Origin of the sequence: Pedobacter hiemivivus, assembly GCF_004331685.1 — a bacterium.
In the GTDB taxonomy this organism is placed as follows: domain Bacteria; phylum Bacteroidota; class Bacteroidia; order Sphingobacteriales; family Sphingobacteriaceae; genus Pedobacter; species Pedobacter hiemivivus.
This window is the reverse complement of the sequence record NZ_SJSM01000032.1, coordinates 1-56,850: the sequence shown is the minus strand read 5'-3', so window position 1 is coordinate 56,850 and position 56,850 is coordinate 1. Positions and strand designations below refer to the sequence as shown.

The 56,850-nt window shown below is 40.3% G+C and carries 51 protein-coding genes; 27 read left to right on the top strand and 24 right to left on the bottom strand.

Annotation, left to right across the window (positions count from 1 at the left end):
• Nucleotides 1-249, top strand: a 249-nt coding sequence (locus tag EZ444_RS27505; protein WP_394365958.1) for an integrase core domain-containing protein, incomplete at its 5' end; no start/stop codon positions are given.
• 462 nt (nucleotides 250-711) lie between these two features.
• On the opposite strand, the gene EZ444_RS25295 is transcribed toward EZ444_RS27505, so the two are convergent.
• From EZ444_RS25295 to yihA, 4 genes are read right to left on the bottom strand one after another with little or no spacing between them, the layout of a single operon-like run.
• A complete protein-coding gene (locus tag EZ444_RS25295) occupies nucleotides 712-2,667 on the bottom strand; it encodes an amino acid permease (protein ID WP_131612633.1) in 1,956 nt (651 codons plus the stop codon).
• A gap of 3 nt (nucleotides 2,668-2,670) precedes the next feature.
• The gene (locus EZ444_RS25290) at nucleotides 2,671-4,386 is read right to left on the bottom strand and encodes a M3 family oligoendopeptidase (protein WP_131612631.1); all 1,716 of its coding nucleotides are present in this window, start codon (nucleotides 4,384-4,386) and stop codon (nucleotides 2,671-2,673) included.
• A gap of 5 nt (nucleotides 4,387-4,391) precedes the next feature.
• Nucleotides 4,392-5,258 (bottom strand): UbiA-like polyprenyltransferase, encoded by an 867-nt coding sequence (locus EZ444_RS25285; protein WP_131612629.1) that lies wholly within the window; start codon nucleotides 5,256-5,258, stop codon nucleotides 4,392-4,394.
• A gap of 13 nt (nucleotides 5,259-5,271) precedes the next feature.
• Nucleotides 5,272-5,901 carry a ribosome biogenesis GTP-binding protein YihA/YsxC gene (yihA, locus tag EZ444_RS25280; protein WP_131612627.1) on the bottom strand — a complete coding sequence of 210 codons (630 nt, stop codon included), beginning with the start codon at nucleotides 5,899-5,901 and terminating at the stop codon, nucleotides 5,272-5,274.
• A 52-nt stretch (nucleotides 5,902-5,953) separates the two neighbouring features.
• Here yihA and ubiE point away from each other — a divergent pair, with 52 nt between their 5' ends.
• The 15 genes from ubiE to EZ444_RS25205 all read left to right on the top strand — a co-directional run bounded on the left by ubiE (nucleotide 5,954) and on the right by EZ444_RS25205 (nucleotide 21,623).
• Complete coding sequence (gene ubiE / locus EZ444_RS25275) at nucleotides 5,954-6,685, top strand: bifunctional demethylmenaquinone methyltransferase/2-methoxy-6-polyprenyl-1,4-benzoquinol methylase UbiE (protein WP_131612625.1); 732 nt, start codon at nucleotides 5,954-5,956, stop codon at nucleotides 6,683-6,685.
• Nucleotides 6,675-7,409 carry a type IX secretion/gliding motility protein PorT/SprT gene (gene porT / locus EZ444_RS25270; RefSeq protein WP_131612623.1) on the top strand — a complete coding sequence of 245 codons (735 nt, stop codon included), beginning with the start codon at nucleotides 6,675-6,677 and terminating at the stop codon, nucleotides 7,407-7,409. The genes ubiE and porT overlap by 11 nt, the downstream gene beginning before the upstream one ends.
• A 76-nt stretch (nucleotides 7,410-7,485) precedes the next feature.
• Nucleotides 7,486-8,241: an SDR family NAD(P)-dependent oxidoreductase gene (locus tag EZ444_RS25265; protein ID WP_131612621.1), complete on the top strand. Its 756-nt coding sequence runs from the start codon at nucleotides 7,486-7,488 to the stop codon at nucleotides 8,239-8,241.
• Between the two features lie 11 nt (nucleotides 8,242-8,252).
• Nucleotides 8,253-8,699 (top strand): GatB/YqeY domain-containing protein, encoded by a 447-nt coding sequence (locus EZ444_RS25260; RefSeq protein ID WP_131612619.1) that lies wholly within the window; start codon nucleotides 8,253-8,255, stop codon nucleotides 8,697-8,699.
• 116 nt (nucleotides 8,700-8,815) lie between these two features.
• Nucleotides 8,816-9,580 carry an alpha/beta fold hydrolase gene (locus tag EZ444_RS25255; protein ID WP_131612617.1) on the top strand — a complete coding sequence of 255 codons (765 nt, stop codon included), beginning with the start codon at nucleotides 8,816-8,818 and terminating at the stop codon, nucleotides 9,578-9,580.
• The gene (locus EZ444_RS25250; protein WP_131612615.1) at nucleotides 9,580-10,242 is read left to right on the top strand and encodes a CBS domain-containing protein; all 663 of its coding nucleotides are present in this window, start codon (nucleotides 9,580-9,582) and stop codon (nucleotides 10,240-10,242) included. The genes EZ444_RS25255 and EZ444_RS25250 overlap by 1 nt, the downstream gene beginning before the upstream one ends.
• A 38-nt stretch (nucleotides 10,243-10,280) precedes the next feature.
• A complete protein-coding gene (locus tag EZ444_RS25245) occupies nucleotides 10,281-11,162 on the top strand; it encodes an NAD kinase (protein WP_131612613.1) in 882 nt (293 codons plus the stop codon).
• 1 nt (nucleotide 11,163) lies between these two features.
• Entirely contained in the window at nucleotides 11,164-11,961 is a 798-nt protein-coding gene (gene porG, locus EZ444_RS25240; protein WP_131612611.1) for a type IX secretion system protein PorG, read from the top strand.
• 19 nt (nucleotides 11,962-11,980) lie between these two features.
• Complete coding sequence (locus EZ444_RS25235; RefSeq protein ID WP_131612609.1) at nucleotides 11,981-12,721, top strand: isoprenyl transferase; 741 nt, start codon at nucleotides 11,981-11,983, stop codon at nucleotides 12,719-12,721.
• 63 nt (nucleotides 12,722-12,784) lie between these two features.
• The gene (locus EZ444_RS25230) at nucleotides 12,785-15,352 is read left to right on the top strand and encodes a BamA/OMP85 family outer membrane protein (RefSeq protein WP_165503724.1); all 2,568 of its coding nucleotides are present in this window, start codon (nucleotides 12,785-12,787) and stop codon (nucleotides 15,350-15,352) included.
• Between the two features lie 137 nt (nucleotides 15,353-15,489).
• Complete coding sequence (locus EZ444_RS25225; RefSeq protein ID WP_131612607.1) at nucleotides 15,490-16,020, top strand: OmpH family outer membrane protein; 531 nt, start codon at nucleotides 15,490-15,492, stop codon at nucleotides 16,018-16,020.
• Nucleotides 16,021-16,063: 43 nt separating this feature from the next.
• Nucleotides 16,064-16,624: an OmpH family outer membrane protein gene (locus tag EZ444_RS25220; protein ID WP_131612605.1), complete on the top strand. Its 561-nt coding sequence runs from the start codon at nucleotides 16,064-16,066 to the stop codon at nucleotides 16,622-16,624.
• Between the two features lie 64 nt (nucleotides 16,625-16,688).
• Nucleotides 16,689-17,534, top strand: a complete 846-nt coding sequence (murI, locus tag EZ444_RS25215; RefSeq protein ID WP_131612603.1) for a glutamate racemase — start codon at nucleotides 16,689-16,691, stop codon at nucleotides 17,532-17,534.
• A 238-nt stretch (nucleotides 17,535-17,772) separates the two neighbouring features.
• Nucleotides 17,773-19,674, top strand: coding sequence for an amidophosphoribosyltransferase (locus EZ444_RS25210; protein ID WP_131612601.1), 1,902 nt, complete (start codon nucleotides 17,773-17,775; stop codon nucleotides 19,672-19,674).
• A 242-nt stretch (nucleotides 19,675-19,916) separates the two neighbouring features.
• A complete protein-coding gene (locus tag EZ444_RS25205; protein WP_131612599.1) occupies nucleotides 19,917-21,623 on the top strand; it encodes a S1C family serine protease in 1,707 nt (568 codons plus the stop codon).
• A gap of 148 nt (nucleotides 21,624-21,771) precedes the next feature.
• Here the strand turns inward: EZ444_RS25205 and EZ444_RS25200 are convergent, their stop codons facing one another.
• A complete protein-coding gene (locus tag EZ444_RS25200) occupies nucleotides 21,772-22,401 on the bottom strand; it encodes a LysE family translocator (RefSeq protein WP_131612597.1) in 630 nt (209 codons plus the stop codon).
• A gap of 163 nt (nucleotides 22,402-22,564) precedes the next feature.
• Between EZ444_RS25200 and EZ444_RS25195 the strand changes: the two genes are divergently transcribed.
• The 5 genes from EZ444_RS25195 to rhaM all read left to right on the top strand — a co-directional run bounded on the left by EZ444_RS25195 (nucleotide 22,565) and on the right by rhaM (nucleotide 27,642).
• Nucleotides 22,565-22,996, top strand: a complete 432-nt coding sequence (locus EZ444_RS25195; protein ID WP_165503723.1) for a deoxycytidylate deaminase — start codon at nucleotides 22,565-22,567, stop codon at nucleotides 22,994-22,996.
• 47 nt (nucleotides 22,997-23,043) lie between these two features.
• Nucleotides 23,044-24,570, top strand: coding sequence for a glutamine-hydrolyzing GMP synthase (gene guaA, locus EZ444_RS25190; RefSeq protein WP_131612593.1), 1,527 nt, complete (start codon nucleotides 23,044-23,046; stop codon nucleotides 24,568-24,570).
• Nucleotides 24,527-25,753 (top strand): ABC transporter substrate-binding protein, encoded by a 1,227-nt coding sequence (locus tag EZ444_RS25185; protein WP_131612591.1) that lies wholly within the window; start codon nucleotides 24,527-24,529, stop codon nucleotides 25,751-25,753. The genes guaA and EZ444_RS25185 overlap by 44 nt, the downstream gene beginning before the upstream one ends.
• On the top strand, nucleotides 25,750-26,916 hold the full coding sequence (locus EZ444_RS25180) for an RsmB/NOP family class I SAM-dependent RNA methyltransferase (RefSeq protein ID WP_131612589.1): 1,167 nt from the start codon (nucleotides 25,750-25,752) through the stop codon (nucleotides 26,914-26,916). The genes EZ444_RS25185 and EZ444_RS25180 overlap by 4 nt, the downstream gene beginning before the upstream one ends.
• A gap of 414 nt (nucleotides 26,917-27,330) precedes the next feature.
• Nucleotides 27,331-27,642, top strand: coding sequence for an L-rhamnose mutarotase (gene rhaM, locus EZ444_RS25175; RefSeq protein WP_131612587.1), 312 nt, complete (start codon nucleotides 27,331-27,333; stop codon nucleotides 27,640-27,642).
• Between the two features lie 16 nt (nucleotides 27,643-27,658).
• Here rhaM and EZ444_RS25170 read toward each other — a convergent pair whose 3' ends face one another.
• On the bottom strand, nucleotides 27,659-28,228 hold the full coding sequence (locus EZ444_RS25170; RefSeq protein WP_090785634.1) for a MarC family protein: 570 nt from the start codon (nucleotides 28,226-28,228) through the stop codon (nucleotides 27,659-27,661).
• A gap of 309 nt (nucleotides 28,229-28,537) precedes the next feature.
• On the opposite strand from EZ444_RS25170, the gene EZ444_RS25165 reads away from it, so the two are divergent.
• Nucleotides 28,538-29,224 (top strand): Crp/Fnr family transcriptional regulator, encoded by a 687-nt coding sequence (locus tag EZ444_RS25165; RefSeq protein ID WP_131612585.1) that lies wholly within the window; start codon nucleotides 28,538-28,540, stop codon nucleotides 29,222-29,224.
• A 5-nt stretch (nucleotides 29,225-29,229) separates the two neighbouring features.
• Here EZ444_RS25165 and EZ444_RS25160 read toward each other — a convergent pair whose 3' ends face one another.
• The 14 genes from EZ444_RS25160 to nirB all read right to left on the bottom strand — a co-directional run bounded on the left by EZ444_RS25160 (nucleotide 29,230) and on the right by nirB (nucleotide 45,092).
• Entirely contained in the window at nucleotides 29,230-29,640 is a 411-nt protein-coding gene (locus EZ444_RS25160) for a hypothetical protein (protein WP_225874843.1), read from the bottom strand.
• Between the two features lie 9 nt (nucleotides 29,641-29,649).
• Entirely contained in the window at nucleotides 29,650-30,213 is a 564-nt protein-coding gene (locus EZ444_RS25155; RefSeq protein ID WP_131612583.1) for a molybdenum cofactor guanylyltransferase, read from the bottom strand.
• The gene (locus EZ444_RS25150) at nucleotides 30,210-30,677 is read right to left on the bottom strand and encodes a molybdenum cofactor biosynthesis protein MoaE (protein WP_131612581.1); all 468 of its coding nucleotides are present in this window, start codon (nucleotides 30,675-30,677) and stop codon (nucleotides 30,210-30,212) included. Before EZ444_RS25150 ends, EZ444_RS25155 begins: the two co-directional genes overlap by 4 nt.
• Before the next feature lies 1 nt (nucleotide 30,678).
• Nucleotides 30,679-30,912, bottom strand: a complete 234-nt coding sequence (locus tag EZ444_RS25145) for a MoaD/ThiS family protein (RefSeq protein WP_131612579.1) — start codon at nucleotides 30,910-30,912, stop codon at nucleotides 30,679-30,681.
• A gap of 3 nt (nucleotides 30,913-30,915) precedes the next feature.
• Nucleotides 30,916-31,878, bottom strand: coding sequence for a GTP 3',8-cyclase MoaA (locus tag EZ444_RS25140; RefSeq protein ID WP_131612577.1), 963 nt, complete (start codon nucleotides 31,876-31,878; stop codon nucleotides 30,916-30,918).
• A complete protein-coding gene (locus EZ444_RS25135; protein ID WP_131612575.1) occupies nucleotides 31,878-32,609 on the bottom strand; it encodes a sulfite exporter TauE/SafE family protein in 732 nt (243 codons plus the stop codon). Before EZ444_RS25135 ends, EZ444_RS25140 begins: the two co-directional genes overlap by 1 nt.
• 2 nt (nucleotides 32,610-32,611) lie before the next feature.
• Nucleotides 32,612-34,102, bottom strand: a complete 1,491-nt coding sequence (locus EZ444_RS25130) for a rubredoxin (RefSeq protein ID WP_225874842.1) — start codon at nucleotides 34,100-34,102, stop codon at nucleotides 32,612-32,614.
• Between the two features lies 1 nt (nucleotide 34,103).
• Nucleotides 34,104-37,619: a nitrate reductase gene (locus EZ444_RS25125; RefSeq protein WP_131612573.1), complete on the bottom strand. Its 3,516-nt coding sequence runs from the start codon at nucleotides 37,617-37,619 to the stop codon at nucleotides 34,104-34,106.
• A gap of 17 nt (nucleotides 37,620-37,636) precedes the next feature.
• A complete protein-coding gene (locus EZ444_RS25120; RefSeq protein WP_131612571.1) occupies nucleotides 37,637-38,947 on the bottom strand; it encodes a NarK family nitrate/nitrite MFS transporter in 1,311 nt (436 codons plus the stop codon).
• Nucleotides 38,948-39,009: 62 nt separating this feature from the next.
• Nucleotides 39,010-40,206 (bottom strand): molybdopterin molybdotransferase MoeA, encoded by a 1,197-nt coding sequence (locus tag EZ444_RS25115; protein ID WP_131612569.1) that lies wholly within the window; start codon nucleotides 40,204-40,206, stop codon nucleotides 39,010-39,012.
• Nucleotides 40,207-40,208: 2 nt separating this feature from the next.
• Nucleotides 40,209-41,123 carry a bifunctional molybdenum cofactor biosynthesis protein MoaC/MoaB gene (gene moaCB / locus EZ444_RS25110; protein WP_131612567.1) on the bottom strand — a complete coding sequence of 305 codons (915 nt, stop codon included), beginning with the start codon at nucleotides 41,121-41,123 and terminating at the stop codon, nucleotides 40,209-40,211.
• Between the two features lie 3 nt (nucleotides 41,124-41,126).
• The gene (locus tag EZ444_RS25105; protein ID WP_131612565.1) at nucleotides 41,127-42,185 is read right to left on the bottom strand and encodes a HesA/MoeB/ThiF family protein; all 1,059 of its coding nucleotides are present in this window, start codon (nucleotides 42,183-42,185) and stop codon (nucleotides 41,127-41,129) included.
• A 32-nt stretch (nucleotides 42,186-42,217) separates the two neighbouring features.
• Nucleotides 42,218-42,562 carry a nitrite reductase small subunit NirD gene (nirD, locus tag EZ444_RS25100; protein ID WP_090785620.1) on the bottom strand — a complete coding sequence of 115 codons (345 nt, stop codon included), beginning with the start codon at nucleotides 42,560-42,562 and terminating at the stop codon, nucleotides 42,218-42,220.
• Nucleotides 42,563-42,578: 16 nt separating this feature from the next.
• Nucleotides 42,579-45,092 carry a nitrite reductase large subunit NirB gene (gene nirB, locus EZ444_RS25095; protein WP_131612563.1) on the bottom strand — a complete coding sequence of 838 codons (2,514 nt, stop codon included), beginning with the start codon at nucleotides 45,090-45,092 and terminating at the stop codon, nucleotides 42,579-42,581.
• Between the two features lie 276 nt (nucleotides 45,093-45,368).
• Here nirB and cobA point away from each other — a divergent pair, with 276 nt between their 5' ends.
• Complete coding sequence (gene cobA / locus EZ444_RS25090; protein WP_131612561.1) at nucleotides 45,369-46,106, top strand: uroporphyrinogen-III C-methyltransferase; 738 nt, start codon at nucleotides 45,369-45,371, stop codon at nucleotides 46,104-46,106.
• Here cobA and EZ444_RS25085 read toward each other — a convergent pair.
• A complete protein-coding gene (locus EZ444_RS25085; RefSeq protein WP_131612559.1) occupies nucleotides 46,097-46,999 on the bottom strand; it encodes a hypothetical protein in 903 nt (300 codons plus the stop codon). The two genes, cobA and EZ444_RS25085, sit on opposite strands and share 10 nt — an antisense overlap.
• Before the next feature lie 164 nt (nucleotides 47,000-47,163).
• On the opposite strand from EZ444_RS25085, the gene EZ444_RS25080 reads away from it, so the two are divergent.
• The 3 genes from EZ444_RS25080 (at nucleotide 47,164) to EZ444_RS25070 (ending at nucleotide 50,066) form a co-directional block, all read left to right on the top strand.
• Nucleotides 47,164-49,047, top strand: a complete 1,884-nt coding sequence (locus EZ444_RS25080; protein ID WP_131612557.1) for an SPFH domain-containing protein — start codon at nucleotides 47,164-47,166, stop codon at nucleotides 49,045-49,047.
• A 12-nt stretch (nucleotides 49,048-49,059) separates the two neighbouring features.
• Nucleotides 49,060-49,707, top strand: coding sequence for a carbonic anhydrase (locus EZ444_RS25075; RefSeq protein ID WP_205945348.1), 648 nt, complete (start codon nucleotides 49,060-49,062; stop codon nucleotides 49,705-49,707).
• 146 nt (nucleotides 49,708-49,853) lie between these two features.
• A complete protein-coding gene (locus EZ444_RS25070) occupies nucleotides 49,854-50,066 on the top strand; it encodes a hypothetical protein (protein WP_131612555.1) in 213 nt (70 codons plus the stop codon).
• Nucleotides 50,067-50,180: 114 nt separating this feature from the next.
• Here EZ444_RS25070 and EZ444_RS25065 read toward each other — a convergent pair whose 3' ends face one another.
• Together EZ444_RS25065 and EZ444_RS25060 are read right to left on the bottom strand one after the other, a co-directional pair.
• Nucleotides 50,181-51,887 carry an amino acid permease gene (locus EZ444_RS25065; RefSeq protein WP_131612553.1) on the bottom strand — a complete coding sequence of 569 codons (1,707 nt, stop codon included), beginning with the start codon at nucleotides 51,885-51,887 and terminating at the stop codon, nucleotides 50,181-50,183.
• 178 nt (nucleotides 51,888-52,065) lie between these two features.
• Complete coding sequence (locus tag EZ444_RS25060) at nucleotides 52,066-54,372, bottom strand: sodium-translocating pyrophosphatase (protein ID WP_131612551.1); 2,307 nt, start codon at nucleotides 54,370-54,372, stop codon at nucleotides 52,066-52,068.
• 635 nt (nucleotides 54,373-55,007) lie between these two features.
• Between EZ444_RS25060 and EZ444_RS25055 the strand changes: the two genes are divergently transcribed.
• Nucleotides 55,008-56,459 (top strand): APC family permease, encoded by a 1,452-nt coding sequence (locus EZ444_RS25055; RefSeq protein WP_131612549.1) that lies wholly within the window; start codon nucleotides 55,008-55,010, stop codon nucleotides 56,457-56,459.
• Nucleotides 56,460-56,601: 142 nt separating this feature from the next.
• Here EZ444_RS25055 and EZ444_RS27500 read toward each other — a convergent pair.
• Nucleotides 56,602-56,850 (bottom strand): integrase core domain-containing protein (locus EZ444_RS27500; protein ID WP_394365954.1); only part of this gene is annotated, 249 nt, incomplete at its 5' end.

Sequence of the window (56,850 nt, the reverse complement as noted above, 5' to 3'; positions counted from 1 at the left end):
GGGATCTTAAAAGCAGAGTTTGACCTGTATGGAGCCCAAACTGGCTTAAGGGAAACGACAAGAAAGATCAGGGACAATATACAAACCTATAATCAGATAAGGCCGCATGCCAGTTGTGATTATCTGACCCCGGAACAAGCGCATCTTAAACATGGTGAACTGAAAAAAAGATGGAAACCAAAAAAATATAAATCAGAGCAAAATTCAACTTGTATAACCGAATCAGGAATTACAAATTTGCATGTATAGTCAATTCAAAATTAATTCAACAACCTGTATAGCTATATACGGATAAGACAAAAGGACTTTCATAGGACTATTTGTCCTACGAAAGTCCTTTGATATTCCTATGTTACTCCTTATTCGATCCTAGCCCTGAGCAAGACTTCCCGAAGGAATCGACACCGACCAGAGTGTAGGCTTTGTTCAATGTTAAAAAGGCAGAATTCTTCTTGTATAGACTAAAAAAGTGTATGTTTTTTTTATCAGTGTCTCTATGTGGTTTAGTTAAACAAATAAGGCTCCGGGGAGGAGCCTTTATTGTTGGTCGTCCGACCAAACAACTATAGGGATAATTAGGAAGGCAAATCAATGTGCTCAATCCGCTTTCCCCGAAGTGGGGAAAAGAGAGCATTTAGTAACCCATAGGTGATTACCACTCTAATGTAGTGTATTTTATTAATATATTATAATAAATCTAAAGAATATTTTCTATTGTGGAATTTTTTCTACATTAAGTTTGCTGTGCTTATATCCGTACAAAAAGTAAACGACTAAGCCGACAAGTAGCCAAATGCCAAAACCAATCCAGTTAGAGATGCCCAGCTCACACATCATGTATAAACAGCTTAGTAATCCTAAAACTGGTATAAGACTTAGGTTTTTTGTAATGCAGAAATAGGTGATGGCGATGCTCAGGAAGAAAAAGATCCACATCGGGATTTTATGTTTAAATAGGTTCCAGCCAGTTTCATACTTTTTGGTGCTGTCGATAGCCGATTTGTCAATAAAATCCTGGTACTGTTGCTCTGTTAGACTATTGAAGTAAGCTTCAGCGTCAACACTGTTTTCAACAGGAGTAACCTTCGCTTGTTCGGCGGTGATCTCTTGCTTGATCACTGCACGCTCCGCATCGTTTAACGAAGTAATGATCTTTATCGGACTATTTATCGCTGGTGTATTCCAGATAAAAGCTGTAGCTTCCTTTTTATATAAAGTAAAACCCATAACCAACATACCGCCAAACAAAACAGGGATGAAATACTTGGCATTGGCATAGGGTATTTTGAATTTCCCTCTTTTAATATCCGGTTTGTTTTGTAAAACCAATACGCCAGCACAAACCAGCACAAATGCAAATAAGGTTCCTATAGAACATAAATCCGTTACGATAGTCAGATTCATAAACAAAGAAGGAACCGCAACCACAAAGCCGACTACTATAGTCGCAAAAGAAGGCGTTTTATACTTAGGGTGGATCTTAGAAAAGGATTTGGGCAACAAACCATCACGACTCATGCTCATCCATATTCTGGGCTGTCCCATTTGAAACACCAGCAATACACTGGCCATAGCAAAGACCGCACTCACGGCAATAATGCCACTCATGACTTTCATATCTATCTGATCGAAAACAAAGGCCAGAGGATCACCAACAGCAAGTAAACTGTAGTTGACCATACCGGTAAGCACCAATGCAATGGCGACGTACAATACGGTACATATAATAATTGCCCACATCATGCCACGAGGCAAATCACGTTGTGGATTTTTACACTCCTCAGCAGTGGTGGATATGGCATCAAAACCTATATAGGCAAAGAATACTGCAGAAACACCTTTCAATACCCCAGATACTCCATTCGGTGCAAAAGGATCCCAGTTCTTGGTATCCACATAAAATACACCCACCGCAAGCACCAGTAAAATCACCGCTAATTTTACGATAACCATGGCATTACTCGCATTTCTGGATTCTTTCATCCCGCGATAAACCAACCAGGTGATGAATATAATGATGGCTAAGGCAGGTAAATCCGCAACAAGATGGAAACTGCCAATCTTTGGAGCTGTAATCCAGGCATTGTGGGCTATTCGGGTAGCATTATCGAGATTCTCATAGGTTTTACCAGCATTGATAAGCGCATCTGCATGCTGATGCCCATTGTAAGCCGTAAGGTAGTCCATCGTCATCCAATCCGGCAAGTTAATCCCGTTAATGTTTAAAGCAGGAATTTTGATGGAGGAGAGGAGTCCCGTAAAATAATCGGACCAGGAAATGGCCACGGTGATGTTTCCGATTGCATATTCCATAATGAGCGACCAACCAATGATCCAGGCAACCAGTTCACCAAATGCAACATACGAATACGTATACGCACTTCCCGAAACCGGTACCATCGAAGCAAACTCCGCATAAGCAAAAGCAGCGAAACTACAGGCAATAGCTGTAAAAATAAATAGAAAAATTACAGCCGGACCACCGTCCGCACTTGCTTTACCAATTGTACTAAAAATACCTGCTCCTATAATCGCAGCAATACCAAAAGCAGTTAGGTCTCTAACACCAAGGGTTTTATGTAGGGAACTCCCATGGTCACCATATCCCTTTTCGGCATCGGCTAATATTTTGTCAATAGACTTTTTGCGGAACAGTTTTTCGAGCATAAATTATCCTAATTTGTGTAATTCGTCTTTAACAAATGATGCCAACTGCTCGATGTACTCCGGACTGAAGTCGAACTTAATGCCAGCAGTCTCGTAAATTTCATTAATAGGTTTGGTATATCCTAAAGAAAGCGCTTCCAAATATTGGTGTAGTGCCTTATGCGGATTTTCTTTATAATTCTTCCAGATGGCAATCGCACCCAGTTGTGCAATGGCGTATTCTATGTAATAGAATGGAACTTCATAAAGATGAAGTTGCTTTTGCCAAACATTGCCAAATTCTTTTTCAAGGCCATCCCAGTTGGTAAAGCCAGCACCAAAGCGGTTGTATATTTGTTTAAAAGCTTCTTCGCGATCCGCAGGATTGTGGCCAGGATTGGTATAGATCCAATGTTGAAACTGATCAATCACAGCAACCCATGGAAGTGTTTTTAGCACGTCAATCAATTGCTCTTTTTTCGCCCTGATCAAATCTTCCTCATTGTCGAAATAGATATTCCAATTGTCCATAGAGATCAATTCCATGCTCATCGAAGCCAACTCAGCGACTTCAGATGGACAATGCTTAAAGTCATTGAGCTCCAGGTTTGCGGTAAGGAAAGTATGGATAGCGTGCCCACCTTCATGTACCATTGTGGTTAAATCCCTAAGCGAATTGGCCGAATTCATAAAAATAAATGGAGCACCTGTTTCTGCCAATGGGTAATTGTAGCCACCCGGTGCTTTGCCTTTTCTGCTCTCCACATCAAAAAGGTTATTGGCCTTCATAATGGATAACATCTGGCCCAGCTTTGGATCAATCGCATTGAAACACTCAATACTCTTGTCGATTAATTCGGTGCCATTTTTAAATGGTTTTAAGGCTGCTTTTCCGGTAGTACTCACATCCATGTCCCAAGGCTTAAGCACTTCAAGGCCCAACAATTCAGCTCTTTTTTCGGCTTGTTCTTTAAGAATCGGAACAATCTTCTTTTCTATCGCCTCGTGAAAAAGGTAACAATCCTGAGGGGTATAATCAAACCTACCCAAGGCCTGAAACATATAATCCCGGTAGTTCTCAAAATTTGCATTTAAAGCTACCTGATGACGCATCACAATCAATTCATCAAACAATAGGTTTAAATCATCTTTGTCAACCAGGCGACGTTGTTGTATCGTCTCCCAAGCCTGTTGTCTTACCTGTCTGTCCGTATCTTTAATAAAGTTTGCAGCTTGCTCCAGGGTATATTCTTCACCATTAATAGTTACACTCATGGCTCCCGTAGTAGCCTGATATTTTTGTTGTGCAACCTGTAACTTAGTGAGCAAGTCAACGTTTTCTTCCCTGTATATTTCCAAAGCCTTTCTGATGGCACGGATATAAACGAAGAATTCATCCTGATCCAGCTCATCAATAAATGGGCTGTCATTAAACTTTTGATTCAGTTGATTGGCAATCGGAGAAATTTTAGGTTCAATCTCCATCGCAAAGTATTGGAAGTTCTTAACCAGTTCTTCATTTGCGGTATCACAGCTCATTCTTATATACCGCCAGGCAAAATCTTCCTCTAAAGCAGCTTCAAGCTCATTTTTATCCTTAAGCCATTGTTCCAATTCATTTACATTGTTAATCGGGCGCGACAACAGTTCGTTTAAAATAGGCTCCAGGTTCTCCCATTCAATTTGAAGGTCTTGAGGAATATAAGTACGTATTTTCTTTGGTATGGTAAGGTTGATCATGGGATCTAAAAGTTATAATGAGTTCTTAAAAAGGCATCCAGTAAAAAGCAAACAGCAAAAACAACCGAGGCAAAGCCATTAGTCGTAGCAAATGCTCTATTTACTTTACTAATGTCATTCGGCTTAACCAGCAAATGCTGATAAGTCAACATGAAACAAAAAAAGGCTACCCCAATGTAATATATCCAGCTAAAAGTAGTAAAGAATGCTGGTAATATCACGCATGTTGCAGATAAAATATGCAGGCCTACCGATAGGTTTAAAGCATTTTTTATCCCTAAAGCCGCCGGAATGGAATGCAACTTCTCACCTTTGTCGAAATCTTCGTCCTGTAAGGCATAGATGATATCAAAACCACTTACCCAAAACAATACCGCTAAGGAGTACAGTACAGGTACAAGATTAAATTGGCCAGTAACAGCAATATAAGCACCAATAGGGGCTAAGGATAGTCCCAGGCCTAAGACAAGGTGGCACAAAGCCGTAAATCTTTTGGTATAACTGTAAAATAAAACAACAAACAGGGCAATAGGTGAAAGGTATAAACACAGATTATTGATAAAAGCCGTACTGATCACAAAGAGCACACAGTTGATGATCACAAATGTCAGCGCTTCCTTCGCAGATACTTTTCCGGCAGGAATATCCCGCATTTGCGTACGTGGATTTTTGGCGTCTATATTTCTGTCCAGATATCGGTTAAAAGCCATGGCTGCATTTCGTGCAAATACCATACATAATAGTACAAGCGCCAATTTAAGCCAGTTAAAAGGATTTTCGGTAGTGGTTACACCAAGAAAAAAACCAATCATTGCGAAAGGCAGCGCAAAAATTGAATGCGCGAACAATACCAAAGAAAAATATTTCTTCATGAATAAAAATAATTTAAAAACCGTCGTTAGGCGTTAAAATTGGCATGGCAAAATCAAGATTTACCTGCGTAATAAAGTCTAAAACTTTATCTCTTCCCAAACCCTTTTCTGCAGAAGTTACAAAGTATGGCGGGATTTCTTCAAACCATCCGCTTAACTCTTTTTTAAATGAAGCAACGTTTTTATCTGTTTTTACGGTCGACTGCTTATCTGCCTTTGTAAAGATCAGTGCAAAGGGGATTTGGATTTCGCCCATCCAGCAGCAAAACTCAAGATCAATCTTTTGAGGCTCCAATCTGCTGTCTATCAAAACGAATACACATTGCAAGCTTTCTCTTTTAGTGATGTAGTTACGGATAAACTTTTCCCAATTTTCTCTACTGTTTTTAGATACTTTGGCGTATCCATATCCAGGTAAATCGACGATATACCATTGCTCATTGATCAGAAAATGGTTGATAAGCTGGGTTTTACCAGGTCTTTGTGATGTTTTTGCCAATCCGTGTTGGTTCACTAACATGTTAATCAATGATGATTTACCTACGTTAGATCGACCGATAAATGCATATTCGGGCATATTGGCTACAGGTAGCGCCGATACCTTTGTATTACTACAAATAAATGTTGCTGATTTTATAATCATTTGACAAAGGTAGAAAATTAGTTTTCAACAATACTTATCTTTGCTGCTTACCATGAACGAAAACATTACACCATACCAATCTCAAGAGGCTACAAAAAAAGAACAGGTAGCTACAATGTTTAATAATATATCAGGAACTTATGATTTTTTAAATCATTTTCTTTCACTAGGGATTGATATTTTATGGAGAAAAAAGGCGATTAAGGAGCTTAAATCCATAAAACCAAGGGTGATGCTGGATGTAGCTACAGGGACAGGCGATTTTGCCTTTGAAGCCATCAATATCCTGAAGCCGGAAAAAATAATAGGTGTAGATATATCCGAAGGAATGTTGGATGTAGCCAGAAAAAAAATTACAGAGCGTAACCTTCAGCATATTTTTTCAGTTCAAATGGGCGATTCAGAAGGATTACACTTTCCGGATAATCATTTCGATGCCATAACTGTAGCTTTTGGAGTAAGAAATTATCAAAATCTGGAAAAAGGATTGGCGGATATGTTTAGAGTGTTAAAACCTGAAGGAAAGATCGTGATTTTGGAGTTTTCTAAACCAAGAAGCTTCCCAATAAAACAAGCCTATAATTTTTATTCACAACAGGTACTTCCTTTTTTTGGCAAGGTTTTCTCTAAAGATAGTCGGGCTTATACTTATTTGCCAGAATCTGTTGCTGCATTTCCAGATGGAGCAGATTTTATCAAACTAATGGATAAGGTAGGTTTTAAAAAGAGTAAAGATATTCGTTTGACTTTTGGAATAAGTGCAATATATACAGGTGTTAAATAAAACTAGATCATTTCTGCTGCTTTTATGCTGCCTGGCTGTAAATATAGCCAATGCTCAGAATTGGGGTGGTGGGGTAGATGATGATAACCTGCATTTTGGTTTCACCTTTCAATACATGAGTTCGGAGTTTAAGATCTTAAAAAAGGACACCTGGCAACAACAGTTCATTAATCCTGATGACGGAATGCCGGTGGGGAGAACGCTAAGGTCTATTTCGTCTGTATCCTCTCCCGGTTTCGGAATTGGATTTGTAGTGAACAAGCGCATCAGCGAAAACGCAGATCTAAGACTTACGCCAATATTGGTCTTTAACGATCGATTGGCCTATTATGATTTTATAGAAGAGGAAGCGCCAATAGAGAGAAAGGTGCAATCTACGATGATCGAGTTCCCACTGGGTTTTAAATTAAAATCAGACAGAAGGAATAATTTCAGGGCTTATGTAATCGGAGGAGCAAAGTATTCGATGGATATCGGCTCTAAAAAGAAAACCAATGATGCACCTAATCCCCCAATGGAAAAGTTTTTGAAGAATAAAACGAACTTTTTGTCCTATGAAGCCGGCTTTGGGTTTGATCTCTATTTTGAATATTTCAAGATGTCGCCCGAGATAAAGCTATCTTATTCCTTGAATAGTGTTTTGAAAAATGACCCAAGTCTGTATTCGGCACCTATAGATAAGTTGATGTTGCGTCATGTTACTTTCAGTTTATTTTTTGAGTAGCCCAGAACATCAAAAACAAGCCTTTGCTAATAAAAAAAATTATAGCTTTGCCCTAGGGTGAAACAAACTTATTGACATGAAAACGGCATTAATTACAGGAGCAACATCGGGTATAGGAGCAGCATGTGCGCATTCATTAGCAGCTCAAGGGTATAACTTAATATTGGTAGCCAGAAGAGAAGAGCTATTGACAGAGATCGGAAAGCACCTGGAAGATAAGTATGCGGTAGAAGTAAAAAGGATTGTCGCAGATATTAGGGATTACGAAAACCTGTCCTATCATTTAGAAACCTTGCCTGCACAATGGAAAAAAGTAAACGTGCTGATTAACAATGCGGGCCTTAGTCAGGGTTTAGATCCTATCCATAAAGGTAGCATCACCGATTGGGACACCATGATCGACACCAATATAAAGGGACTGCTGTATTCCACTAAGATCGTATCCAACTGGATGGTCAATGAAAAAAGTGGGCACATCATCAACATAGGCTCCATAGCCGGAAAGGAAGTTTATCCCAATGGCAACGTGTATTGTGCCACAAAACATGCAGTTGATGCTTTAAGTAAAAGTATGCGGATAGATTTGCTAACTCATGGGATAAAAGTGACTGCAATACACCCTGGGATGGTAGAAACCGAGTTTTCTAAAGTACGCTTTAAGGGAGACGAAGGCCGGGCGAAAAAAGTGTATGATGGTTTAGAGCCATTGATCGCCGATGACATTGCCGAAGCCATTTGGTTTGTTGTGAGCAGGCCGGCCCATGTAAATATCAATGACATGTTGATTATGCCAACAGCGCAGGCAACAGGTACAATAATAGATAGGAAATAAACGAAAATACCATGATATCAAATACAATAGATCAGGAAATAAAACAAGCCATGTTGGCTAAAGACCAAGCTAGGTTAAGAGGTTTAAGAGCTATAAAAGCAGCTTTGTTATTGGCTAAAACTGAAAAAGGAACTGCCGAAGAAATTACAGAAGAGGCTGAAATTAAACTTTTACAAAAGCTGGTTAAACAAAGAAAGGAATCTGCTGATATTTACAAGCAACAGGGCCGTGAAGATCTAAGTGTGGTTGAAGAAGAAGAAATTGCAGTGATCAGTGCTTTTATGCCAAAACAATTAGATGAGGCAGAAGTTGAACAGATTATTATAAAGCTAATTAAAGATTCGGGAGCTGTTTCTGTTAAAGATATGGGCAAAGTAATGGGATTGGCGAATAAAGAGCTGGCAGGCAAGGCTGATGGTAAACTCATCGCAGAACTCATAAAAAAGCAATTGGCATAAATTGTGCTGCAAATTAAATGGATTGCGTTTTTTTTCAATAAATTAATATATTAAATTACATTAAATTAATTTTACTCTACTAACTTAGTAGCAATAATACATTACACAAAATATATATGAAATACGAAGTAATAGACGAAGGTGGGTTTAAATATATAGAAGCCGGAAAAGGTGAAACCCTGGTATTACTTCATGGTTTAATGGGTGAGTTGAGTAATTGGGAGCCCGTAATAGATCATTTCAAAGAAAACTATCATATCCTGGTGCCGATTTTACCAATTTATGAACTTCCTATTTTAACGCTTGGTGTAAGAAGCTTATCTAAATACGTTAATAAATTTTTGAAACATAAAAAGACCAATCAGGTTGTTTTAATAGGCAATTCATTGGGTGGTCATGTTGGACTTATATTTACCCTGGCGCATCAGGAAAGTGTAAAAGCACTTGTGCTTACTGGTAGTTCAGGTTTATACGAAAACGCTTTTGGAGGTTCTTTTCCAAAGAGAGAGAGCTATGATTATATTCGCGAGAAAGTAGCATTTACATTTTATGATCCGGCTACAGCGACTAAAGAATTGGTTGATGAGGTTTATAAGACCGTAAATGATCGATCTAGAGTAATTCGTATCCTTGCTTTGGCAAAGTCAGCGATTAGACACAATATGTCTAAAGACCTTTCGAGAATCACTATCCCTGTTTCTTTGATCTGGGGACAACAAGATAAAGTAACACCACCGGAGGTAGCAGAAGAGTTTCATGAACTTTTGCCAAATTCGGAACTGAACTGGGTTGATAAATGTGGACACGCTCCAATGATGGAACGCCCCGAAGTTTTTAACGAATACCTGAGCAAATTTTTAAACAGAATTTTACTTAAATAATGCTGGCATCTGAACTCATATCCTATTCAATCCCCCCTCTAAAAACATCTGACACTGTTCAGAAGTCTTTGGAGCGGATGACTGAGTTCAAACTTTCACATATGCCAATCGTAAATGAAATCCAATTTCTGGGTTTACTTTCCGAAGATGAATTGATTGAGGTTAAGGATGTAGATTCCCCTATTGGTAGTCTGTCCTTATCCCTTTTAAATCCATTTGTGTATGAAGATGCACACATTTATGACATCATCAGGTTGCTCACCCAACTCAATCTTTCAGCAGTCCCAGTGCTGGATTATAAGAAAAATTACCTCGGTTTGATCGCGGTAAATAGCATTTTAGGTTATGTCGCCGATATTTTTGCAGTAAAGGATGCCGGAGGTATTATTGTATTGGAAATCAGCAATAGAAACAACTCTTTAGCCCATATGGCCCAAATTGTAGAGGCTGACAATGCACAAATTCTATCTTCCTATGTGCAGTCGTTTCCCGACTCTACCAAACTGGAGATAACATTGAAAATTAATAAAACGGAATTGTCCGGTATTATTGCTTCTTTCGAACGGTATAACTACCAGGTAAAAGCAGTATTTAATAGCACCAAGGCGGATGATGGAACGGAAGACAGGTTTAATTCATTTATGAATTATCTGAACGTGTAATTACCGTTCAAAAATAAAGAAACGAAAATCGACGCTAAATGAGGATTGCAATTTACGGTAGGGAATTCAATAATAGTGTGTTACCTTATGTTCAGGAAGTTTTTAATGTTCTTGATCAGTATAAAACACCTATTCTTGTTTACAAGAAATACCTTGATTTTATAAAGGATAAAATTAAACTACCAACGCATATAACGGCTTTTACGCAACATAGCGAACTTGTTGGGCATACAGATGTCTTGGTGAGCTTGGGGGGAGATGGGACCTTGCTGGATACACTATCTTTAGTTCGGGATTCTGGAATTCCAGTGATAGGAATCAACTTTGGTAGGTTAGGTTTTCTGGCCAGTATCAATAAGGATGAAATCAAGAAAGCCATTGAAGCTTTAAAGAATAAAGAGTATTCCTTAGATAAACGAACGCTACTCAGTTTAGCCTCTACCTATAACCTTTTTGGAGAAGAGAACTTTGCGCTGAACGACATCACTATTCACCGAAGAGACAATTCGGCGATGATGATTATTCATGCTTATATGAATAATGAATTTGTCAACTCCTATTGGGCTGATGGACTAATTATTGCCACTCCAACAGGCTCTACAGCCTATTCCTTAAGTTGTGGCGGACCGATCATTTATCCCAGTTCACAGAACTTTGTCATTACACCAATAGCACCGCATAACTTAAATGTAAGGCCGGTAATTGTGCCTGATGATGTTTCTTTAACCTTTGAGGTTGAAGCCAGAAGTGCTAAATTCCTGGTGTCATGCGATTCGAGAACGGAGACTGTAGACAGATCGGTAAAGCTTACCCTCAATAAAGCGAAATTTCATGTAAATTTGATCAGGTTGAACAATGAAAGCTACCTGACAACGTTAAGGAATAAGCTCCTATGGGGCATCGATACCCGTAATTACTAGTATGCAATATACCCGGCCGCTTGTCTGTTTTTTTACCTTTTTTTTCGGAATATTAAGCAGCCATGCCCAAACTTTTGAACTAGGAATAGGAGGGGGCGGAGCCGGTTATATGGGAGATTTGAATCAAAATCAGCCTTTAAAAATTTCTGGCATCTCTGCCGGAGGGTATGTGAAAGTTAACCTTGATCCATATTGGGCTGTTGGTCTTCATTATAACTATGGTAAAATTAGAGGCAATGATGCCGATTCAGAAAACAAACAGTTTAAAGATCGGAATCTAAATTTCCAAACGGCATTAAACGAATTTAGTCTGCAACTTGATTTTAATTTCCTGAATTACTTTGCTGGCGGTGGGACTAAAAGATTTACACCATATATCTTTACAGGTATAGGAGGTGTATTTTACAATCCAAAAGCAATATACAACGATAAGGAATACAAGTTAAGATATTATCAAACTGAAGGACAAAGTGAAGCTTATAAAACTTATGCCATGAGCATACCCTATGGCGTTGGGATTAAAGTGCACTTAAAAGAGCGTTGGGGGCTGTTTTCGCAGATCGGGTATAGGACCGCTTATACCGATTATTTGGATGATGTAAGTGGTAGATATCCCAATCCAAATGTTTGGGAAAATGATGCCTATTTCGCTGATCGTAAGTTTCTTTCGGATCCTTCTATCACTCAATATGGTGATCCAGGCGTACAAAGAGGCGATTTTAGAAAAAGAGATACATATATGTTTGTAGGTATTGGCATATCTTATACCTTTGTGTCCCAAAAATGTTATACATTTTAAGCATATTTGCGGATAATAAATGGGATTTAAAGAACAAATAGATATCAATCGCTTGCCAGAACACATCGCCGTCATCATGGACGGTAATGGTAGATGGGCTAAAAATCAAGGTAAATTCAGGGCTTTTGGTCATGAAAGTGGCGTACTGTCCGTAAAAGATATCGTGGAAGGTTGCGTTGATATAGGTATCAAATACCTAACAGTTTATGCTTTTTCGACTGAAAATTGGAACAGACCTATAGAAGAGGTGAATGCCTTAATGGAATTGCTGATCTCCACCATCAATCAGGAAACTGAAACCCTTACCAAAAATAACATCAGACTAAATGCCATAGGAGATATCAGTTCGCTTCCTCAAAAGTGTATTGATGATTTGAAAAGTGCTATGGATAAGACTGCAAACAATACTCGTTGCACTTTAACGCTGGCTTTGAGCTATAGCGCTAAATGGGAGATTATCGAAGCCGCAAAGAAATTGGCCAAGCTGGTAAAAGATGAGAAATTAAATCTTGAAGACATTAACGAAGAGCAGTTTTCAGCTCAGTTGACTACCATAAATATGCCCGATCCGGAATTGATGATCAGAACCAGTGGTGAACACAGGGTTAGTAATTTTCTGCTGTGGCAAATGGCCTACACAGAGTTGTATTTTACAGATAAGCTGTGGCCCGACTTTAGACAGGAAGACCTTTTTGAAGCTATTGTAGACTACCAAAAGCGCGAACGCCGCTTCGGTAAAATTAGTGAACAACTTAACTAATTTTACTTTTAACACTTTTTAACATGTGTTTAAATTAACTTAGCATCGATTTTTAGATTGTAAATGAAAAGAATATACCAACTTATATTATTGTTGTTGATTGGTTTACCAACAATGGCACAGATTACCCGTCCTCAGTCCAATCCTGCAGCACCTTCTTTAAAAGTTAAGGGATTAGAACTGGATTATTTCAATCCTAAAGAGTATATCATTGGCGGTACTACTTTAACTGGTACAAAATACCTGGATAAAGATGTAATCATTACACTTTCAAAACTGATTAAAGGAGAGAAAGTTGTGCTTCCAGGTGAGGCAACAGCAAATGCAATCAAAAATCTTTGGGCCCAAGGCTTATTTGATGATGTGCAGTTGGACATTGTTAAGATCGTTGAAGATACCGTGTATTTCGATATTGAAGTTGTTGAGCGTCCGCGTTTAGGTTCTTTCGAATTTACAGGAATCAGCAAATCGCAAAAAACAGATATTCTTGAAAAGCTTGGTGAGAAAGCAGGTAAGGCAATTATCAATGATAACTTGTACAGCAGTACCACCGCTACCATTAAGAAGTTCTTATTGGGAAAAGGATATTTCTTTACCAATGTGGAATATTCAACTAAGCCAGACCCTAGTCAGGAGAATAGCGTTGTGTTGCTCGTAAAGGTGGATAAAGGCAGAAAAGTTAAAGTTCATAAGATCAACTTTACTGGAAATAAGGACTTTTCATCGGCTAAACTGCGTAAGTATCTAAAGAAAACCAAGCAACAGGCATTTTACAAAGTGTTCGGTTCAGGAAAGTTCAATAAAGAGAAATATGATGAAGATAAGGTAAAGCTGATTGCTAAAATGCATGACAAGGGTTACCGCGATGCTGTAATTATTAGAGACAGCGTTTATCAATATAGCCCTAAGGCTGTAAGCATCGACATCGATCTATTTGAAGGACCTAAATATTATTTCGGTAACATCTCTTGGGTAGGTAATGCAAAATATACGACCGACTATTTACAAAGAGCATTGGGTATCGAAAAAGGTGAGGTATTTAGTGAAGAGAAATTAGAGAAGAAATTAAGAGGAAGTGCTAACGGTGATGATGTATCGAGCATTTACCTGAATGATGGTTATTTAACCTTTAACGTAGAGCCAGTTCAAACAAAGATCTATGGTGATACTGTTGAAATGGAAATGAGGATTTATGAAGGACCTCAGTATACCAATAACAGAATTACGGTTGTTGGAAATACCATTACGAATGACCGTGTAGTTTTACGTGATATCCGTACTAAACCGGGAGAGAAATTCTCAAAAGATCTATTGATCCGTAGTGTTCGTGAGATCGGTCAATTGGGTAACTTTGATGAGTCGAAAACAAACCCAATCCCTAAGCCAAATCCTGCTGATGGAACGGTTGATATTGAGTACCATGTAGAAGAGAAACCTTCTGACCAGATTGAACTTTCAGGTGGTTTTGGTGGTGGTAACATCATCGGTACTTTAGGCTTAACATTTAATAACTTCTCGTTAAGGAACCTATTTAACTTAAGTGCTTATAAGCCGCTACCAAAAGGAGATGGACAGAAGTTAAGTTTACGTGGACAAACAAATGGTAAGTTTTACCAGTCTTACAGTTTCTCATTTTCTGAGCCATGGTTAGGTGGTAAAAAACCAATCAGCTTTGGAGTGAGTGCTTTTACTTCATTGCAGTCTAACGGTGGACAAAGCTACTATGGTACGATTGATCCTTCGAGCAGCCAGTATTCAAAAATTCGTTTAAATGGTGTTACTGTGAGTTTAGGAAGAAGATTAAACTTCCCAGATAACTACTTCCAGTTAACCCACGCGATCAACGCACAACAATACATTTTGAATAACTATGGTGGATTCTTATTCAGCACAGGAACTTCATATAACTTTAACTTAACACAGGAGCTTAGCAGGGATTCAAGAGATTCCCCTATTTTCCCTCAAAGTGGTTCGTACTTTAAATTTACAGTTCAGGCAACACCGCCTTATTCATTGTTGAATAATGTGAACTATGCTACTGCATCAGATAAGCAACGTTATAAATTCACAGAGTACCACAAGTGGAAATTCGAATCGCAATGGTTCCAAAGGTTAGCCGGTAAGTTTGTAATTAAAGCACAAGCTCAGTTTGGTTTCCTTGGTTCATATAACAGTGCTGTTGGTGAGTCTGCTTTCGAAAGGTTTAAATTGGGTGGAGACGGTATGCAAGGTTTCGACTTCTTACAAGGATCAGAATTGATTGCTATGCGTGGATATGCCAATAACTCGGTAATACCAGTAGGATCGGATCCTCGTATTGCGCAGCAATCAGGTAGCCCAATCTTCTCTAAATATGTAATGGAGTTAAGATACCCTGTAATTGCAAGTCAGCAGGCTACAGCGTTTTTAGTAGCTTTTGCCGAAGGCGGTAACACCTGGAATAAGTTTTCTGAATTTAATCCGTTTAACGTTAGACGCTCGGCAGGTTTTGGTGCAAAAATATTTTTACCGATATTTGGATTGTTAGGGATCGATTGGGGTTATGGATTTGATAATATTCCAGGATCACCTGATGCTAATAAAGGACAGTTCCACTTTAGTATAGCCCAACAACTTGGAGGATTTAACTAAAAAATAATAAAGGAAATTAAGATAGGTTTGTTGGGCGAAGCTTAGCAAACCTATCTTAATTTCAAGCCCTTAAAGCTGAATATGCGGATTTAAGACAATTGAAACAATAAATACCACTGAAAAATAAACATATACGCATGAAAAAGTATTTTTTAATTTGCATCTTGCTGTTCGTAAGCTTTGGTGCATTTGCACAGAAGTTTGCATATGTTGATACAGAATATATTCTGAAACACTTGCCGGATTATAAGTCGTCATTAAATCAGTTGAATGTTTTGTCGCAACAGTGGCAAAAACAAGTAGACAATAATTTTGTTGAGATTGATAAAATGTACAAAGCTTATCAAGCAGATCAGGTATTACTGACAGAGGATATGCGCAAAAGAAGAGAGAACGATATTATTGAAAAGGAAAAACAAGCCAAAGAATTTCAACGTAAAATATTTGCCCCGGAAGGAGAGTTATTTCAAGCCCGGACTAAATTGTTGAGCCCGATTCAAAATAGCGTAACTAAGGCCGTAGCGGAGATTGCAAAAGCCAAGTTGTTAGATTTTATTTTTGATAAAAGTAGTGAAGCAACAATGATGATTTATGCCAGTAGCGCTTATGATGTCAGCAATGATGTAATTAGAAAGTTGGGATATAAGCCAGAGACAACAGTAAAATAGAGAGATTAAACATAAATTAGAAACAATTATTAAGACAAATAGAATGAGAAAGTTAATCAATGCATTTTTTTTAGCAGCAGGATTATTGTTTACTGCTAACATTGCAAATGCACAACAAAAACTTGCACACTTAAACTCTGCAACCATTATCGAAGCAATGCCAGAGGTTAAAACTGCCCGCACAACATTAGAAAACCTTCAGAAAGGTAAGCAGACTGAAATCGAAAAGATGATCGCTGAATACCAAGGTAAGCTTAAAGCTGCTCAAGACTTAGAAAAAACAATGAGCGAAGCCAACAAAGAAGCTGTAGGTAAAGATTTACAAGCGAAGAGTGTTGAATTGCAAGATCTTGAGAAACGCATTACTGATGCTAGAACTAAAGCTCAACAAGAATTAGAAGCTAAAAATGCTGAATTGTTTAATCCTATTCAAGTTAAAGCTGATAATGCAATTAAAGCAGTAGCTAAAGAAAAAGGTTTTGCTTATGTATTTGATACTGCAAACCAAGCTTTAATTTACTGGGATGGTGGTGAAGACATCACAGCTTTAGTAAGAACTAAATTGGGCCTGGGCGCAGCTACAGCAACTGCACCTAAAAAATAGGTTAACATAAACAAAATATTTAAATTGCGGGACTGAGTCATAAACTCAGTCCCGTTTTTTTATAATGAAAAATAAACAAGCTATAGGTATTTTTGATTCAGGTTATGGCGGACTCACCGTCTTTAAGTCTATTGTCCAAAAACTACCTCAATACAACTATATCTACCTTGGTGATAATGCCCGGGCTCCTTATGGAGACCATTCTTTTGAAACTATTTATCAATATACGCTAGAGTGTGTGGAATGGTTATTTGCACAGGGTTGTCCACTGGTTATCCTGGCCTGTAATACCGCTTCGGCAAAAGCATTGCGCTCCATCCAACAAAATGTACTTCCATTTAAATATCCTAACCATCGGGTACTCGGGGTGATCAGACCCACGGCAGAGATTGTAGGTGATTTTACAGAGAGCAAAAGGATAGGTGTAATGGGTACCCGGGGAACAATTAATTCCGAATCGTATCTGATGGAAATTAATAAGTTTTTTCCGGAGATAAACGTGGCCCAGCAGAGTTGCCCAATGTGGGTTCCATTGATAGAAAATGACGAACATCTACATGAGGGTGCAGATTACTTTGTGAATAAATATGTAGATCAGCTATTGGCTAAGGATGATGAAATTGATTGTATCGTTTTAGCTTGTACCCATTATCCATTGCTAATTCCGAAGATCGTAGCAGCACTTCCTGCGCACATTAGTGTATTGGGGCAGGACGATATTGTGGCGAACAGCCTGGCGCTTTACCTTGAAAAACATACTGAAATTGAAGCTAAGATTTCAAAAGAAGGTTATAGTCAGTTTTTCACTTCTGGAGATCCACAAGCTTTTGATGCCAGTGCATCTATATTTTTCGGGAAGGAAATTGTTTCCAGTCACGCTTCATATGTCAAAGGAGCTGATGAAGATTGAGGGCTACGTTTTAGGCAAATCAAGCCGTTTTTGATAAAATTACACGTCATTGACCTGAATCCATAAAGAAAAATCTAGCTGATTTTAATCTCGTATAACAGGAGAAAAGGCTATTTGATTGGTTATTAGGCGTGTTTTTGTTTCCTGTCGTCCGAAGTCGCGCAAAATTTTCTTTATATTTCTTTCTAGGTTCTGATTATTATTAACGGTAAATTTGCGGCTCAAACAACACACACGAATGAGTGACTCGATAAAACATGAATGCGGAATTGCCTTTATCCGCCTTTTAAAACCGCTCTCATACTACCAGGAAAAATACGGTACTGCTCTTTACGGACTCAACAAGCTTTATCTTTTGATGGAAAAACAGCACAACCGTGGACAGGATGGAGCTGGGATTGCAACAATTAAACTGGATGTTAAACCGGGAAACCGTTACATCAGTAGATATCGTTCGATGGCTCAGAACGCAGTGGCCGATATATTTGGGCATGTTCAGGGCAAGTTTGTAGATATTCAGAATGAAACCCCTGAATTGATGCAAGATTCTGAGTGGTTAAAGCATAATGTGAGTTTTATTGGAGAGGTTTTACTAGGCCATTTAAGGTATGGTACTCACGGTAAAAACAGTATTGAAAACTGCCACCCATTTTTACGTCAGAACAACTGGATGACCAGAAATCTGGTGCTTGCTGGTAACTTCAACATGACTAATGTTGACGAACTACTTGAGCAATTGTACGAATTGGGGCAGCATCCAAAAGAAAAAGCGGATACCATTACTGTTCTTGAAAAGATAGGTCACTTTTTGGATGATGAGAATCAAGAGTTGTTTGATGAATATAAAAAAGAAGGTTTAGATAACGTACAGATCACTCAAAAGATCTCTCAAAATCTTGACATCGCTAAGATCCTGAGAAGGTCGGCTAAGAACTGGGATGGTGGTTATGCCATTTCTGGAATTATTGGTAACGGTGATGCCTTTGTACTTCGTGATCCTTCGGGCATACGTCCTGCATATTATTATGCAGATGATGAGATTGTTGTTGCAGCATCTGAAAGACCTGCTATTCAAACAGCCTTCAATATTCAGTTTAAAAATGTAAAAGAAATAGAACCGGGACACGCACTTATTGTTAAAAAGGATGGTACGGTAACACAAGAGATATTCAGAGAGCCTGAAGAAAAAAGAGCCTGCTCATTCGAGCGCATCTATTTTTCAAGAGGTAGTGATGCTGAAATCTATAAAGAAAGAAAACACCTGGGTGCCTTATTATGCCCTCAGATTCTAAAGGCGGTAAATGCTGATTTGAAAAATACAGTATTCTCATTTATTCCCAATACTGCCGAGGTATCATTTTACGGAATGGTAGATGGCTTACATGGGTACATCAGAGATTATCAAAAAGAGGCTTTACTTCACCGCAAGGATATTTTAGACGATGCAGCACTTGATGAGTTGCTTTCTATGCGTCCAAGAGTAGAGAAGCTGGCGATCAAAGATGTAAAACTGAGAACCTTTATTACGCAGGATGCCGACAGAGGTGATATGGTAGCGCATGTTTACGATACGACTTATGGGGTAATCAAAAATCATACAGATACATTGGTTGCAGTTGACGATTCAATTGTAAGGGGAACAACCTTAAAGCAAAGTATCATTAAAATTATTGATAGACTGCATCCTAAAAAGATCATTATTGTTTCTTCTGCCCCTCAAATCCGTTACCCGGATTGCTATGGTATTGATATGTCTAAAATGGGACAATTCGTCGCATTCGAAGCTGCAATTCAATTGCTAAAAGCAAGAGGAATGGAGCATGTAATCGAAGAGGTTTATCAAAAATGTAAAGCTTCTCTATTGTTACCTAAAGGCGAAATTGTAAATCACGTTAAAGATATTTACAGACCTTTTAAACAAGAAGAGATCTCTGCTCAAATTACTAAAATCATTACTCCAGCTGATACAATTGCCGAAGTAGAAGTGATTTACCAAACTTTAGATAACTTACATGTAGCTTGTCCTAATCACACTGGCGATTGGTACTTCTCTGGTAACTATCCTACTCCAGGTGGTAACAAAGTCGTAAATAAAGCTTTTGTGAACTGGAAAGAAGGTAATAACCAAAGAGCTTACTAGTTCCTTAAATTGACTAAAAAGCCTCAATAGTTACAGTTCATTTGAAAAGCCCCCAAAAAGTTAGACACTTATTGGGGGCTTTTTTATTTTAAACTTTCTTGCTTTATTATTCTGCTTCAGCTTAGATGACCAGCAACATTTGAACCTGGCTGTAATTAAAATATTACGTAATCTGATTAAACTTCTTGTTCCTGTTTTTGTCATTGGTTTGTGTTTTATCGTAGCATTAAAAAATAATATTGATGAAAAAATTATTATGCTTATTCATTTTCCTACTATGTGCGGCCCCCTTCTTTGCGCATTCCCAGCCCTCAGATGTTAAAAGTTTAGAAACTAGCGTTCAAAAGGTTATTCAGCGTGTCTACAAAGCCAGTGTTTACATCACTCCCTATGACTCAATTAATAAGAAGGCTACAGGCGGTTCTTTTAGTGGAGTGGTGGTCGATACTGCCGGTTATATCCTGTCGGCCGCTCATGCTGTTAAACCCAACAACTTGTATGAGGTTACTTTTCCGGACGGAAGAAAATTCAGGGCAATTGGTCTGGGTAGAATCCCTTCTAATGACGCTGCTGTAATGAAAATCGAAGAAAAAGGAAGCTGGCCATACGCAGAAATGGGATGGTCCTCTTCCCTAAAGAAAGACATGCCATGTATCAGTATCGCATACCCGGGAACTCTGGCAGCTAAAACACCAACGGTAAGACTGGGCTATGTGGCCGAGACAGAGACAAGTGAAGGTTTTATACGTACCACCTGTTTGATGGAACCTGGTGATTCGGGAGGTCCGGTATTTGATATGAAAGGAAGGGTAATCGGGCTGCACAGTAAAATTAATCTTTCGTTGGAGGATAATTTTGAAATCCCCATAGATCTATATAGAAAATACTGGAGCTCATTGATCAGGCCGGCAAGTTATGTCTCACTGCCTGCAGCCGAAAGCTTTGCCGGGGATTTCCATGCTAGTGCACTAAAAGCCGAATCTGTGATTTTGAATCTTGCTGAAACCCTGCAATACACGGAAAGTAGAATGGATAAAAGCGTCACGGTGATAAAAAGTTTTGTGAATGGCTCTGACAGGCAGATACTCGGGACGCTGATAGATTTGAAAGGACTTGTTCCCGAAATGATCTTGAAAGGGAAGAGTTTCTTGCTCAGCAAAAGCTCCATGGTGGGAGATGAACCCTTGGTTGAATTGAAACAAGGAGTAACAAGGATTGCCCAGGTATTAAAGCGGGATGAGGATAACGACCTGGTTTTACTTCAGGTTCAGGGGAAGATTAATGGCGGTATCGCACTAAAAACTGTAACCTCCGATTCAGTAACCTTTGGGAAGGTAGGTAAGTTTTTAGTTTCTCCACAACCTATCGGTAACGGGGTGGTAGGTGTATTGGGGAATACACAATTTGCTATAGCGAAAGGACCTACAGCGGCATATATGGGGGTGAATACGAGTTTAAAAGATGGGCGGGTCGTGATATCGATGGTTCAGCCGCGTAGCCCCGCAAGTGTAGCAGAGCTGGAGGTAGGAGATGAGCTGAATAGTTTTAATGGAAAGCCGGTTTCAAAAATGGAAGATCTAAGTCTGGAAATTTCGAAACACAGACCTGACGATACGCTCAGTCTTCAATTGGTCAGATCCGGCGTCCCCTACAACAAACAAATTGTACTCAAACCAAGGAGACTAAACGAAAGACATATTGCTTACCGTTTTACGGACGGACGCAGCGAAAGGAGGGATGGATTTAAGTCCGTACTGGTTCATGATGGTAAGTTAAAGCCCGCTGAATGCGGTGGCCCCTTATATGATATCGATGGGAATTTCTATGGAATAAACATCGCTCGCGTAAGCCGTACAAGCAGTCTGGCCATTCCGGCAGCAACACTAAGTAAATTTGTAAAGGATTCCGGATTAGCCGGAAATCTACAAACTCCTATATCTGATATTTAAACAAAAAGCTATTTTAGGCAGGCAGGTCGGCCCCTTATTAACACCCAGTCTGCATCATGCTTTGAAACAAAATATGCCTTCTGTGAACAGGCCTAGGAATATTTGATGCCCTTCTGCATCAATTGTTCCAGACTGTGAATAGAATGGCTTATTTTGAATAATACTTAATTATCACCTCATAAAACAGTCTAATTGCAAATATCAGTATAACAGCTCCTGCAATTCTGTTTAGGTTTTGGATGGTCTTCTCTTTGATTCTATACCTGAGCTTAGCGGCATAATAGGTTTTTAAGCAATCTACAGACAACTGTGTGGTCATGGCTATAATAAAGAACACGACTTTCTCTGCCATTTCGTAATGAAGCTGTACAGATACAATACCACCTACCATAATCCAAAACATCAAAGTAGAAGGAGATAAAAGACACATTAAAAAACCTTTTAAAATGTAGCCACTTCTATTGATTTTTATGGTTTCTTCTATATTGTAGCTAACTTTTACCTTATGTAAGAGGTAATATAGGCCAATGCCGAATAAAAATAAACCACCAACGATGCCGATATATTTATTGAATGTAGAATTATAGTCAACGAACTGTGAGCTGAAAATAGTTAAACTAATAAAAATAATGTCACTTATGATTACCCCGATCGCCAGCGAAAAACCGGCCTTGAATCCTTTTTCAATACTGGTTTTGATCATTGAAAAGAATACGGGCCCTGTTAAAAAAGAAAATAAAATACCCGCACCTATCCCTTGTAATATTGCTTCAAACATTCAGCTAACGTATATATTGTGCTAATATGCAATTTTAAACATAAATTAGCTTCAAAAAAACTATCCTTCATTATAATTATAAAATAAACGTCTTTGCCACTTTTTAAGTATCAAGGGAGAAATCAGTAGAATGACAGTAAAACCAAGTTTCAATAATATTTTCATGAATTTAGCTACCGATCTTGCATTTCGTTCGCATTGCGTACGGGCACAAGTAGGAGCAGTGTTGACAAAAGATACCCGTATTATTTCCATAGGATATAATGGTCCGCCTGCAGGTACACACAATTGCGATGTAGAATGGCCGGAAACTGGTTGTGCCAAAGATTCACGTGGAAGTTGCTCATTGGCCTTGCACGCCGAAGAGAATGCCATCTTATACGGGATAAAAAACGGTTCTAAAATAGAAGGAGCAACCTTGTATACTACGTTATCACCCTGTATAGCCTGCGCGCGTTTAATCCTCTCGTCCGGCATTAAGAAGGTTTATTACAGAGATTCTTACGCAGCATACAAAGGATTAGCTAGTGATGAAGGCGTAGATTTCCTAAAAAGGTTCGGTGTAGAAGTCCTGAAGTACGAAAATCAAGGTTAATTGATATTCCTGCTTGTAGCGCGGCATAAGTTTTCTTAACTTTGGCCATGCTAGAAAAAATCATAATTCTCGATTTTGGATCCCAATATACACAGTTAATTGCACGCAGGGTACGCGAGTTAAACGTTTATTGCGAAATTCATCCATTTAATAACATTCCTGAAATAACGTCAAATGTAAAAGGTATCATCCTTTCAGGCAGCCCATATTCGGTTCGTCAGGAAGATGCTCCTCAGGTAGATCTTAAAAAGTTTGATAATTACCCAGTGCTTGCTGTTTGTTACGGCGCCCAGTACATTGCTCAGCAAACAGGTGGCGAAGTACAAGCTTCATCAACGCGTGAGTATGGCAGAGCCAATCTGAATTATGTTGCCGAAAGCAATAAGTTATTTAAAAATATTGCCCTTGATTCGCAAGTATGGATGTCACACGGTGATACCATTACTAAAATACCAGAAAGCTTTGAGTTGATCGCAAGTACCGATAGTGTAAAAGTTGCGGCTTATCAAGTTAAAGGTACTGCTACCTATGCCATACAGTTTCACCCGGAAGTTACCCACAGTACCGATGGAAAACAGTTATTGGAGAACTTTTTGGTAGACATCTGTGGATGTAAGCAAGAATGGACGCCAGATGCATTTGTTGAAACTACTATTGCTGCATTGCAACAGCAATTGGGTGATGACAAAGTTGTACTTGCCCTTTCAGGTGGTGTAGATTCAAGTGTAGCCGCTATATTATTACATAAGGCCATAGGCAAAAACTTACATTGTATTTTTGTTGACAATGGTTTGTTACGTAAAGATGAGTACGCTGCTGTATTAGAGCAATACAAACATTTAGGATTAAACATTAAAGGTGTTGATGCTAAAGATCGTTTCTTAAGTCAGCTTGCCGGTCTTTCAGACCCAGAATTGAAACGTAAAGCGATCGGACGTGTGTTTATCGAAGTTTTTGATGATGAAGCACACCAGGTACAGGATGTGAAATGGTTGGCTCAAGGTACAATCTATCCAGACATCATCGAGTCGGTTTCTGTAAAAGGCCCTTCTGCAACCATTAAATCACACCATAATGTTGGTGGTTTACCTGATTTCATGAAATTGAAAGTAGTTGAGCCATTAAATACCTTATTTAAAGATGAAGTAAGAAGAGTCGGAAGATCATTAGGATTGGAGCACTTTATTATTGGACGTCACCCTTTCCCTGGACCAGGTTTGGCCATCAGGATTCTTGGTGAAGTAACTGCTGAGAAGGTATCGATCCTCCAGGAAGCTGATGCCATCTATATCAATAATTTAAAAGAAGCTGGTTTATACGACAAAGTATGGCAGGCAGGAGCGATATTCCTACCAGTTCAATCGGTAGGTGTAATGGGGGATGAGCGTACTTACGAGAATGCAATTGCCTTACGTGCTGTTGAATCTGTTGATGGTATGACTGCCGATTGGTGTCATTTGCCATATAACGTACTCGCAAAAATTTCTAATGAAATAATTAACAAAGTAAAAGGAATTAACCGCGTTGTATATGATATTAGTTCAAAACCCCCTGCTACAATTGAGTGGGAATAAGTATTGGATCATCGTATTATCGGCACTTTTTCTATCAGCCTGTTCGCCAAAAATAAGGCCTGAAACCAAAAAGCCCGAGACGCCGAAGAAAGTCGAGAAAATAGAAAAGCCTGCTTTGAAAGTAAAGCAGGCTACTATTTCCTTGCTTGTTCCCTTTCGGCTAGATGAAATCAAACTGAAGAGTGCCACTAAAGCCGATGTAGAAAAGGCAGCCATAGCTATCGATTTCTACCAGGGATTTAAGTTAGGCGTAGACTCTGCAGCGGCAACTGGACAGAATTTTAAACTTAAGGTTTACGATACACAGGATAACAATGCCCAAATTGGCGATTTAATCAGCAATGGCAGTTTATTGGGTAGCAATATAATTGTTGGCCCTGTTTATCCTGATGGATTAAAATACATTACCAATTATTCCATATCACGAGAGATACCAGTTGTAAATCCACTTGCGGCTTCACAGCCTGCCGAATTTGGCAACCCTAATCTTATCTCTATTGTAAATAACATCGATCTTCATGCTGAAAAGATTGGTAATTACATCAGTAAAAATTACAATCCTACCAATACAATTGTCGTATTGATCAACCCTAAGACGGCCAGTGATGAGATATTTGCGAAGCCTTTAAGAGCTTATTTTGCAAATAGTAAAAAGGTATTCGCCTTTCAGGAGTATGGTTCTGTTTTTACGATGGAAACTAAGGTTGTAAAAGGAAAACAATATGTAATTCTAGTCAGCTCATCCGACAAAAAGTTTGTAGTACCTACACTGGATAAGTTGATGAAGATTAAAAAAACGGGATTGAATATCTCGCTCTTCGGCCATCCTGAATGGGTTAAACAAAATTACAATACAGAAGAACTTCAGGCTTTTAATACCATTGTTTCTTCTTCCTATAAGGTAGATTATACCAGGGCGGAGGTAAACACTTTCATAAAAAAATATAGAGCACAATTCAATTTTGAGCCTGGAGAATATGCCTTCAAGGGATTTGATACGGGCTTCTATTTTGGAAGACTGCTTGCTAAGTATGGTGATGATTATATCAAATACCTGACTAAAGAAAACTATAAGGGGCTTCACAATTCCTTTCATTTTGTACACGATAATACCTCCGGATACATCAATACCAGCTTGATGCTATTGCGTTATAAGAACTTTGCTTTAAATATTATTGAATGAGAGTAGAACACCAGCTAAGGGCATTTGAACAGATCTTTAAAAGTTATGATGGTGCATTGCCATTACATCGTTTTTTGTTTACTTATTTTAAAAGAAATAAGCAAATGGGATCCTCAGATCGGCGCTGGGCTTCTCGCTATATCTACAGTTTCTTTAGATTGGGCAAAGCATTAATTAAAGAAGAAAGGGCGTTGCGCCTGGCTATTGCAGATTTTCTGTGTAACTCAACCAGCAGTTTGGTGATTGAGTCCTTGTTGCCCGAATTGAAGCAACACGTTGAACTCTCTGTATCCGAAAAACTGGAGCTAATCAAATCAAATTATCCGGCATTTGAGCTAACCGATGTCTTTAGTTTCCATGAAGAACTTTCCGAATCTATTGATAAACCTGCTTTCTTAAACTCTTTTTTTACGCAACCTGACCTGTTTATCAGGGTGACCGGCGGACATTTGAAAACAATAGCTGAAGTACTGAACAAGGACGGTATCGTTGCGGAGCAGATTGGGGACAATACCCTTGCCGTTGCCAATGGTACTAAACTAGATCAGATTTTAACCGGGCAGCAACACTACCAGGTACAGGATCTTTCCTCGCAGCAAACAGGTAGTTTTTTCCAGCCACAAACCTGGGATAAATGGTGGGATTGCTGCGCAGCTTCAGGTGGTAAATCATTGTTGCTACATGATCTGGAACCTAAAATAGAGTTGTTGGTGAGTGATGTTCGGGAAAATAGCTTAAACAATCTGGATGAACGCTTTAGAGAAGCTGGATTAAAGAAATACCAGAAAAAAGTGTTGGATCTGCTTCAAAATAATGCTCAGGATTTGCACGATTACGAATTTGATGGGATTATATTGGATGCACCCTGCTCAGGATCCGGAACTTGGGGAAGAACACCTGAAATGTTGTACTATTTTGAGCAGCATAAGATCAGCTATTTCTCGAAGTTGCAGCAAAGTATTGCCTCAAATGTGGTCAAATACCTGAAAGAAGGGAAGCCCTTAATTTACATTACCTGTTCTGTGTTTAAACAGGAGAACGAAGATGTGATTGCTTATTTATTGGAAAATCTACCTTTAAAGCTCGAAAAAATGGAACTGATCAAAGGTTATACACATAAAGCCGATACCATGTTTGTGGCCAGATTAATTAAGACGAATTAGGTTTTCCTTTTCTTTTTGTTTATATTGGATTAGGATTTAAAATTGAAATCACATCCTTTTAGCTGCATGCTGTGGCCGAAATTAAAATCAAATGAATTTTTTTGGATTGTTAGCGAAGCGGTATCGTCCCTGTATTGTGCCGGTTAACAAAGTCGCTCCTGAGACGGACTACGTTCGGACCTGGTTCGGACCTCGTTCGAGAAAATTGCTCTGAAAGTAATCCACAACCCATAACCAAGTGAACCCATAGTAAACAGTGCTATCCGGTTCGATAAAGATTTGCGAAAAATCTGAAATCACTGTTTTTAACTGCCTTGATTGCAGGCGCTAATGGCTGAAGCAGGATGGGACAGGTTGCTGATAATTTTATATCTGTGTATGTTAGGCATAAAAAGTAGATAAGTTAGGGAAGATATGTCAAAGATTGCATTTAAAATGAAGCTGAAGCCAGGAGCCAAATCAGAATATCAAAAACGGCATAATGAGATTTGGCCAGAACTCGCATCATTGCTTAAACAGAATGGGGTGAGTGATTATTCCATTTTTTTGGACGAAGAAACTAACACCCTTTTTGCAGTGCAGCAACAGGAAGGTGCCTCATCTCAGGATCTGGGAACTACAGCGCTTGTCCAAAAGTGGTGGGCCCATATGGCTGATATTATGGAAACCAATTCAGACAATTCACCGGTTAGTGTAAAGTTGGAGCAAGTGTTTCACCTCGATTAAGAAGAGGCGCGATTCGCTATAACCCTGTATTATTTCTAAACAGCTTAATGGCGATGGCTAACAGGATAATTCCAAAGGCTTTTCTTAGTACATTTAGTCCTGATTTTCCGAATAGCTTTTCTAAACGTTCGGTGTTCTTTAACACAAAGTAAACAAACATCATATTGATCAGAATGCCGACAATAATGTTTTGAGTAGCATATTCTGTTTTTAAAGATAGGAGGGTCGTCATGGTTCCTGCACCCGCAATCAATGGAAATGCCAATGGCACGATAGATACCGTTTCCGGGGCATCGCCTTCTTTAAATATGGTTAAGCCTAATATCATCTCCATTGCGATGAAAAAGATCACCATAGAGCCTGCAATGGCAAAAGAAGCTACATCTAAACCAATTACCTTTAGTAGGGATTCTCCGGCAAACAAAAAGATTACCATCAAAACGGTAGCCACTATGGTTGCTTTTTCCGACTGGATATGCCCTGCCTTTTTTCTAAGTTCTATTACAATAGGAATAGCCCCCAGGATATCAATGATGGCGAATAATACCATCGAGGTGGAAAGGATTTGACTGTAATTAAACTCCATAGCAGTAGATTTATGCTGCAAAGTAACGGAAAAAAATAATCGTTCTCTTCATAGCTGGAATCTTTTGCCTTGAAGAAAGGCAAACTGCGAAGCACTCTTGAAGACCAAGATCAATAGACACTACTGAAAAAAGTTCCGAGGCTCTTCATAGAAGATGGTTTTTTTGTTAAGCAGGGTGGCTGGTGGTGAAGGTTATTAAAGATGTGGTTTTTTTACCACCTCTTTAAGCTAAATAAAAAAGAAGATATAGAATTGCTAGTCAAAAACTTTTAGGATATTAGAAACCGCAACTTAAAAGCTGCGGAAAATATGAAGAAAGGTAAATGCTGTGATCTTGAAAGCTGTTTAATGTGCAGTTTGGTGCTTAAAGAATGGAAACTGGCAATTGATAGCCATCGCAAAAACTTTATTGCAAAAAAAGGTGAGCAGATCTTTAAAGAGGGCGATCCTGTTGCAGGTGTATATTTCGTGTATAAGGGGAATGTTAAAGTGCATAAACATTGGGGAGATAAAGAATTGATTGTGCGTTTTGCTAATCCAGGTAAAATATTCGGCCATAGAGGTTTAGGTACGCACAGCTCAGCTTATCCCATTTCGGCCACTGCACTTGAAGAAACTTCGCTTTGCTTTATAGACCTCGAATTTTTTATGGCCACCTTAAAGGTAAATCATGATTTTGCTTTTAACCTGATGTTGTTTTATGCCGATGAACTACAGGAGTCCGAGAAAAAGATGCGGAATCTGGCACTCATGTCCGTGAAAAGCAGACTTGCAGTTGCTTTGTTACAACTAAAAGAACAGTTTGGACTGAATGAAACAGGTGGATTAAATATAGAACTCAGCAAACAAGATCTGGCCGCATTTACAGGAGCCGCATATGAAACTGTATTCCGGATGACGACCGAGCTGGTTAATGAAAATCTGATCTCCTTATCAGGTAAGCAAATCAATATCATAGATGAAGAGAAATTAAGATTCCTTACGCAGGAATCTTAATTTAATTAAAACTTGTACCCGATACCTATGCCCGGATTCCATTTGCCATCTTTAGTGCTTGTTTTGGCATTGTAATACACTGGAACCTGAATGGCTAAGTGCTTGTAGGTAGCAGTAATACCTGCACCCAGGTTAGGCGTGATCACGGAGTTTTGTGTTGCACCTGTCGCTACCTTGTCCTTCTTAATCCGTAAGCTAGGTAATAACCCTACCAATATGGCCAGCGGTTTTTTGGAGAATTTGATGGCAGGCCCAGCACAGTTGATGTAGGCACCTTGGTCTACATAGCCTGCGACAATTACACCCTCAAAAAAGGTAGCCTTGGTTTGGATAACATTGGTTTGCGATTTGGCTGTTAGGGCCAAAATTGAAAGGCCTGCGAAGAGATAAACGGTTTTTTTGTAGTGGTTTGTCATATGAGTGGTTTAAAGGGTTGCGGTATTGTGGTTGTTGAAATTTTTAATATTTCTTATGGTAAGCGTTTTGTAGCGCGCCTGTTTAATGAGTTTATGTAACGAAAAGTTGGACAAACTTCCGTTTTCGAGCTCATAGTGGATTTTTTTTAACTGCGATGAAGTATAAACGGCACATAAAGGTTCCATAAAATCTTCCCTGCAGTATACATAATAATCAAACCCTGGAAATGTGGTAATACTGTCTCGTAAGAATCTTAATGAGCTGATATCCATGTCGATCATGTCGCAGGCTAATAACAATAAGTCATCATCAGGATGTTTGAGGTGTGCGCTCAATAAGCCAGTTAAAGGACCTTTCGCGGTTACCTGATCGATGACGAATAGCTCAGAAGGAAATAATCCATGATAGGTTGCTACCTGCGTTTCATTGATAGAAATCAGAACAGGGATATATAAGCGTTCAAGCTTACGAGCTGCAAGTTGAGCCCAGGTACAGGGACCAATGGTAAGCAATCCCTTATCGCTACCCATTCGTTTACTCTCTCCACCGCATAATACTATACCTTTCATCATATAGATTCAAATTCATAAATGTGCTTGTTTACATCTCCGGTCTCTTTATCGCAATTGCAGTTGCCACCCCATTCTTTGCTACCATCTGCAAAATGTTCGCATTTCCAGATCGGAACTTCATGCTTAATCCTGTCAATGATATAGCGGTTGCTCGCATAAGCCTCGCCGCGGTGTACGGACGCTGTAATCACCACCACAGCAGATTCTGTAACTTTTACTTTTCCTATTCTGTGTTGCGCATACGCAATGCTCAGACTCCAACGGTTTCTGGCGGCCAGCAAAATTTCGGCAATCATTTTAGCGGCCAAGCTGGCATGCGCTTCATATTCCAGATAGCTTACTGATTTACCTACATTATGATTTCTAACTTCCCCGCTAAACAAGACTATTGCTCCGGCAGATGGACAGTGCGATTTCTGAAGAAGGGCAACCAGATCTATTTCTTTTTTAGTAATGAAATCCATATTAACCTCCGCTGCTAGGTGGAATGATTACGACATGCTCATTTCCAGTTAGGGTATATTCGTCTGTTACAAATTCGTCCTGCACCGCAAAACGACAGCGATTTAATACTGGTGTCGCATTTGGGTTCAGTAAACTTAGATGTGTCCTTAAATCTGCTATGGTATGAAGCGCTACTTTAAGCTCAAATTCCTTTTTAAAAAAGTCCTTTAATATGGCAAATACCTGTATTCTCATTTTTTATCCTCCTATATGAAGCATGCTCAGTTTGCTTCCTGTAAATTTTGTTGATTGTTTTTGTGCCAGCGCTTCTCTTAAACGGTTATCCAGTTCAGCGCTTTCTAAATTCTCGTTTATTGGTACGGGGTAGTTGCTACTGAGACAGCCATAAACGTTTCCATATACATCTAATCGCAAGCGATCGCAATCCGTACAAAAAGGTTGACTTTCATTAGCAATGATGCCAAAAATATTCCCCTCTTCCGTTTGCCAGTAATTGGCTGTTGCTCCATGTTTTCTTTGGATTGGGCTAAATCGGTACTGTGTGCTGATGAGCTGAAGAATTTCCTGCTGTGAGAAAAAGTATTCATCAGCTTTTCCATGCAAATGTCCCATTGCCATGATCTCCAAAAACCGGATGATGATTTGTTTGTCTGCTGCATATTTTAGCAAGGGGATAACCTGACTGTGGTTCATCCCTTTCATCAGGACCGAATTTATTTTTACCGCTATACCGGCATTCAGCGCCGCATCTATGCCTTTTAGTGTTTGGTCCAGTCCATGCCTTCTTGCCATCATAAAAAATGTCAAAGGATCAGTTGCATCCAGCGAAACATTGATGGCTGTCAATCCTGCGGCTTTTAACGCAGGGACCTGTTTTTGTAGTAACAGGCCGTTGGTGGTGAGGTTAAGATCCGTAATGCCTAAACTTCGGGCCCCATTAATTAGTGCAGGAAGTTCTTTATAGAGCAGTGGTTCACCGCCTGTAAAACGAATGGTGCTAAAGTCCAGACGCTCATGTAATTTAACAATAAGGCTCATCAATTCTTTTGGCTTTAGAGCATTGCCTTTACCCGCCGAACGATTTTCTCGACTCTCCTCATTGCTGTAACTACAATAGGTGCAAGCCAGGTTGCAAGTGTTGATCAGGCTAATCCTTAGCGTCTTAAAAGTCCTTCCTAAATGATCTTTAATCGATTCCATCACATAAAAAATAAGAGTTTAACAGATGCTATAGTTAGTACAGCGCTCAAGAGGTAACGTACCGTAATGTGCTGAAATCTGCTGCTGCCCCAATAGGCACCGGTAATGCCGCCAGCAGCAGCCATAATAAACCAGGTAATTGCAGAAGGGGTTATGATGAGCGTGGCAGCGCTGCCAAGTAAGCCGCTTAGAGAGTTTAAAACAATAAATAGGGCAGAAGCGGCTGCCGCTTCTTTTACATTTGCCCAGCCCAAGAGAATGAGTACTGGGCTTAAAAATATGCCACCACCAATGTTCAGCATTCCAGAAAGTCCGCCGATCAGTGTGCCAATCAATAAGGCTGGTATAAGTTTTACAGGTTTAGCTGCTTTATCTTCATTGGGTTTGATGCCCAGTAATTTAATGATGGGTAGTATCAATGCTAATCCTAACAATAAATGATAGATATTGCCCTCCAGGGAGTATTTTGAACCAATAAATGCTGCGGGGATAGAGGTGATCAGAAATACCCTGCATAATTTCCATCTAAAATAGCCTGCTTCCCAGAATTGATAAAATCCTACTCCTGCAACCAGGATATTTAAGATCAATATGAGTGGTTTATAGGTGGTAACCGGAATGGCAAACAGAGAAAGTACAGCTATATAGCCACTTGCTCCGCCATGGCCTACCGAAGCATAAAGGAAACCTACCAGGTATAAAGAAAATGCGATGTAAATGTCTAGTTCCATTTTTAAAATGTGTTTAAAGTTTCTTTAATAATTGGTGTAAACTGAGAAAGATTGGATTCGCATAGCGGGCAACAATAGTCCTCAGGAAGCGCAGAAAATGGAGTCCCTGCAGGTATTTCCTGACTTTCATCTCCCCAGGCCTCATCATAAATGCTCAGGCAACACCCGCATTGGTGTACGTAAATTATTTCCGCTTCAATACTGTTGTTGGTTTCGTAGTAGTTGTCCGTTTGTTTACCAGCAGCCAAGGTTTGCAACTGGTAATAATCTTCGCAAAGTTGTACCAGGCTAGGGAATAAATCGGTTCTGCTGAGACCTTCGGCGTAGCTGGAATAGTGTTTTGAATTGGGATTGAAGTCAACAGTATGGAGTAGGTCAAACAATGCCGTTGTATCTGAGTCAGCCGTGGTCGCTTGTTTTCTGATAATTACGGCGCCAAAGAGGCCGCTTTTTGGATTGATTTTAATTGCAAAACAGAGTTTAAAGGTTCTTAGGTCATGCTCGTTAAATTCCCTGATCAATTCGTGTTTTAATGCCAATCCTTCTTCACACAGATCTTCCGTTTGCCAGTTCAGTTCATTGGACGCATGACGAACATTGATCCTGTTTTTATCCAGTGTGGCATTCCATAATTTCCTGTCAGTAGGCACTACCTCTTTGATGATGATGGATTTCCAAGGTGTAGTGTAAAGCTGACCTATGCGCGTTTTACGGCAGATGTCGCAAAGTTCTTTTAAAAAGGCAACCGGGAATAACTCGTTTCTACGGTAAATACCCAGCCAATATTTTTCATTATATCTATTAAAACCTTCGTAATAAGGTACCTGAAAGTCAGGCGCTCTAAGTGCGGTTCCTGGGGACTGAAATAGAAAATTACCAGTGGTTCTGATGGTGGTTTCCAATTGTTGTCCGTCAATCTCCGCTTGATCGTAATGTAGATGTCTATGACTAAGTATGATGGATTCAATTATTTCGCACAGTGAAGCGACGTCTTCAGAGCAAACCAATGACGACCAATAGTAAATGGTGTTGGTTTTAGGAAAGCGGACATACAAATGCCAGTAATTACCAATGTCGGATGAAATGAAATTTAAGTTTCCACTAAAAAAAGGAACAAGCGTCTGACTGTCGTCGATCAGGTTTATTTTGAGTCTAGGTGTATAGCCAAATGAATCTAATATGTCCTTGTACACGCCTTCCCGTAACCAGTTTGAATTGTTAAATAACTCCTCTGCTACATACGAACTCACAATATTTGGATGTCGGTCAGCGTCTGTTTCAAAGTCGGTATCCGACATCAAAAAGCCATGTTCAATATCCTCTAGCTGGGCTGAACTTGCAGAAAAATAAAGCTGTTGCCTGGTGCCAAACCTTACATTTTCAATGCCTGCACTTTCAAGTGTTTCCAGGATCACCGAAAGGTCTCCAACAGACACGATCCCTCCCGGAAGGTTTACTTTGATCTGATGGTTTCTTATCGTGCTACTTTCCATACTAAAGTGTTTTTTCTAGGGGTTGTAATTGTAATGCTTCCTGAAGAATAAGCTTGACTTCTGGTCTGCATGAACCACAGCCCATTCCTGCGCCTGTTGATTCACAAAGCTGTGTAAGGTCTGCGCATCCCGATGCGATTTTCTTTTGCAGGTTTCCTACGCCAACATTGTTGCAGCTACATACGAGTTTGCCGCTCACAGGTTCTGTTTTTTTGCCACTTCTCAGCAATTGCAGTCTTTTGTCGCTGAGCTCAGTTTTGTTGGCTATCAAATCCCTGAATTCCAGAAATTCACTCTTGTCGCCGATTAAGATGGTTCCCACCAGCTTATCCTGATGAATGATACATTTTTTATAGTACCGTTTGGCTTTGTCAATAAACACAATCTCTTCATAGTTTATGGAGTCTGGACACTCAGAAAGACCAATACTGCAAAGGTCAAAGCCATGGATTTTGATAATGTTCATGAATAAGCTCCCCTGGTAATAGGTACTAATGTCGCCGTTATGAAATTTGGCCACTACCTCGGCCTGTTGTTCTGCTGCGGTGGTTATTCCATACAGTGTACCTTCAAATTCTGCAATCTCACCAATGGCATATACAGATGGGTCGCTGGTCTGCAAACGCTCATTTACCAATACCCCACGTTTGCAATCTAGTCCGCATTCGCGGGCCAGTTCAATATTTGGCGTAGTTCCTATGGCCAATATTACGGCGTCGCAGTTGATGCGTCTGCCACTTTTTAGTTCAATTCCAGATAGTTTGGAGCGGCCGTAATAAAGCTGTACCTCGTCATTGTAATAAATGTCGCAACCTTGGTCTACCATCTCTTCATGCAAAAGCTGGCTACCCAATGGGTCTAGCTGCCGGTTCAAAAATCTGGATACCCGTTGTACAATCGTAATGCGCATACCAATTTCGCGTAAGGACGCGGCCATTTCCAGACCAAGTAAGCCGCCCCCAACAATAACGACGTGGCCATTTTTAGGAATGTGCTTTTTAAAACCATCTGCATCGCTACGATTTCGCATGGTGAAAATGCCTGGTAAGGAAGGTGCGTTTTTCGGTAAGGTTGCTCGACTGCCTGTAGCCATAACTAAAACGTCATAAGGCGTTTTTCGTCCGGTAACGTCTGTTACATATTTTTTCTCCCTGTCAATTTTCTCAATCCCAATGCCCCTTAAATGTCGGATGTTATATTCCGGTTCTTCTTCATCTTTCATTTTTACCAGTTGTTCCCATTTTTGAGTCCCACTGATATAATCAGGAAGCATTACCCGGTTATAAAAAGGAAGATTTTCCTTGCTGAAAATCGTAATCTGATCGGCTTTATTGATCTCTCTATACGATCTCACAAAACCATGTGCACCGGCACCGGCGCCAATAACCACAATCCGCTGGAAATCCTTTTTGTATTTTTCTACACTAACCGCACAATATTTAAAATCAGGTTCTTTCGAGATAGGATCTATAATGGTGCTGGTGATGTTGTTGGCACGGTTAAGGTCACTACCTAAAATTTTGCCCCAATGCATCGGAAGAAACACAACGCCTTGCTTTATCGTAGCAGATACCTTAGATTTTACCTGTACTTCGCCGCGTCTGGATCTAACTACCAATACTTGATTATCTGAAATGTTCAGCAATGCCGCATCAATAGGGTGTATTTCCAGAAAAGCATGTTTAATGTGCTGTTTTAATTTGCTTACTTTTCCGGTTTTCGACATGGTGTGCCACTGGTCTCGCACCCTTCCTGTAGTTAAAATAAATGGGAAATCTTCATCCGGTAACTCGCTTTTTAGTTCGTCCGAAGGACTATGTATAATGGCTTTTTTAGAGGGTGTATGGAATAAATGGTTAGTGAATAATCGTTTTGTTCCGCTTTCTGTTTTTTTATTGTAGGGCCATTGCACAGTTTTGCAATCATCAATCTGCTTGTAATCCAGTCCATTTATATTGATACTGGATCTATAAGTAAGTTTTGTATGCTCTTTATAGATGTCTTCCGTACTCTTGTAGGTAAAACCTTTGTAACCCATTTTTGTAGCAAAACGACAGATGATCTCTGCGTCAGGTAAAGCTTCACCTGGTGGCTCTATTACTTTTTGGAGGTGACTGATTCTTCTTTCAGAATTTGTCATGGTGCCTTCCTTTTCAGTCCATGCGGCGGCGGGTAAAATCACATCAGCATAGACTAGCGTTTCGGCTTTATCTGTAATTTCCTGAACCACTACAAATTTCGCCTTTTTTAAGGCCTGTTCAGCAAAACGGGCATTAGGTAAACTGGTGATAGGGTTTGTACAAAGGATCCATATCGCTTTTAATCGCCCATCATTTAGGGCTTCGAACATTTCGGTTGCGGTAAGTCCGACTTTTCCGGAAATGGTTGTGCCGCCCCAAAATTGTTGTACCTCTTTGCGATGCGTTTCATTAAGTAAGTCGCGATGTGCTGGCAACAGATTTGCTAAACCGCCAACTTCCCGGCCACCCATGGCATTGGGCTGCCCGGTTAGCGAAAATGGACCAGATCCAGGCTTTCCGATGTGTCCGGTAATCAGATTGAGGTTAATTAGGCTCAGGTTCTTATTTACACCAATGGAGCTTTGGTTCAGTCCCATGGTCCACATGGTTAAAAATCCTTTAGCATTGCCGATGTAGCTGGCTGCAAGTTCTATTTCGGCAACCGTAACTCCACATATTGCCGCAGATTCTTTTAATGTCCTTTCAAATACCCTTTTTTGATAAGCTTCAAAACCTTCTGTGCGTTGGTCAATGAAATCTGTATCAATGTAGTTTCGTTCAATAAGTACCCTTCCAATGGCATGGTTAAGGGTAACATCCGTCCCAGGGTTAATTTGAAGGTGTAGGTCGGCCAGCCCGCAGGAGTCCGTTACCCTTGGATCCACAATAATCAATTTTACTTCTGGGTGTGCAGCTTTATGCGCTTCCACACGGCGCCAGAGGATAGGGTGGCACCAAGCCGGATTGGCTCCTGTAACGAAAAAACAATCTGCCAATTCAATATCGTCATAACAAATTGGTACACTATCTTCTCCTAATGCCATTTTGTAAGCAGTAACGGCACTGCTCATGCATAGTCGCGAATTGGTGTCTATGTTATTGCTGCCAATAAAGCCTTTTATGAGTTTGTTGATGACGTAATACTCTTCGGTAAGGCACTGACCTGAGGCATAAAATGCGACAGAGTCAGGCCCGTATTTATCTATAAATGTCTTAAAAACAGCTGCTGTACGGTTCAATGCATCATCCCAGCTTACTCTTTGTAATGGCATGCTTTTACTGTATCTCATTTGGGGATACAGGAGTCGATCGCTTTTGTCGTTAACTGTGTATTGTAGATTAAGTCCCTTGCTACAAAGCATGCCATGGTTAACTGGGTGATCTTTGTCACCTTCAACAGCTATGTTCTCATTTTTATCCAGTGTGATTTTTACGCCACAGCCCACCCCGCAATAACAGCAGGTACTTGTGTATGTCTTATTTCTGTGCACTGGCATAAGCTGATGAATTAATGTTAGGCTTGTAGAAGCTCGGAGTTTACGGTTTCGGTCTTTTCGGCCCCTTTGATCTGGAATTTTGTGATAAAGACAATTAAGCCTATAAATGCTACACCAATACCGATGTAATGAAAGGCATCTGCATAGGTTAGGTGTTCCGATTTAAACAGGAAGCCTACTAGCATGGCGCCGATATTTCCGCCTGCACCTACGATGCCGCTTACCGTTCCAATTGAATTTTTATTAATAAAGGGCACGATACCATAAGTTCCGCCATTGGCCATTTTAAGGAAAAGTGCAAAAAACAACATGGCTGCAATGGCCATACCTAGCGTGTGCGATTGGGCAAAAAGGCTAATTCCTATGCCTTCTAATAGCAATAATGCGCCAAGTAGTAATCCCTTTCCGCGCAAGCCGTAAGATTTGCCTACTTTATCGCTCACATAGCCGCCAAGCGCTCTGGCAAAAATGTTCATGCCGCCAAATATGCTGGCCATGGCACCAGCCATGATCATAGATGCCCCGAACTGATCCGTAAAAAAGGTGGCTGCTACATTGTCTACTGTGATTTCAATTCCAAAACAAGCTGCGTAGGCAAGTGCAAGCACCCAGGTGCGGTAATCTTTTAGGGCCTCAACAAAAGAACCTTTTTTAGCTGTTTTAACATTTGAGACTTCCAGATCCTTGAAATTTCCTGCAGGAGTATCTTTAGTGTATCTGTAATAGATGAACGCCATAATCAATAGGATTACACCAGGGACAACCATAGCCAGACGCCAGGAGTCGCCATGACTTACAAAGCCTAAGCCTGCAAAACCAGCAGCAATAAGTGGCATAACTAAATTGGTGACACCGCCGCCAAGGTTGCCCCAGCCTCCGGTTACGGCATTAGCTGTGCCTACTACATTAGGGGCAAACATCATGGAAGTATGAAATTGGGTGATCACAAAAGAAGCACCAATGATCCCTATGACGAAGCGGAACAATAAAAAACTTTCGTAGCTGTTGCTTAATCCAATACACATTACCGGAATAGAACCTACTGCAAGTAGTATGGTGTAGGATAATCGGGGGCCTAAGGTGTCGCAGAGCTTTCCTATAATTAAACGGGCAATAATTGTTGCAGAAACAGAGGCAATGATGATGTTGCCGATTTGGTCTTTACTTAAATGCAGCTGTTCTCGGATGAGCGGCATCAGTGGGGCAACTCCAAACCAACCAAAGAAACAAAAGAAAAAGGTGACCCATGTGATGTGAAAGGTCCGCATTTGAATGCCTTTGGCTGAAAAAATGTTTAGTTTACTTAGAGGTTTAAAGTCAGCAGTCATGTTGGTTTAGGTTTAAGTTTCTAAAATGATTTGATTGTGGCGCTGTTTTTTACTTATAATGGTTATTTGAAATAATTGTTAAATGGATAGAAATTGATTGCGTCGTTTTCATGGAGTTGTGCTGAAGCGGCTGGTTGCATCGCAAGTCCATTCGCGTTGATGGCGGCAGTAACGTCGCCAGAGCCGTTGTAGGACAAGAGGCCTAGTCCGCCCGAATGTCCTGTGCTTACGGGGAAAAATTCAGTTAAAGGGTGTTTTTTAGTTCTGTTTTCTAAAAGAGGAATGGTTTGAAAAGGTCTGCCTTCGAACCCAAAGCAGCGGAATAAATAATGTTCAACAAAAATGGTAAAGGTTGTAAGGCAGGAGAGTGGGTTGCCTGGTAAAGCAAAAACGACGGTCCCAGCGGTTGTTTTGCCTACTAATAAGGGTTTTCCCGGGCGGATGCTAACCTTGTGAAATAGTGTTTTAACCCCTAATTCTTTAAGTACTGCAGGTACATGATCTGCGTCCCCGGCAGAAACGGCCCCGTTAATGATCACCAAATCTGCTGCCAGTGCATTTGTTAAAGTGGCAGTTAGTTTGTCTCTATCGTCACTTACATGTTCGCATAAAACAGGCAGGATTTTCCATTGCTCAAGCAAGGATCTTAAAAGATATTGGTTGCTGTTGCGGATCTGAAAAGGGCTTAGTTGGGAAGCTGGATCAATCACTTCGTCGCCGGTTGTCACTATGGCTACTCTCGGTGATTTGTAAACCTGCAATCTGGCCTTGCCTACAGTAGCTAGCAAACTAATGATTTGTGGTGTGCATCTTGTCGGGGCAGATAAAAGTAAGGTTCCAGTAAGGGTATCTTCTCCCTGGCGGGCAATGTTCTGATAAGTTTTTATGGTGTCAGCGTGTAAAACAACCTTATCTTCAAACTCTTCAGCATCCTCCCTTCGGATGATCAGATTCGCTAGCTCTGGAGTTGCTGCACCTGTCATTATTTTATAGCATGCCCCTGAAATCAAGGCGTGTTTGGCAGGCTGACCAGTAAAAATGGTATCTATTACGCTGTATTTTCTGATGCCTTTTTCCCAGTCGCTTTGCATAATGGCATAGCCATCCATTGCTGCCCTGTTGAAAGGTGGGTAGTCCCGGTCTGCGTGGATATTTTCTGCCAGGATCCTGCCATTGGCCGCTTCCAGGTTAATCGTTTCCACATCAAAAGGATTGGATATGGACGAGATAATTGCAATAGCTTCTTCAAAAGTCTTCATAGCTAATGTCCTCCTCCCTTCATCATTTTTCGGGCATGAAATATGCCTGGTAATACTGCTTCTAAAGACTCTTTTGCACCGTCTGTACTGCCTGGAAGGGTGAGTATCAGGGTGTGTGAAACGGATCCTGCGACAGCACGACTCATCATGGCCATGGGTGTGCGCATCTGTCCAAAATTGCGCATGGCTTCGGTAATTCCATCTGCATCACGCTCTAGTATTTCACTAACAGCAGTAACGGTGTTGTCGCGTGGTCCTAATCCGGTTCCGCCAGTCGTAAATATGAAATGAACATCTTCTGCTACCCATTTAAGTAATTGTTGTTGGATCAAAGCTTTGTCATCTGCTACGATTTCGTAAGCCACTACGTTTGCATTTACCTGTTCGAGCATTTGTTTGATCATCAATCCACTTTTGTCTTCACGTTTTCCTGCTGCAGTTGAGTCGGAACAGACTAAAATTGCGCAAGTAGGAGGAGTCGAGAAGTATTTTTTGCGGTCGCTTTTGCCACCCGTTTTCTGTAAAAGTTTAATGCCGCCAATCTCTAATGTGGTGTCAACGGGCTTTAGCATGTCGTAAATTTCTAAAGCTGCTACCGAAACTGCGGTCAACATCTCCATTTCTATGCCTGTTCTTCCTATAGATTTTGCATTTCCGCTAATGGTAATGCCCGGCCTTTCTGTTTCATTGATTTCAAAACTAATGTCCATGCCGTCTATAGTTACAGGATGGCAATGTGGAAGTAGTTGCGGGGTAAGCTTGGCGCCTAAAAAACCAGCAGCTCTGGCTACATCAAAAAGATTACCCTTAGGTAGTTCATTGTTTTTGATGAGTGCAAGGGTTTCCCTTGTACAGTAAATCACCGCTACAGCTTTCGCTGTTCTTAATGTAATCTGTTTGCTGGTGATATCGCGCATTGGTTAGGAGTTTTGAAATTGGTAATTGAAATTTGTGATGCCATTTTTTAAGCTGAAAGCATTTTTATAGCCTTTAGCCCGTAGCCATTTTGCTGCTTGCAGGCTTCTTGCCCCGGTCTGGCAATAGATGTAAAAATGCTGTGTAAATGGAAATCTGGTTAAGTTGAGTAAGCTCAGTTCGGGTAAGGGGATGTGTTTGCCGCCTATATGCTGAATGGCTCTTTCTGCTGCCGTTCTTACGTCGATCAGCTCTATATCCATTGTCTGGGCTTTTTCCATAAATGCCTCTGCTGTTAGTTCAATGACTTTTTGTGCAGTTTTAAACCTCGACTGGCTTTTGTTTTTCGAAAGTTCATTCGTATAGTAGCTCGTTAACATTGTGCGGTTGCTTAAGGCTTCAAAAGAGAGGAGTTTTCCGCTCAACACATCATCTTGTTTTAGGATCGTTTTAATCACTTCATTGGCCATCATGGTTCCAATAATGTTAGTCGCAATCATGTAAGCACCATTGTCTGAACATGAGGGGATGTCAGCTTCCTGATCTGGTTCAGGAAAAAGACAGCGAAGTGTAGCTGAATTTTGGTAGTTGAATACCGTTAAATGTCCTTCGGTTTGGAATATAGCACCATAAACCAGAGGCTTGTTTTTTATGACACAGGCATCGTTAATTAGATACCTGGTTGCAAAATTATCTGTAGCATCTACAATCACATCATATGGCTCAATCAGTTGTAAGATGTTCTCATCGTCTACAAAAAAGAGGTGTTCATGATAAAGCAGGTAAGGGTTTCTAGATCTCAGGGCTTGAATTGCAGCTGCGGTTTTAGATTTGCCGGTATCGGTATAATTGAAAAGCGTTTGCCTGGAGATGTTTGAGGTGCTGATAAGGTCTCCATCTGCAATGCCAATATTGCCGATGCCGGATGCGACTAAGGCTGTGAGACATGGGCAGCCCAGGCCTCCTGCACCTATTACAAGAACCTTTGACCTGTTCAGTGCTTGCTGACCGGTACTGGCTATAAAGTCTAACTTTAAATGACTCTTGTAATACTGCTTATTCATGTTCAGGCAATTTTTATCACTACAATTTATGCTTAGTTATTAAGGCCTATGTATACTAGTCCATCCTCTACTTTTACTGGGTAAGTTTGTATTGCGCATTCATCTCCGCTCAGGCATTCACCTGTCGCCAGTGAAAAGGTTTTTTTATGAAAGGGGCAGGCGATCTTGGGATCTTCTCCGGCAGAGCCAATCATACCACGGCTAAGGGCCATTTGCTGACGGTGTGGGCAAAGGTTTTGCGTGGCGTACCACTCATTTCGACGTGTGAAATAAAACAGCGCAATTTGATCATCTCCGCACTTCACACATACGCCGCCATTCTCTACCGCGTCTTCTACGCGGCAGGCCGCAAACCAGTTTGTTGTTGTTTCTATCATGATTTCTGTCTTTGGGTTAAGCTAATGTCCAGTCTGCCGCTTTTTTCTGGCCGCGCATCTCATCAAATTTTACACTTGGGTCTTTCTCTTCCGGAGCGTTCACAAAGTGATTAAACCGTTTTCTGATCTCTGGATCTTCAATCGCAGTTTTCCATTCGCATTGGTAGCTGTCTACAAGGGCCTGCATTTCCAATTCCCATTGTTCGGCCATGCCCAGGCTGTCGTTTACCACTACATTTCGTAGGTATTCCATGCCACCTTCCATCTTGTTTAGCCATGGAGCTGTCCGCGTTAAAGGATCCGCAGTGCGGATATAGAACATCAAAAAGCGGTCGATATATTTAATGCAGGTATCGCTATCTACATCGGCAGCTAGTAATAGGGCGTGTTGTGGTTTGCTACCGCCGTTACCGCATACATATAGGTTCCATCCTTTTTCGGTGGCTATAATTCCAAAGTCCTTGCTTTGTGCTTCTGCACATTCACGGATACAGCCGCTAACCGCTGATTTTAATTTGTGAGGCGCACGTAGGCCTCGGTAACGTTCTTCTATTCGGATTGCATAACTTACGCTATCGTGTAACCCAAATCTACACCATGTGCTACCTACACAGCTTTTTACTGTCCGAAGGGCTTTGCCGTAAGCATGTCCACTTTCGAAACCTGCGTTGATTAATTCTTCCCATATTAAAGGAAGGTCGCTTAAGTGTGCGCCGAACATATCTATACGCTGTCCACCTGTTATTTTCGTATAAAGGCCATATTTTTCTGCAACCTGACCTATAATAACCAGTTTTTCGGGGGTAATTTCTCCTCCTGGTATACGAGGTACAACAGAGTAGGTGCCTCCCTTCTGAATGTTTGCTAAAAAGCGATCGTTACTGTCTTGGGCAGTATCATTGCCTTTTTTTAGGATCATGTCATTCCATAAACTCGCTAAAAGCGATGATACCAATGGTTTGCACACTTCGCAGCCATCTCCTTTGCCCAGGTTGTCCAGTACTTGCTCGTAATTTTTTAGGTTGTGTATTTTTATCAGATCATAAAGTTCTTGTCTGCTTAAATGGAAATGTTCGCAAACTACGTTTCTAACATATTTGCCATTTTGTTTCATGGTATGCAAGATCAAGTCCTTTACCATGGGGATGCAGCCTCCACAGCCCGTTCCTGCTTTTGTACATTTCTTAATGGCATCGATCGATTCACAGCCGTCTTCAGTAACAGCATTGCAGATTGAGCCCTTTGATATGCCTTCACAGCTGCAGATTAGTGCATCGTCAGGAAGTCCTGCTAGCCCTGCATTTTCGGTTTGGGCGCTGCCACCTCTTGATCCCAGAATCAGATCTTCAGGATTTGGTGGGATTGCTATTTTATTGTTTACAGTTTGCAGCAACATATTGTAGGCTTCTGCTTCGCCGATCAATATCCCACCAAGTAAATATTTTCCGTCGTTGCTGATGTTGATCCGTTTGTATATGCCTTTGTGACTATCTTCAAAAAGAATGGTTCTTGCATCTGGCTCTGTGGTGAAAGGATCCCCAAAGCTTGCTACGTCCACACCAATAAGTTTTAGTTTGGTGCTCATGTCAAAGCCTTTAAAGGTTTTTGTGTCATTACAAATTTTGGAGGCCGCTACTTCAGCCATCTCATAACCAGGGGCGATTAATCCATAGACATTATGATCAAAAAGTGCGCATTCACCTATGGCAAAAATGGATGAGTCATTGGTTTGCATGTATTCATTTACAATAATGCCGCCTCTTGTGCCTACTTCGATACCAGAAAGTTTGGCTAGTTCATCTCTAGGTCTTATTCCTGCAGAGATTACTAGCATATCTGTTTTTAACTCGCTGCCATCATTAAATTTTAAAGAAGTGATGCGGTCTGTCCCTTCAATACTACTGGTCCCCTTGTTTGTGTAAATGTTTAGTCCCAGGGCCTTAAGTTTGCTTTGAAGCATTCCGCTTCCGGCAGAATCAATTTGTCTGGGCATTAAACGGGGCGCGAATTCTATGACGTTGGTTTCATTAAGGTTTAAGTCAATCAAAGCTTTCGCAGCTTCCAGGCCCAATAAACCTCCTCCTAGTACCGCTCCTGTTTTTGCATGAGTGGCGTAGTCTCTAATCAGGTCAAGGTCATCAATGGTGCGGTATACAAAAACCCCTTCTTTGTTTATGCCGGGAATATCAGGAACAAAGGGTGCAGAGCCGGTAGCGATAATCAGGTAGTCGTATGCTACTGTAAGACCTTTTGAGGAGTGTATGGTTTTGTTATTTCTATCTATTTCCTTAACCGGGTCATTTAAATAAAGCGTTATTCCTTGTTGCGTATACCAGTCTTCTGTTGATAAAGATAAGTCGTCTGCGGTTTTTCCATTGAAGTATTCAGTTAGATGGACCCTATCGTATGCTCTTCTTGGCTCTTCTCCGAAAATAACGAGGTTGAAATCGCTTTTTTTGTTAATTATTTTCTCACAAAACTTATATCCAACCATTCCATTTCCAATTATGACTATTTTTTCTTGTTTCATGATGTTTATTTTTTATTTTTTTATGGATTTGTGAGTTTGTCTGTGTTTTATTGTTCTTTTTATTGGTTTTTTATTTACGTTTTATTTCTATTGTGTTTTTATTTGTTGTTTTTATTGTTTTTTAATCATGTTTTTGTTTAAAACATGATTAATGTTATTCAAATGTATGTTTTTAAAACATAAAAGTCAATATTTTGTGATATTTGTCATTAAATATTATATTTTTGACTGTATTGTTAGTTGTTTTTTTTGTTTTTGTCTATTATTTATTGATTTATGACTGAGAAAATAGGTGATTTTGGATTATTTGTAGTTGGTGGAGGTCCTGGAGACCCAGAATTGATCACTATGAAGGGATATAAGGTGTTAAAAAGGGCCGAAGTGATACTTTATGATAATTTAATCAATAAAAAACTGCTGGAAATTGCTCCGAAGGATTGTAAACTGGTATATGTAGGTAAGCAGCCTTATGGAAATTACACTCCTCAAGAAGTTATACATGATTTAATAAAGGAGTATGCTTTAACACATCAGGTAGTAGTCCGCTTGAAGGGTGGTGATCCTTTTATTTTTGGACGCGGTTTTGAGGAAGTGTTATTTGCTGAAAAGCATGGGATTCCAGCTTATTACATACCAGGTATCAGCAGTATGCAGGCCACAGGTTTAAGTGGAATTCCTTTGACGCACCGCGGAGTGAGTGAAAGTATATGGATCATAACTGGAACTAAAAAAGATGGAAGCTTATCTAAAGATCTTCGTTGTGCTATAAATAGTTCTGCGACAGTCGTGATTTATATGGGGATGAAAAAGCTTGAAGAAATTGCAGGGATTTATAAGGACGCCGGGCTGGGCGATATGCCAGCGTCAATTATACAACATGCTTCGTTACCACATCAGAAAAAGGTGGTTTGCACAGCGCAGAATCTTCCTGAGGCTGCTGTTCTGGGTGGACTTACTTATCCGGCAATCATTGTGATTGGCAAGGTTGTGGAAGCGGGGAGCCTTTATCGATAGTTGATCCTGTTTCCTTCTGTGTCTCTCAAATAAGCAACTACTCCTGCAGGAAGTTCATTACTTTCTATCGGAAAACTCACCGAATCCGCTACATAGTTTTTTGTAGTATTTACCTTTTGGAAAATTTCAAACAAGGCTATCGGCTCCTGATTAAAACTAATGCAGGTACTGATAAAGTGTACCTCCTCAATTCTGTAATTTGGCTGTTTTAATTTCTCGCCGATATCTTTCAGTCGCGAAATAAAGTGTCGCTGACGAATAAATGTATTGCTGTTCATGATGATGAAGATATAATCGGCATAGGAGGTTACTTTCCCATAATATTTATGGTTGTCCCCTCCACTCCTTTCAATAAAATATTCGCCTGTCGACTCGGATTTATAAATTTCAACTGAAGAACGCCAGATCCTTTCCTCATTAATCCTTTCCGGATTATCAGGTAGATTCCGGTTATAGGAATACCATAAACCGACTAGCTCATCCAGCAATTTATGGTTAATCGCAGCTTTAGGGATATCAATCTTTAAATCATTGAAACTGAAAACTTCATTGTGAGAATTGATAAAATCGATGTAGCTATCATAGCCCAGCACCTGTACGATGCGACTCAGCTTGCTCAGGTTAGGCTTGCTTAATGCACTGAAATCTTTCTTGTTTTCATAAGCTTTTAGTTTGTTGATAATCAGATGCTCATATAGATAGTTTGCTCCAAACAGGTCGCTCTCTTTTTTAATGCGTTGCTTTCGGTTACGCTCCTGCAACAGCCCGTTCAATTCTTCTACGATATATGTCCATTCAGATTTCGAAACATCTTTCCAGCTCCTTTTCTTGAGAAAATTTCCGGCCAGAAAGTTCATCAACTTCTCCAGATGTCCTAAGTCTTCTTTATTCATAATACTAATATAAGATTAAATTAATACATAATAATACTGTTATAAGACGTCTATATTTTCTTATTTCCTGAAGTTTGATTTGAAAGAAAATCAGATCAAAATCAATACTTATAAATGTTGCAGACTTAAATAATCCTAATAACAAAAACTTAAAACCAACGATCATGGACTATTATCAAATCTTTCTGAACTATTGGTGGATCTCCGCCACCCTCTTCACCTTTTTGTTTTACAAATTTATCTTACGTGTTTTCCTGGGGATGGTCATTGTACCTGAAAACAAAGTAGGAATGGTTACGAAAAAATTCGTGCTTTTCGGCCGGGACAAAGAACTCCCTGATGGTCGTATTATCGCTACCAAGGGCGAGGCTGGCTTCCAGGCAAAAACCCTTGCTCCAGGTCTTTACTGGGGGATGTGGCCTTGGCAGTATTCCGTAGGCATGGAGGGATTTACCATTATTCCTGAAGGTAAAATAGGATTGATACTCGCCAACGACGGTGCTGAAATCCCAACAGGGGCCATCCTTGGGCGCAGGGTTGAATCTGATAACTTTCAGGATGCAGAGAAGTTTCTGAATAATAATGGACAAAAAGGTCGTCAGACTTCCTATATCACAGCAGGAACCTATCGCATTAACCTTTTCGCTTTCACGGTTACCATTGCGGACATGGTGAGCATCAGTGAAAACATGGTGGGCATCGTTACCACACTCGATGGCCTGCCTATAGAAGGTGGACAAATTGCAGGTAAGCCAATTACAGGACACAATAACTTTCAGGACATTGATGTTTTTTTAAAACATGACGGTAACCGCGGTTTACAACCCAGTATTATTTTAGCGGGAAGTTATAACATCAATCCATGGGCGATCCAAATTGAAGAAATACCGATGACTGATGTCCCTATTGGCTTCGTTGGTGTAGTCATCAGTTATATTGGAGAAGATGGCAAAGATATCAGTGGGGAAAGCTTTAAGCATGGTAATATTGTCAGCAAAGGTCAGCGCGGCGTTTGGATGGAAGCCTACGGGCCAGGGAAATATCCCTTCAATAAATACATTATGAAGGTAGAGCTCGTGCCTACCACCAACCTTGTGCTCAATTGGGCTAATGCCAGGAACGAATCACACCAGTTAGACAAGAACCTGAGTACCATTACCGTTCGCTCTAGAGATGGTTTTCCGTTCAACTTAGATGTTTCTCAGATCATCCATATTCCTGCAACTGAAGCTCCAAAAGTCATTGCCCGTTTCGGTAGCATGAGCAACCTGGTCAGTCAGGTTCTGGAACCCACCATTGGCAACTATTTCCGCAACTCTGCTCAGGACAGCGATGTGATCAGCTTCTTGATCAGCCGTAAAGAAAGGCAGCAATCTGCAAAAGAACATATTAAAGCCGTGTTGGACGACTATAACGTCAATGCTGTAGACACGCTGATTGGGGATATTCTTCCCCCGGAATCTTTAATGAAAACCCTAACCGATCGTAAGATTGCCGAAGAGGAACAAAAGACCTATCAGATACAACGAATGGCACAGGAACAGCGTCAGGGGATGGAAAAAGAGACCGCTATAGCAGATATGCAGAAAGAAATCGTGAAAGCACAACAAAACGTAGAAATTGCTCAGCGTACGGCCGATGCTACAGTTAAAAAAGCAGAAGGTGATGCTAACAGCTTAAAACTTCAGGTCGATGCAGAAGCTACCGCAACAAAAATGCGTGCCGGAGCACAAGCAGAAGCTACCAGAGTTAATGCCAGTGCAGACGCCGAGAAGATTACTAAAACCGGTCTGGCCGAAGCGGAAAAGATCATGGCGATTGGTAAATCTACTGCCGATGCCTATGACTTGCAGGTAAAAGCTATGGGTAACGAAAATTTCACCAGATTCAAAATCACAGAGGAGATTGGAAAAGGCAGGATTAAAATTATTCCCGATCTGATCGTCACGGGTGGCAACGGAAGCGATGGAAGCCTTAGCGGTTTGATGGGTATGCAACTCATGCAGATGATGCAACAGGATAAAGAAAAATCAGCAAACAACAAGTAATAAAACAGGATCATGCTAAACGAACAACACCAGATCATGGATTCTGGCAGGCTGTATCAGCCGCTGGAAATGACAGCTGACCAAGCCCTACTGTTACTTCGGGAAGGTCATGTACGATTCCAAAATGGGTATAGTATCCACGCTAACCTATTGCAAAAAGTACAGGAAACAAAAGATGAACCCAAACCATTTGCAACCATCTTAAGCTGCATGGATTCCAGAGTTGCCGCAGAACTGATCTTCGACCAAAGTATCGGTGATATTTTCAATATTCGTGTTGCAGGAAATGTGGTCTCCCAACACATCCTGGGTTCACTAGAATATACCATTCTAACCGCCGGCGTGAAACTGATCATTGTGATGGGGCATACGGGTTGCGGCGCTATAAAAAGTGCCTGCAACAGCGTGACGATAGAAAACCTTTCAGGCCTATTGAGAGAGGTGAAAATCAGTATCCCACAGGAGCTCACCGAAAATCATGATCGCAATGGTGAAAATGAATCTTTTGTCAATAAAGTAGCAGTGCTAAATGTATACCGCTCTATGCAACAAATATTAGAGCAGAGCAGTTCGATCAGACAACTCACGGATCATGGGGAAATTAAAATAGTTCCTGCCATGTATGACATTTCTATAGGCTCCCTCCAGTTTTATCCCTAACCAGATTGCATAACTCAGAAGGGGAGGTGTTCTAGAGTTTTTACCGATCATTTTTAGTATTTCACCGGAGGTTTACGTGTTCCGGCCACATCAAGCTTTTGCTATTCATTTATACGATGCATCTTTGGTGTATAATTTAATCAGTTATGGACACGGTCATCTTTAAAACATCAGTACAAAACAGAATCGACATGATTGCTGTAAAACCAGTTTTTAATCTTTTGTTTGGTAAACAGAACTGGTTATTTTCATTTGATGACAAGTTGCTTAAGGTAATGTCTTCTGTGCCTTGTACGGATATGGTTAAAGCTATTTTGTGGGAAAATGGTGTGTTGGGAGAAGAGCTGAGATTGACATAGTCCACAGACCTGTTCATAAAAAAGCCGTTTTGTATCTAAAATACAAAACGGCTTTTTTGTGCATCGTCATCCTGAATCGTCATGCCGGCGTAGGCCGGTATCAGGATCTCGAAATTACTTGATTTCTTTAATCGTTATGCTACTGGCATTCGCAGCTTTAAATGCATAAAGAACGAAATGTGCAGCGGCAAAAATTAAGGAGAAATAGTATAGTCCGGTATCAGCACCATCAGTAATGTGGTGGTGAATAATGGCTACAATCACTAAAAGTACGGTTAATGCAATTCCAATAAAGGAAACCGTTTTAGTACTTTTCGCTAAGGTTTCTTGTTTGTTATCCGATAATAAGCTGTTTTTCATACCATAGAATAAGTAAACATTTACACCGATAATCATCCAAACCAATAAACGTACCCAGGTATCTAATGGTAAGAATACCATCATACCTAAACAAACCACAACACCCAAAATTGGAATTAATGGAACCAACGGTACTTTAAATGCTCTTGGTAGATCAGGCATCCTATTTCTTAAAATAACCACACCAACACACACCAGGATAAAGGCCAATAAGGTACCAATACTGGTCATTTCACCAACTACGGTAGCCGGTACAAAGGCTGCAAATAAACTCACAAATACCATGAACAATAAGTTGCTTTTTGCAGGAGTGTGGTACTTACGGTGTACCTTAGAGAATACTGCTGGCAATAAACCATCCTTACTCATCGAGAAGAATACCCTTGATTGACCCAATAGCATCACTAGGATTACAGAAGCATAACCGCCTAAAATAGCCAGAATGATTAGTTTATTTAACCATGGGAAAGCAGGCGTTACAACTCCGGCGGCATTTTTAAGACCCATATTGTCAATTGCAACGGCAACAGGAGCAATACCATCCTGACCTTTGAAAAGATCGTAATTGGCAACACCAGTCATTACATGCGCAAAAAGAATATACAAGATGGTACAGATAAATAAAGAAACCAGGATACCAATTGGCATGTCTCTTTTAGGATTCTTAGCTTCCTGTGCAGCAGTGGATACCGCATCAAAACCGATATAGGCAAAGAATACAATGCCGGCTGCCCTGATTACGCCGCCCCATCCGTGTGTAAATACACTCTCGTGGCCCGGTTTATCAGCAGGGATAAAATATGGTGAATAATTATCTGTATTGATGTATTTCCATCCAAGGAAGATAAAGATGAAAACGATCACCACTTTAATGGCTACAATAAGACCGTTAATAAATGCAGACTCGCTTGTGCCTCTAATTAGTACGAAAGACATTAAGACAATGATGAATACCGCAGGTAAGTTCAGGATGCCATGCACAATTGTACCGTCTAATAGGGTAACGCTTTCAAAAGGTGACATGGTGACCTGTGGAGGAAGATGAAGGTCGTAATAGCCCAAAAATTTGACTAGATACCTACTCCAGCTAATGGAAACCGTTGCAGCTCCTAAAGCGTATTCTAAAACAAGATCCCAACCGATAACCCAGGCTACAAATTCGCCCATTGTGGCATAAGAATAAGTGTAGGCACTACCGGCAACAGGTATCATGGATGCAAATTCTGCATAACATAAGCCCGCAAAGCCACAGCCTAAAGCTGCAATAACGAAAGAGATGGTGATGGCAGGGCCGGCATTGTTGGCAGCTGCTGAACCAGTAATAGAGAATAATCCAGCTCCGATGATTGCTCCAATACCTAAAGCAACCAGATTTACTGGCCCAAGTGTTCTTTTTAGTGTTCCCTCACCGCTCTCTGATGCCTCCTTGGTGAGTAAGTCGATTGACTTTCTAAAATTCATAATTTGTGGTTTAGTTTTTAATAAGTTAGTTTTTTTGTGCTGTCTAATTTGAAAGTATTGTTATCTGATTTTGTAAAAAAATACAATTATCATAGTAGTGTCAAACCTAAAGAAAATATATCTAAAAATAAAAGGGATTCTTTTTAGAAATCCCTTTTATTTTTTAACAGTATTTAAACTATAGCTTCGTAATTACGCTGTCTTTAACATTTTGAATGGTTTCAGTAGCCGAAATGATTTTCGCTGGGTTATCCGCTTTAACGACTACCTCAATCTTCTTTGTGTACGTTTTGATTTTTGCGGTGTCTACCGAACTGCTCACCGCAATGTAGGGAGCAATCACCAACGAAACGATAGACATCAACTTGATCAGGATATTCATTGATGGTCCTGAAGTATCTTTAAATGGATCACCAACCGTATCTCCTGTAACAGAGGCTTTATGTGGTTCTGATTTTTTATAATGCATTTCACCATTGATCTCCACGCCTTTTTCAAATGATTTTTTAGCATTGTCCCATGCGCCACCAGCGTTAGATTGGAAGATTCCCATCAATACACCAGAAACAGTAACACCTGCCAGTAAACCGCCTAATATTTCGGCGGAGCTAACAGAAGGGAAAACACCTTTAAAGCCAAAACCAACAATAATTGGTACCAGTAATGCAATTGCACCCGGCAACATCATTTCACGAAGAGAGGCTTTGGTGGATATCGCTACACATTTCTCATACTCAGGTTTTGCTTTATATTCCATGATTCCAGGGATTTCGCGGAACTGGCGACGAACTTCCTGTACCATGTCCATTGCGGCTTTACCAACTGCTGCGATACACAATGCAGAGAAGATAAAAGGGATCATCGCACCTACAAATAAGCCAGCCAATACTGGAGCTTTGTAAATGTCGATAGCAGATATACCTGCTACACCCACAAAGGCAGCGAATAGTGCCAATGAGGTTAAGGCAGCAGAAGCAATGGCAAAGCCCTTTCCTGTAGCAGCAGTTGTGTTACCAACCGCATCCAGGTTATCTGTACGTTCACGTACTTCTGGTGGTAGTTGGCTCATTTCAGCAATACCACCAGCATTGTCGGCAATTGGCCCGAAAGCATCAATAGCCAATTGCATAGCCGTAGTGGCCATCATACCGGCAGCAGCAATAGCCACACCGTATAAACCTGCAAAAGCATAAGAGAAAATGATACCACCAGCCAAAACCAGGATAGGGGCAACTGTAGATTTCATACCAACAGATAAACCGCCAATGATATTGGTAGCGTGACCTGTGCCTGATTGTTGTATAATTGAGTTAACAGGTCCTTTGCCCATTGCAGTGTAGTACTCGGTAATGATACTCATTAAAGTACCTACTACTAAACCGACTATAATGGCGCAATAAACATCTAAACTTGTGAAATCAATACCACGCAAATGTAAATGCGTAGGTAGCATAGCCATCACGATAAAGTAAGAAGCAATAGCGGTAATCAGGATTGATCCCCAGTTTCCTAAGTTTAAAGCGGTCTGCACGTTTGAATCTTCGCCTTTAATGCGGACAAACCAAGTTCCTATAATAGAGAAGATGATTCCTAAGCCGCAAATCACCATTGGTAACAATACCGGTGAGAAGCCATTTAGGTTATCTACTGCAATTCCATTTATCTTTTCGACAACAATTTCCTGACCCAATACCATTGTGGCTAAAATGGTGGCAACATACGAACCGAACAAATCGGCGCCCATACCAGCTACGTCACCCACGTTATCACCTACGTTATCGGCAATGGTAGCTGGGTTACGCACATCATCCTCAGGAATACCTGCTTCAACTTTACCCACTAAATCGGCCCCAACATCGGCAGCTTTGGTATAGATACCACCACCAACACGCGCAAATAGAGCGATAGATTCAGCACCCAATGAAAATCCGGTCAACACTTCTATCGCCGTTTTCATTTCTGTGCTGTTGGCCTCAACAACATTAAATATTTGAAGAAAAACAATGAATAAACCTCCTAAACCCAGAATTGCCAATCCGGCAACCCCAAGTCCCATTACGGTACCACCGGTAAAAGAAACCTTTAAAGCTTGTTTTAAACTAGTTCTTGCTGCCTGAGTCGTACGGACATTTGCTTTGGTCGCCGCTTTCATACCAATGTATCCTGCGGTTGCAGAAAATACAGCGCCAATCACAAAGGCGACAGCAATGATCCAGCTCGAATGTAAAGCTACGCCGTTTACTTCATGTATGTTACCTGAGTAAGCCAGTAATGCAGCAGTAAATACCACAAAAATACTTAATACCCTCCATTCGGCTTTTAAAAAAGCCATTGCTCCATCGGCTATGTAGCCGGCAAGTTCTTGCATTTTCGCGTCGCCCGCATCCTGCTTATTTACCCACGCACTCTTAATTGCCATTACCAGAAGGCTAATTAAACCCAATACAGGGATCATGTAAATTAAATTGTTTTGTAAAAACTCCATACTTTAATTCTTCTCGTTTAGGTTGTTTAAATGTTTAGTTTAGTTCATTTGGTTCTCCGTTTTGTGGCTCGCTGTGGTTCTTGGTATGCGTTTTTTCACAATTGGGCTTACAACAAAAATACTTGTGTAAACGTAATTAACAAATTTTTAATCAATTGATTGCAAACCTTTTTTGAAAAAAAAGAGTTTTGTGCTTTCTGTTGCATTTAAGCCAGATTTTTATTTTGCAAAAATCAATGTGAAGCAATAAGCTGGAGAACAGACATGGTATACTTATTCCAAAAGGCAATATGGGATAGGTTTGAAAGTTTCTTATTAGTTAACTTTCATCAGGCAGCATATACGCGGCTGTTACCCGGACATTACCCGGACGTTACTCGGACATTACTCGGACTGGTCCGAACAGTCTCCGGGTAATGTCCGGGTAATATCCGTTTCGTGTCGGTTAAATGATAGTCTTGTAAAAGGTAACTAATTAAATTCAAGGAGAAATTCGTATGATTGATATATAACAAGAAAAAAAAAGTGGTTTTACCAGATAATAATGATTTTTAAATATCTTAGCTCTAAGAAGGGGTGATACTGATTAAGAAAAGTAGCGCCCTGATAAAACCAACCACACCAAACAAATTAATATGGATAAAGAAAATGAGGATGGCTCTTTTAAACGAGAGCTTGGCCTTTTAGATGGTACAATGCTTGTTGCCGGATCGATGATCGGCTCGGGGATATTTATTGTTAGTGCCGACATTGCAAGGCAAGTAGGCTCTGCCGGCTGGCTTACTTTGATTTGGGTGGTAACGGCTTTGATTACGATCATTGCTGCGGTGAGCTACGGTGAACTTAGCGCGATGTTTCCTAAAGCTGGTGGACAATACGTTTACCTGAAAGAAGCTTACAATAAACTGATTGCTTTTTTATATGGTTGGAGTCTTTTTGGGGTGATACAAACGGGTACTATTGCTGCGGTAGGGGTTGCTTTCTCTAAATTTGCAGCCTATTTGTTTGAACCTTTTAGTGAGAATAACATTCTTTGGCAAATTCAAACCGGGGTAAGCGATAAGGGACTGCCGGAACTTTATACCATCAGTGCTGCCCAACTGGTTTCCATAGTAACCATTGTTTTTCTAACTTATGTGAACAGTCGCGGGGTTAAAGACAGTAAGATTTTGCAAACTGTTTTAACAATCGTAAAGATTTTATCGTTGTTCGGACTCATTATATTTGGTTTTACTTTGGCTGCAAAAGCTGAAGTTTGGAATGCGAATTGGGCCAATGCTTGGGAAACTCGTTCCTTTAGCCTGGAAACGGTGACCTGGACACCCATTAGTGGTAGCTTACTCCTTTCGGGTATTGCTGCAGCAATGGTCGGTTCCATCTTTTCAAGTGATGCCTGGGCCGGAGTTACCTTTATTGCTGGCGAGATTAAAAATCCAAAACGCAATGTTGGACTGAGTTTATTTTTAGGGACGCTTATCGTGAGTGTCATTTACGTTTTGGCTAATCTGATGTATGTGGCTGTATTGCCTTTGGATGTGATTACGACAGCAAAATCAGATCGAGTAGCGGTTGTAGCGGCTCAATATATTTTCGGACAGGCAGGAACCATTATCATCGCTGTAATGATCATGATTTCTACGTTTGCCTGTAACAACGGTTTGATTATGTCAGGAGCAAGGGTTTATTATACCATGGCAAAAGATGGCTTGTTTTTTAAGAAAGCAGCAAAACTAAATGCTTTTGATGTACCAGGTTGGGCCCTGTGGGTCCAAGGGGCTTGGGCATCGGTATTGTGTCTTACCGGACGTTATGGTGCCTTGTTAGATTTTGTAGTGATCATTGTCTTGATCTTTTATATCCTAACGATTTATGGTATTTTCATTTTGAGAAGAAAGATGCCTGATGCAGAACGTCCGTATAGAGCTTTTGGTTATCCAGTGCTGCCATTTTTATATATCGTTCTGGCTTCGGCACTCTGTATTGCCTTGCTGATCTATAAAACGGATACTTGCGGTTGGGGGGTGTTGATTATGTTGATTGGGATACCAGTTTACTATTTAACTAAGCAAAAAGAAACGGCAGAGTAAGGCTTCCTTCGGGGATAGTCTTACCCTGGTAGGACTCTGAAAGGAGTTTGAAAGGAGTCTCGTAGGACCAAAGCTCCTTTCAAACTCCTTGTTGTCTTATCCGTATATAGCTATACAGGTTGTTGAATTAATTTTGAATTGACTATACATGCAAATTTGTAATTCCTGATTCGGTTATACAAGTTGAATTTTGCTCTGATTTATATTTTTTTGGTTTCCATCTTTTTTTCAGTTCACCATGTTTAAGATTCGCTTGTTCCGGGGTCAGATAATCACAACTGGCATGCGGCCTTATCTGATTATAGGTTTGTATATTGTCCCTGATCTTTCTTGTCGTTTCCCTTAAGCCAGTTTGGGCTCCATACAGGTCAAACTCTGCTTTTAAGATCCC

What these genes read in the sequence shown, in the direction of transcription:
- EZ444_RS25265 (WP_131612621.1), top strand. Translation starts at nt 7,486, where the DNA reads ATGAAAACGGCATTAATTACAGGAGCAACATCGGGTATAGGAGCAGCA.
- EZ444_RS25245 (WP_131612613.1), top strand. Translation starts at nt 10,281, where the DNA reads ATGAGGATTGCAATTTACGGTAGGGAATTCAATAATAGTGTGTTACCT.
- EZ444_RS25260 (WP_131612619.1), top strand. Translation starts at nt 8,253, where the DNA reads ATGATATCAAATACAATAGATCAGGAAATAAAACAAGCCATGTTGGCT.
- EZ444_RS25225 (WP_131612607.1), top strand. Translation starts at nt 15,490, where the DNA reads ATGAAAAAGTATTTTTTAATTTGCATCTTGCTGTTCGTAAGCTTTGGT.
- EZ444_RS25205 (WP_131612599.1), top strand. Translation starts at nt 19,917, where the DNA reads ATGAAAAAATTATTATGCTTATTCATTTTCCTACTATGTGCGGCCCCC.
- EZ444_RS25255 (WP_131612617.1), top strand. Translation starts at nt 8,816, where the DNA reads ATGAAATACGAAGTAATAGACGAAGGTGGGTTTAAATATATAGAAGCC.
- EZ444_RS25235 (WP_131612609.1), top strand. Translation starts at nt 11,981, where the DNA reads ATGGGATTTAAAGAACAAATAGATATCAATCGCTTGCCAGAACACATC.
- EZ444_RS25080 (WP_131612557.1), top strand. Translation starts at nt 47,164, where the DNA reads ATGGACTATTATCAAATCTTTCTGAACTATTGGTGGATCTCCGCCACC.
- guaA (WP_131612593.1), top strand. Translation starts at nt 23,044, where the DNA reads ATGCTAGAAAAAATCATAATTCTCGATTTTGGATCCCAATATACACAG.
- EZ444_RS25125 (WP_131612573.1), bottom strand. Translation starts at nt 37,619, where the DNA reads ATGCCAGTGCACAGAAATAAGACATACACAAGTACCTGCTGTTATTGC.
- EZ444_RS25135 (WP_131612575.1), bottom strand. Translation starts at nt 32,609, where the DNA reads ATGGAACTAGACATTTACATCGCATTTTCTTTATACCTGGTAGGTTTC.
- EZ444_RS25065 (WP_131612553.1), bottom strand. Translation starts at nt 51,887, where the DNA reads ATGAATTTTAGAAAGTCAATCGACTTACTCACCAAGGAGGCATCAGAG.
- EZ444_RS25130 (WP_225874842.1), bottom strand. Translation starts at nt 34,102, where the DNA reads ATGGAAAGTAGCACGATAAGAAACCATCAGATCAAAGTAAACCTTCCG.
- EZ444_RS25160 (WP_225874843.1), bottom strand. Translation starts at nt 29,640, where the DNA reads ATGACAAACCACTACAAAAAAACCGTTTATCTCTTCGCAGGCCTTTCA.
- porG (WP_131612611.1), top strand. Translation starts at nt 11,164, where the DNA reads ATGCAATATACCCGGCCGCTTGTCTGTTTTTTTACCTTTTTTTTCGGA.
- EZ444_RS25210 (WP_131612601.1), top strand. Translation starts at nt 17,773, where the DNA reads ATGAGTGACTCGATAAAACATGAATGCGGAATTGCCTTTATCCGCCTT.
- murI (WP_131612603.1), top strand. Translation starts at nt 16,689, where the DNA reads ATGAAAAATAAACAAGCTATAGGTATTTTTGATTCAGGTTATGGCGGA.
- EZ444_RS25155 (WP_131612583.1), bottom strand. Translation starts at nt 30,213, where the DNA reads ATGATGAAAGGTATAGTATTATGCGGTGGAGAGAGTAAACGAATGGGT.
- yihA (WP_131612627.1), bottom strand. Translation starts at nt 5,901, where the DNA reads ATGATTATAAAATCAGCAACATTTATTTGTAGTAATACAAAGGTATCG.
- ubiE (WP_131612625.1), top strand. Translation starts at nt 5,954, where the DNA reads ATGAACGAAAACATTACACCATACCAATCTCAAGAGGCTACAAAAAAA.
- nirB (WP_131612563.1), bottom strand. Translation starts at nt 45,092, where the DNA reads ATGAAACAAGAAAAAATAGTCATAATTGGAAATGGAATGGTTGGATAT.
- EZ444_RS25085 (WP_131612559.1), bottom strand. Translation starts at nt 46,999, where the DNA reads ATGAATAAAGAAGACTTAGGACATCTGGAGAAGTTGATGAACTTTCTG.
- EZ444_RS25170 (WP_090785634.1), bottom strand. Translation starts at nt 28,228, where the DNA reads ATGGAGTTTAATTACAGTCAAATCCTTTCCACCTCGATGGTATTATTC.
- EZ444_RS25185 (WP_131612591.1), top strand. Translation starts at nt 24,527, where the DNA reads ATGATATTAGTTCAAAACCCCCTGCTACAATTGAGTGGGAATAAGTAT.
- rhaM (WP_131612587.1), top strand. Translation starts at nt 27,331, where the DNA reads ATGTCAAAGATTGCATTTAAAATGAAGCTGAAGCCAGGAGCCAAATCA.
- EZ444_RS25290 (WP_131612631.1), bottom strand. Translation starts at nt 4,386, where the DNA reads ATGATCAACCTTACCATACCAAAGAAAATACGTACTTATATTCCTCAA.
- EZ444_RS25070 (WP_131612555.1), top strand. Translation starts at nt 49,854, where the DNA reads ATGGACACGGTCATCTTTAAAACATCAGTACAAAACAGAATCGACATG.
- EZ444_RS25140 (WP_131612577.1), bottom strand. Translation starts at nt 31,878, where the DNA reads ATGGAATCGATTAAAGATCATTTAGGAAGGACTTTTAAGACGCTAAGG.
- EZ444_RS25060 (WP_131612551.1), bottom strand. Translation starts at nt 54,372, where the DNA reads ATGGAGTTTTTACAAAACAATTTAATTTACATGATCCCTGTATTGGGT.
- EZ444_RS25075 (WP_205945348.1), top strand. Translation starts at nt 49,060, where the DNA reads ATGCTAAACGAACAACACCAGATCATGGATTCTGGCAGGCTGTATCAG.
- EZ444_RS25295 (WP_131612633.1), bottom strand. Translation starts at nt 2,667, where the DNA reads ATGCTCGAAAAACTGTTCCGCAAAAAGTCTATTGACAAAATATTAGCC.
- EZ444_RS25165 (WP_131612585.1), top strand. Translation starts at nt 28,538, where the DNA reads ATGAAGAAAGGTAAATGCTGTGATCTTGAAAGCTGTTTAATGTGCAGT.
- EZ444_RS25220 (WP_131612605.1), top strand. Translation starts at nt 16,064, where the DNA reads ATGAGAAAGTTAATCAATGCATTTTTTTTAGCAGCAGGATTATTGTTT.
- EZ444_RS25055 (WP_131612549.1), top strand. Translation starts at nt 55,008, where the DNA reads ATGGATAAAGAAAATGAGGATGGCTCTTTTAAACGAGAGCTTGGCCTT.
- EZ444_RS25285 (WP_131612629.1), bottom strand. Translation starts at nt 5,258, where the DNA reads ATGAAGAAATATTTTTCTTTGGTATTGTTCGCGCATTCAATTTTTGCG.
- EZ444_RS25200 (WP_131612597.1), bottom strand. Translation starts at nt 22,401, where the DNA reads ATGTTTGAAGCAATATTACAAGGGATAGGTGCGGGTATTTTATTTTCT.
- nirD (WP_090785620.1), bottom strand. Translation starts at nt 42,562, where the DNA reads ATGATAGAAACAACAACAAACTGGTTTGCGGCCTGCCGCGTAGAAGAC.
- cobA (WP_131612561.1), top strand. Translation starts at nt 45,369, where the DNA reads ATGACTGAGAAAATAGGTGATTTTGGATTATTTGTAGTTGGTGGAGGT.
- EZ444_RS25150 (WP_131612581.1), bottom strand. Translation starts at nt 30,677, where the DNA reads ATGGATTTCATTACTAAAAAAGAAATAGATCTGGTTGCCCTTCTTCAG.
- EZ444_RS25230 (WP_165503724.1), top strand. Translation starts at nt 12,785, where the DNA reads ATGAAAAGAATATACCAACTTATATTATTGTTGTTGATTGGTTTACCA.
- EZ444_RS25120 (WP_131612571.1), bottom strand. Translation starts at nt 38,947, where the DNA reads ATGACTGCTGACTTTAAACCTCTAAGTAAACTAAACATTTTTTCAGCC.
- EZ444_RS25105 (WP_131612565.1), bottom strand. Translation starts at nt 42,185, where the DNA reads ATGAATAAGCAGTATTACAAGAGTCATTTAAAGTTAGACTTTATAGCC.
- EZ444_RS25145 (WP_131612579.1), bottom strand. Translation starts at nt 30,912, where the DNA reads ATGAGAATACAGGTATTTGCCATATTAAAGGACTTTTTTAAAAAGGAA.
- EZ444_RS25195 (WP_165503723.1), top strand. Translation starts at nt 22,565, where the DNA reads ATGAATTTAGCTACCGATCTTGCATTTCGTTCGCATTGCGTACGGGCA.
- EZ444_RS25180 (WP_131612589.1), top strand. Translation starts at nt 25,750, where the DNA reads ATGAGAGTAGAACACCAGCTAAGGGCATTTGAACAGATCTTTAAAAGT.
- EZ444_RS25115 (WP_131612569.1), bottom strand. Translation starts at nt 40,206, where the DNA reads ATGAAGACTTTTGAAGAAGCTATTGCAATTATCTCGTCCATATCCAAT.
- moaCB (WP_131612567.1), bottom strand. Translation starts at nt 41,123, where the DNA reads ATGCGCGATATCACCAGCAAACAGATTACATTAAGAACAGCGAAAGCT.
- EZ444_RS25250 (WP_131612615.1), top strand. Translation starts at nt 9,580, where the DNA reads ATGCTGGCATCTGAACTCATATCCTATTCAATCCCCCCTCTAAAAACA.